45 protein-coding genes, 2 tRNA genes and 1 pseudogene (2 of these 48 only partly in view) are annotated in these 57671 nt (G+C 55.6%); 16 read left to right on the forward strand and 32 right to left on the reverse strand.

Features of this window, described 5'->3' with window-relative positions:
- Positions 1-1580, reverse strand: partial view of an NADPH-dependent assimilatory sulfite reductase flavoprotein subunit gene (gene cysJ, locus EL29_RS13790; RefSeq protein WP_028715725.1) — the 5' portion only. It extends 223 nt beyond the left edge of the window; 1580 of the gene's 1803 nt are visible here — the first part of the coding sequence; its start codon is at positions 1578-1580; the stop codon falls past the left edge of the window.
- 273 nt (positions 1581-1853) lie between these two features.
- On the opposite strand from cysJ, the gene EL29_RS13795 reads away from it, so the two are divergent.
- The 3 genes from EL29_RS13795 (at position 1854) to EL29_RS13805 (ending at position 3944) form a co-directional block, all read left to right on the forward strand.
- Positions 1854-2681, forward strand: a complete 828-nt coding sequence (locus EL29_RS13795) for an arylamine N-acetyltransferase family protein (RefSeq protein ID WP_028715726.1) — start codon at positions 1854-1856, stop codon at positions 2679-2681.
- A gap of 129 nt (positions 2682-2810) precedes the next feature.
- The gene (queD, locus tag EL29_RS13800) at positions 2811-3170 is read left to right on the forward strand and encodes a 6-carboxytetrahydropterin synthase QueD (protein ID WP_013026939.1); all 360 of its coding nucleotides are present in this window, start codon (positions 2811-2813) and stop codon (positions 3168-3170) included.
- Between the two features lie 174 nt (positions 3171-3344).
- Entirely contained in the window at positions 3345-3944 is a 600-nt protein-coding gene (locus EL29_RS13805; RefSeq protein WP_013026940.1) for an inorganic diphosphatase, read from the forward strand.
- Positions 3945-3976: 32 nt separating this feature from the next.
- Here EL29_RS13805 and queE read toward each other — a convergent pair whose 3' ends face one another.
- Positions 3977-4648: a 7-carboxy-7-deazaguanine synthase QueE gene (gene queE, locus EL29_RS13810; RefSeq protein WP_014594445.1), complete on the reverse strand. Its 672-nt coding sequence runs from the start codon at positions 4646-4648 to the stop codon at positions 3977-3979.
- Between the two features lie 267 nt (positions 4649-4915).
- On the opposite strand from queE, the pseudogene EL29_RS13815 reads away from it, so the two are divergent.
- Positions 4916-5416: pseudogene (locus tag EL29_RS13815) on the forward strand (nucleoside recognition domain-containing protein); the annotation flags it as partial.
- Complete coding sequence (locus tag EL29_RS13820; protein WP_080695299.1) at positions 5394-5978, forward strand: M20/M25/M40 family metallo-hydrolase; 585 nt, start codon at positions 5394-5396, stop codon at positions 5976-5978. The pseudogene EL29_RS13815 and the gene EL29_RS13820, both read left to right, overlap by 23 nt.
- A 57-nt stretch (positions 5979-6035) precedes the next feature.
- Here EL29_RS13820 and EL29_RS13825 read toward each other — a convergent pair whose 3' ends face one another.
- From EL29_RS13825 to rlmD, 6 genes are all read right to left on the reverse strand, one after another.
- The gene (locus tag EL29_RS13825) at positions 6036-7151 is read right to left on the reverse strand and encodes an endonuclease/exonuclease/phosphatase family protein (protein ID WP_028715727.1); all 1116 of its coding nucleotides are present in this window, start codon (positions 7149-7151) and stop codon (positions 6036-6038) included.
- A 239-nt stretch (positions 7152-7390) separates the two neighbouring features.
- Positions 7391-8686 (reverse strand): phosphopyruvate hydratase, encoded by a 1296-nt coding sequence (gene eno, locus EL29_RS13830; RefSeq protein ID WP_013026946.1) that lies wholly within the window; start codon positions 8684-8686, stop codon positions 7391-7393.
- Positions 8687-8762: 76 nt separating this feature from the next.
- Positions 8763-10400, reverse strand: coding sequence for a glutamine hydrolyzing CTP synthase (pyrG, locus tag EL29_RS13835; RefSeq protein ID WP_013026947.1), 1638 nt, complete (start codon positions 10398-10400; stop codon positions 8763-8765).
- A 229-nt stretch (positions 10401-10629) separates the two neighbouring features.
- Complete coding sequence (gene mazG / locus EL29_RS13840; protein ID WP_028715728.1) at positions 10630-11418, reverse strand: nucleoside triphosphate pyrophosphohydrolase; 789 nt, start codon at positions 11416-11418, stop codon at positions 10630-10632.
- Between the two features lie 92 nt (positions 11419-11510).
- The gene (gene relA / locus EL29_RS13845; protein WP_013026949.1) at positions 11511-13742 is read right to left on the reverse strand and encodes a GTP diphosphokinase; all 2232 of its coding nucleotides are present in this window, start codon (positions 13740-13742) and stop codon (positions 11511-11513) included.
- A gap of 32 nt (positions 13743-13774) precedes the next feature.
- On the reverse strand, positions 13775-15094 hold the full coding sequence (gene rlmD, locus EL29_RS13850) for a 23S rRNA (uracil(1939)-C(5))-methyltransferase RlmD (protein ID WP_028715729.1): 1320 nt from the start codon (positions 15092-15094) through the stop codon (positions 13775-13777).
- 86 nt (positions 15095-15180) lie between these two features.
- On the opposite strand from rlmD, the gene barA reads away from it, so the two are divergent.
- Positions 15181-17910 (forward strand): two-component sensor histidine kinase BarA, encoded by a 2730-nt coding sequence (gene barA, locus EL29_RS13855; protein ID WP_026020900.1) that lies wholly within the window; start codon positions 15181-15183, stop codon positions 17908-17910.
- A 56-nt stretch (positions 17911-17966) separates the two neighbouring features.
- On the opposite strand, the gene EL29_RS13860 is transcribed toward barA, so the two are convergent.
- The 6 genes from EL29_RS13860 to EL29_RS13885 all read right to left on the reverse strand — a co-directional run bounded on the left by EL29_RS13860 (position 17967) and on the right by EL29_RS13885 (position 24942).
- Positions 17967-19106, reverse strand: coding sequence for a glycerate kinase (locus EL29_RS13860; RefSeq protein WP_028715730.1), 1140 nt, complete (start codon positions 19104-19106; stop codon positions 17967-17969).
- A gap of 74 nt (positions 19107-19180) precedes the next feature.
- Positions 19181-20065 carry a 2-hydroxy-3-oxopropionate reductase gene (gene garR, locus EL29_RS13865; RefSeq protein WP_028715731.1) on the reverse strand — a complete coding sequence of 295 codons (885 nt, stop codon included), beginning with the start codon at positions 20063-20065 and terminating at the stop codon, positions 19181-19183.
- Positions 20066-20083: 18 nt separating this feature from the next.
- Positions 20084-20854 (reverse strand): 2-dehydro-3-deoxyglucarate aldolase, encoded by a 771-nt coding sequence (gene garL / locus EL29_RS13870; protein WP_019104734.1) that lies wholly within the window; start codon positions 20852-20854, stop codon positions 20084-20086.
- 46 nt (positions 20855-20900) lie between these two features.
- Positions 20901-22232 (reverse strand): glucarate dehydratase, encoded by a 1332-nt coding sequence (gene gudD, locus EL29_RS13875; RefSeq protein ID WP_024471447.1) that lies wholly within the window; start codon positions 22230-22232, stop codon positions 20901-20903.
- Positions 22233-22242: 10 nt separating this feature from the next.
- On the reverse strand, positions 22243-23589 hold the full coding sequence (locus EL29_RS13880; RefSeq protein ID WP_013026956.1) for an enolase C-terminal domain-like protein: 1347 nt from the start codon (positions 23587-23589) through the stop codon (positions 22243-22245).
- A gap of 9 nt (positions 23590-23598) precedes the next feature.
- Positions 23599-24942: an MFS transporter gene (locus EL29_RS13885; RefSeq protein ID WP_028715732.1), complete on the reverse strand. Its 1344-nt coding sequence runs from the start codon at positions 24940-24942 to the stop codon at positions 23599-23601.
- A gap of 511 nt (positions 24943-25453) precedes the next feature.
- Between EL29_RS13885 and garD the strand changes: the two genes are divergently transcribed.
- Positions 25454-27013 (forward strand): galactarate dehydratase, encoded by a 1560-nt coding sequence (gene garD / locus EL29_RS13890; protein WP_028715733.1) that lies wholly within the window; start codon positions 25454-25456, stop codon positions 27011-27013.
- A gap of 119 nt (positions 27014-27132) precedes the next feature.
- Here the strand turns inward: garD and EL29_RS13895 are convergent, their stop codons facing one another.
- The 4 genes from EL29_RS13895 to syd form a co-directional block, all read right to left on the reverse strand.
- Complete coding sequence (locus EL29_RS13895) at positions 27133-27579, reverse strand: flavodoxin (RefSeq protein ID WP_015699618.1); 447 nt, start codon at positions 27577-27579, stop codon at positions 27133-27135.
- Positions 27580-27591: 12 nt separating this feature from the next.
- On the reverse strand, positions 27592-28371 hold the full coding sequence (gene truC / locus EL29_RS13900) for a tRNA pseudouridine(65) synthase TruC (RefSeq protein WP_014594461.1): 780 nt from the start codon (positions 28369-28371) through the stop codon (positions 27592-27594).
- Positions 28371-28700, reverse strand: coding sequence for a YqcC family protein (locus EL29_RS13905; protein WP_013026961.1), 330 nt, complete (start codon positions 28698-28700; stop codon positions 28371-28373). Before EL29_RS13905 ends, truC begins: the two co-directional genes overlap by 1 nt.
- Positions 28701-29279: 579 nt before the next feature.
- Entirely contained in the window at positions 29280-29828 is a 549-nt protein-coding gene (syd, locus tag EL29_RS13910) for a SecY-interacting protein (protein WP_024471445.1), read from the reverse strand.
- Positions 29829-29889: 61 nt separating this feature from the next.
- Here syd and queF point away from each other — a divergent pair, with 61 nt between their 5' ends.
- The 3 genes from queF to xni all read left to right on the forward strand — a co-directional run bounded on the left by queF (position 29890) and on the right by xni (position 33061).
- The gene (queF, locus tag EL29_RS13915) at positions 29890-30735 is read left to right on the forward strand and encodes an NADPH-dependent 7-cyano-7-deazaguanine reductase QueF (protein ID WP_024471444.1); all 846 of its coding nucleotides are present in this window, start codon (positions 29890-29892) and stop codon (positions 30733-30735) included.
- Between the two features lie 169 nt (positions 30736-30904).
- Entirely contained in the window at positions 30905-32269 is a 1365-nt protein-coding gene (gene ppnN / locus EL29_RS13920; RefSeq protein WP_014605152.1) for a nucleotide 5'-monophosphate nucleosidase PpnN, read from the forward strand.
- Between the two features lie 33 nt (positions 32270-32302).
- Positions 32303-33061: a flap endonuclease Xni gene (gene xni / locus EL29_RS13925; protein WP_028715734.1), complete on the forward strand. Its 759-nt coding sequence runs from the start codon at positions 32303-32305 to the stop codon at positions 33059-33061.
- A gap of 42 nt (positions 33062-33103) precedes the next feature.
- Here the strand turns inward: xni and rlmM are convergent, their stop codons facing one another.
- The 4 genes from rlmM to EL29_RS13945 all read right to left on the reverse strand — a co-directional run bounded on the left by rlmM (position 33104) and on the right by EL29_RS13945 (position 36118).
- A complete protein-coding gene (gene rlmM / locus EL29_RS13930) occupies positions 33104-34204 on the reverse strand; it encodes a 23S rRNA (cytidine(2498)-2'-O)-methyltransferase RlmM (RefSeq protein ID WP_028715735.1) in 1101 nt (366 codons plus the stop codon).
- Positions 34197-34592: a DUF423 domain-containing protein gene (locus EL29_RS13935; RefSeq protein WP_028715736.1), complete on the reverse strand. Its 396-nt coding sequence runs from the start codon at positions 34590-34592 to the stop codon at positions 34197-34199. Before EL29_RS13935 ends, rlmM begins: the two co-directional genes overlap by 8 nt.
- 50 nt (positions 34593-34642) lie before the next feature.
- Positions 34643-35560, reverse strand: coding sequence for a transcriptional regulator GcvA (gene gcvA / locus EL29_RS13940; protein WP_014594466.1), 918 nt, complete (start codon positions 35558-35560; stop codon positions 34643-34645).
- Between the two features lie 336 nt (positions 35561-35896).
- On the reverse strand, positions 35897-36118 hold the full coding sequence (locus tag EL29_RS13945; RefSeq protein ID WP_013026969.1) for a YgdI/YgdR family lipoprotein: 222 nt from the start codon (positions 36116-36118) through the stop codon (positions 35897-35899).
- Between the two features lie 211 nt (positions 36119-36329).
- Between EL29_RS13945 and csdA the strand changes: the two genes are divergently transcribed.
- Both csdA and csdE read left to right on the forward strand, forming a co-directional pair.
- Entirely contained in the window at positions 36330-37538 is a 1209-nt protein-coding gene (csdA, locus tag EL29_RS13950) for a cysteine desulfurase CsdA (protein WP_028715737.1), read from the forward strand.
- Between the two features lie 2 nt (positions 37539-37540).
- A complete protein-coding gene (gene csdE / locus EL29_RS13955; RefSeq protein ID WP_028715738.1) occupies positions 37541-37990 on the forward strand; it encodes a cysteine desulfurase sulfur acceptor subunit CsdE in 450 nt (149 codons plus the stop codon).
- On the opposite strand, the gene tcdA is transcribed toward csdE, so the two are convergent.
- Complete coding sequence (tcdA, locus tag EL29_RS13960; RefSeq protein ID WP_014594469.1) at positions 37987-38787, reverse strand: tRNA cyclic N6-threonylcarbamoyladenosine(37) synthase TcdA; 801 nt, start codon at positions 38785-38787, stop codon at positions 37987-37989. The two genes, csdE and tcdA, sit on opposite strands and share 4 nt — an antisense overlap.
- Before the next feature lie 49 nt (positions 38788-38836).
- Positions 38837-39985: a murein transglycosylase A gene (gene mltA / locus EL29_RS13965; RefSeq protein WP_014605149.1), complete on the reverse strand. Its 1149-nt coding sequence runs from the start codon at positions 39983-39985 to the stop codon at positions 38837-38839.
- 204 nt (positions 39986-40189) lie between these two features.
- On the opposite strand from mltA, the gene EL29_RS13970 reads away from it, so the two are divergent.
- From EL29_RS13970 to dsdA, 3 genes are all read left to right on the forward strand, one after another.
- Positions 40190-40266 (forward strand) — tRNA-Met (locus EL29_RS13970).
- Positions 40267-40327: 61 nt separating this feature from the next.
- A tRNA-Met gene (locus tag EL29_RS13975) sits at positions 40328-40404 on the forward strand.
- A gap of 195 nt (positions 40405-40599) precedes the next feature.
- The gene (dsdA, locus tag EL29_RS13980; protein WP_028715739.1) at positions 40600-41928 is read left to right on the forward strand and encodes a D-serine ammonia-lyase; all 1329 of its coding nucleotides are present in this window, start codon (positions 40600-40602) and stop codon (positions 41926-41928) included.
- A 130-nt stretch (positions 41929-42058) separates the two neighbouring features.
- Here dsdA and amiC read toward each other — a convergent pair whose 3' ends face one another.
- Complete coding sequence (gene amiC, locus EL29_RS13985; RefSeq protein ID WP_013026975.1) at positions 42059-43303, reverse strand: N-acetylmuramoyl-L-alanine amidase AmiC; 1245 nt, start codon at positions 43301-43303, stop codon at positions 42059-42061.
- A 233-nt stretch (positions 43304-43536) separates the two neighbouring features.
- On the opposite strand from amiC, the gene argA reads away from it, so the two are divergent.
- On the forward strand, positions 43537-44865 hold the full coding sequence (gene argA, locus EL29_RS13990) for an amino-acid N-acetyltransferase (RefSeq protein WP_013026976.1): 1329 nt from the start codon (positions 43537-43539) through the stop codon (positions 44863-44865).
- A 34-nt stretch (positions 44866-44899) separates the two neighbouring features.
- Here argA and recD read toward each other — a convergent pair whose 3' ends face one another.
- From recD to EL29_RS14025, 7 genes are all read right to left on the reverse strand, one after another.
- Positions 44900-46747, reverse strand: coding sequence for an exodeoxyribonuclease V subunit alpha (recD, locus tag EL29_RS13995; RefSeq protein ID WP_028715740.1), 1848 nt, complete (start codon positions 46745-46747; stop codon positions 44900-44902).
- On the reverse strand, positions 46744-50283 hold the full coding sequence (recB, locus tag EL29_RS14000) for an exodeoxyribonuclease V subunit beta (protein WP_028715741.1): 3540 nt from the start codon (positions 50281-50283) through the stop codon (positions 46744-46746). The genes recD and recB overlap by 4 nt, the downstream gene beginning before the upstream one ends.
- On the reverse strand, positions 50280-53171 hold the full coding sequence (gene ptrA, locus EL29_RS14005) for a pitrilysin (protein WP_028715742.1): 2892 nt from the start codon (positions 53169-53171) through the stop codon (positions 50280-50282). The genes recB and ptrA overlap by 4 nt, the downstream gene beginning before the upstream one ends.
- 101 nt (positions 53172-53272) lie before the next feature.
- Positions 53273-56650 carry an exodeoxyribonuclease V subunit gamma gene (recC, locus tag EL29_RS14010; RefSeq protein WP_028715743.1) on the reverse strand — a complete coding sequence of 1126 codons (3378 nt, stop codon included), beginning with the start codon at positions 56648-56650 and terminating at the stop codon, positions 53273-53275.
- A gap of 112 nt (positions 56651-56762) precedes the next feature.
- Complete coding sequence (locus tag EL29_RS14015) at positions 56763-57089, reverse strand: prepilin-type N-terminal cleavage/methylation domain-containing protein (protein WP_230957768.1); 327 nt, start codon at positions 57087-57089, stop codon at positions 56763-56765.
- On the reverse strand, positions 57049-57453 hold the full coding sequence (locus tag EL29_RS14020) for a DUF2509 family protein (RefSeq protein WP_028715744.1): 405 nt from the start codon (positions 57451-57453) through the stop codon (positions 57049-57051). The genes EL29_RS14015 and EL29_RS14020 overlap by 41 nt, the downstream gene beginning before the upstream one ends.
- Positions 57450-57671, reverse strand: the final stretch of a protein-coding gene (locus tag EL29_RS14025) for a prepilin peptidase-dependent protein (RefSeq protein ID WP_028715745.1). It continues 306 nt past the right edge of the window; the window shows 222 of its 528 coding nt (coding positions 307-528); its start codon lies off the right edge, out of view; its stop codon occupies positions 57450-57452. Before EL29_RS14025 ends, EL29_RS14020 begins: the two co-directional genes overlap by 4 nt.

The following is a 57671-nucleotide window of genomic DNA, read 5'->3' on the forward strand; positions in this document are numbered from 1 at the left end:
ATTTTCTCGGCCTGATCGCGCGACCAGGCCAGATCGATATTCGTTAACAGGCCATCTTTCACGTATTTCTGCCATTCCACCTGATACAGGAAATCGTCAGTAAAGTGTGGATTGCCAAAGAATAGCCAGTTTTTACCGCTGGCGCCGTCGTTCTCGCGCTGCTGCATAAAGGCGCGGAACGGCGCAATACCGGTGCCAGGCCCAATCATAATGACCGGTGCATCCGGGTTGGCGGGCAGGCGAAAATTATCGTTGTGTTCGATAAACACGCGCACCTCACCGTCTTCTTCAATGCGATCCGCCAGCCAGGTGGAAGCGCCGCCGCCGCGCGGGCGCCCTTCAATATCAAAGCGCACGGCCCCCACGGTGATATGTACTTCGGTATCGGTTTCGGCCTGAGACGAAGCGATAGAGTAAAGACGCGGCGTTAACGGACGCAGCAAGCCGGATAACTGTTCTGCGCTCAGTTGGGCTGGTGCCAGACGAACCATATCAACAATCGGATAGCGTTGCGCATACTGCTGCAGTTTGGCTTTATCATCCACCAGTGACAGCAGTTCGTCGTTACGCGCTAAGCTCGCATATTGCGCCACGATTTGCGCCGTATTGACCGTTAACTCAAAATGTTTCTGCAACGCCTCTGCCAGCGGTAACGTCTGGCCCTGCACCTCAACCGGCTCATCGCCTTTTAGCCACACCAGTTCAAGCAGCTCGTTAACCAGCGCGGCGTCATTCTCATACCAGACGCCCAGCGCATCACCAGGCTGGTAGCGTAACCCTGAATCGCCCAGGTCGATCTCGATATGACGCACATCTTTGTCCGAATCGCGCCCGGTAATTTTCTGGTTCACCGCCAGGCTGGCACTAAGCGGCTGCTCTTTAGTGTAAGGGCTGGTGAAGACTTCGTTCACGCTGCCGGCGACGGTTGCCGCACTCTGGGCCGGTGACGCTGCCGGTACGCGTTCTTTCAGTGCAGCAGTAATTGCCGCGCGCCAGGCGCTGGCCTGCTCGGCATATTCAACATCCGCATCAACCCGATCCAGCAGTCGTTCTGCACCCAGCTCGGCCAGGCGGCTGTCAAAATCTTTGCCCGCTTTGCTGAAGAATTCATAGGAGGTATCGCCCAGACCAAACACGGCAAAGGCCGCGCCGTCCATTTTGGGCGCTTTCTTAGACATCAGGAATTTATGCAGCGCAACGGCCTCTTCCGGTGGTTCGCCTTCGCCCTGCGTCGAGGTCACGACAATCAGAATTTTTTCCTGGCCAATCTGCTTAAATTTAAAGTCGCCCGCGTTGACCAGATTCACGGTCAGTTTTGCCGCCTGCAGGTCATCGCGTAACTGCTCGGCTACCCGGCGGGCATTGCCGGTTTGTGAGGCAGAGAGCAGCGTAATCGCCGGGGTTTCAGCCTGCGCAGGCGCGCTGGCAACCGCCTGGCCTGGCGTTTGATTGACCATGCCCCAGAAATAGCCAGAGAGCCAGGCCATCTGAGTGGTGGAAAAATCTGTCGTTGCTGCCTGTAAACGAGCAAGTTGCTCCGGAGAGAGCGGAAGCATTGAGCCTGGTGCCTGAGTCGTCATCGCGATAAAAATTCCAGTAGCAGAAGTCCGGACCGAATAGTAGCGGAAGAGAAGAAAGGGTACAGGCTGCTATATTAACGATTAAATACGCCTTCGACATATCAAATAACCAAAATGACTAAATGGTTTTTCAGATAAAATTAATCGTTAAAAGTGGTAAGAATATTGAGGGTTAACACACTCAGGTAATCACGGCGCGCACTGGACTTTACGACGGGTGATCGCGGCAAATTGCTGGGTTAACAACAGGAAAACGACCAGGAGCGACGACAGGTGCCAGGCATTATCACCGCGTTACCGCAAGCAATGGCGGAGCAGATTCTGCAAAAACTGGGGTTTAGCGCGCCTCCCGCTCCTGATGAGATCGGACTGAGTGAGATATATCGCGCCTGGTGCCAGTCGGTACCCTTTGATAATCTTCGCCGCCGTCTGATGACTGACCACGACAGCGCCCTCCCCTTGCCCGGCAGCACGGCAACCGACTTTTTCACTCACTGGTTAACCTATGGCACAGGCGGCACCTGCTGGGCGGGCCATGGCGCGCTGCATGCCCTGCTGATACACGTGGGATTTAACGTGCAGTTTGGCCTTTCCATCATGCTGTCCTCACGTCCGGCGCCCGCAGGTTCCCCCGGTCATGGCATGCTGTTTGTTAACATGGATGCAGGCACGCGGGTGGTTGACAGCACGCTGCTCCATGGCCATCCGCTCCCGCTGGAAGCCAGGCTGAATCCCCATCCCGTCTGGGGCACGCGCGTTTATGAGCGAGACGGCAGTTGGTACATACACTGGAAACCGCTGGGTCGGGCAGGGATCGACTGCAAAATTCTGACTACCGACCTCCCCGTTGACGCGTTTCAGTCACGTCATCAACAGAGCCGACATAGCAGCCGCTTTGACGGTGCCTTGCTGATTCGCCGCGCCAGCGCCGGGAGCATCACCGGAATCGTGAAGGGAGAACGGGTTATCAGGGACCCTGAGGGAAAGGAAACCTTTACGCCGCTGTCACGTTCAGAGCAGCAACGGCTGCTGATTGAGGATTACGGCATAGCGGAAGCTATCGTGGCGCGGCTTCCGGCTGACGATCCGGGCCATGGCTGAGCGCATTTTGGGAAAGGCGCGCGAATCCTTTTACTATTCTGGCTTAATCGTCGTTTAAAGGCGCTTAGCAGATGCGAAAAACTGGCCTTTCAGGTAGAATTCAGCCGTTTTTAATGCCTGAGAGCGATTATGTCTACCACGTTATTTAAAGAGTTCCAGTTCGAAGCCGCACACTATTTACCCAATGTGCCGGCAGGACACAAATGCGGCCGTCTGCACGGTCACTCATTCCTTGTTCGTCTGGAAATTACCGGTGAAGTGGATGCGCATACCGGCTGGGTCATGGATTTTGCTGAGCTGAAAGCGGCGTTTAAACCCCTCTATGACAGGCTCGATCACTACTATCTTAATGAGATCCCCGGACTGGAGAATCCCACCAGCGAAGTCCTGGCAAAATGGATTTGGGATCACATGAAGCCTCGCCTGCCGCTGCTGAGCGCGGTGATGATCAAAGAAACCTGTACTGCAGGCTGCACCTATCGCGGTTAATCTGCTCTGTACGGCAGCGCAGCCGGTCACCCGCTTACTGACCTGTTGATCGGCCTGCTGCCGCCTCTCCTGCGCGACATCAGCTGAACTCTCCTCCTCTGTCTGACGTCATCCTTCTGTCATCTTTCCCCACCAGGCTGTTCTCTCCTTCATTAAAGATCAAGAGAATCAACAATGAACCTGGTAAAACCGCTTTTTGCTTGTCTCTTCTTTATCACCGCCTCTGCCGCCGTTCAGGCGGAAAACATCCTAAGCTTTCCACAACCCGACTCACTGCCCGACGAATTCTATGCCGTGACGGAAATTCCCGCAGGCGGAATCATCAAATATGAAACCGATGCGAAAACCGGTTTTATCGTTGCCGATCGTTTTCAGTCGATGCCGGTCGCTTATCCGGCAAACTACGGTTCGCTGACGCAATCGCTGGGCGGCGATAACGATCCGCTGGATGTGATCTTCTACACCCGCGCCCCACTTGCGCCCGGGACATTAATTAAACTGCGCCCGATTGGCGTACTGAAAATGATCGACGGTGGCGAAGTGGATGACAAAATCGTGGCGGTTCCGGCCAGCAAAGTCGATCCGACCTATGATGCGATTCAGACGGTCGCCGATCTGCCAAAGCTGGAACAGCAGCGGCTGGAAGCGTTCTTTCGCGTCTATAAAGCGCTGCCGGAAGGGCGTAAAAACGTGGAGCTGAAGGGATTCGAAGACGCCAGCGCGGCCAAAGCGGAGATCAAACAGGCTTTTGAGGCCTGGAAAGCGAAGCAATAACGGTCAGGCGGCGAGAGGCCGCCTGAGTCTTATCAGGCGATGTTCAGATATTTATGTGTCTGCATCGACAGGCGCCAGTTGCGCGCAATACAGGTCTCAATACAAAGTTTTGTCGCCTCATCTTTGCGGCTAATTGGCTGCAGCGCAATGATTCGAGCTTTGCTGTCCTGAATGCCAGCCAGCAGGTCGTCTAACGCCTCCACATCACGTTGCCGGGCAACCGGATGTTTGATTTCATCCGCACGGCTCAGGGCCTGAGCCAGCACGTCGTATCCGCCGCGCATATTTACCTTGGGTGAAACGGTAACCCAGGTTTGTTCGGAACAGTGGATTTCATGGGTTCCGCTGGTCTCAATCTGGCATTGAAATCCTGCCGCCTCCAGCGATGCGGTCAGCGGGCGTAAATCGTAAATGGCCGGTTCGCCGCCAGTGATCACCACATGGCGGGCCGTCCAGCCCTGTTGCGCGATGCTGCTGAGCAGCGTCGCCGTATCGGCGTTGCCCCAGGCATCGCTTTCCACCGTTTTGACCAGAATATCGCCTAATGATGTTTCCCGATCCGCCTGTTTTTCCCAGGTGTGTTTGGTGTCACACCAACTGCATCCTACCGGACATCCCTGTAAGCGGATGAAAATAGCCGGCACGCCGGTGTAATAACCTTCGCCTTGCAGCGTCTGGAACATTTCGTTAATCGGGTACTGCATAATGGTCTCTGTGGTTTTAGCAAAACGCGATTATCGCAGAACTCCGGGTTGAGATCATGTCAGGTGATGCGGCGTGGCTGACTCTGTCTAAGGCAAGCCGGATTTTTGCGTTTATCCAGAGGCGAATTTCACTGATTATTGTGAGCTGATTAGCACTATTTGGCCCGTTGCTGGCTCTTTGTCCTGCAAATTGATCGTCATCATTCCTCCGCTTACATCCCACTTTTAGCATCGCCTTTTGTCGCCAAAGATGTAAGGAAATAAACGATGACTGACTCTTCTCAATCCGAACCGCTTAAGGTCGGACCGGGCGCTTACCTGGCCTTGCTGTTTGCCATGGTGTTTTTCTCCGGTCTGCCTGGCGGAAAAGAGTGGTATGGCGTGTTTGACTTCACCACATTAAACGGGGCATTCGGAAAAGTGGTATCCGGTGTCAGTCTTCAAACCGACACCCTGGATGTCGCGCAAAGCGCCTTTCGGGGAAAAGGCGGTTATGGGGCAATGGATGGGTTCCTGTTCGCATTTGGCTTGATCCCTGCTGTTATGTTTGCATTAGGCATGATCAACGTGCTTGAGCACTACGGCGCACTTCGTGCAGCCCGTAAGCTACTTACCCCGCTACTGCGGCCTCTGATGGGGATCCCAGGCTCAACCGGGCTGGCCATGATTGGGAGTCTGCAAAGCACGGATGTTGGCGCATCATTAACCCGCGTACTGGCTGATGAAGGGCAGATCACGGAAAGGCATGGCGCGGTATCGGCTGAATTTTAGCGGCGTTGCTGCGCATTCGGGCAACGATCCCGATAAAGGCCGTTCAGCCATCAACGTACTGGCGTACAGCGTCATTGCCGTTGCGAACCTGGCCGATCCCGCACAGGGCACAACGGTAAACACCGGCGTGATCTCAGGCGGGGACGCGGCAAATATTGTGCCAGACCACGCAGAGATGATCGTAGACGTGCGCTTTCAGCTTAACGCTGAGTTTGAGCGGGTCAACATGGCGATGAAAGCCCTTGCGCATTCTGAGGCGGAGCCCGGCGTAACGACGCAGGTTACCCAGCAGGCTTACACGCCTGCCATGACGCCAGATGCTAAAACAGAAGCGCTAATGCAGATCGTCGAGCAAGCCGGGCAAACAGAAGACATTGAGATTAGCTGGCAGGCTGTAGGCGGGGGCTCAGATGCCAACCATACCGCCGCAGTGGGCACGCCCTCACTGGATGGGTTTGGCCCCATCGGCGCAAATTTTCATAGCCCGTCTGAATATATGGAACTGAACAGCATTGAACCGCGCATTCGTTTACTGAAACGCATCATTCAGTCGCTGTAATGCTGTGGCTGCACAGGCTGCGGTCAGCGCCGCGACCTGTGCCGTCTATACCTCGGACTAGATCTTCAGGTCCACCCAGACTGCCGCATGATCCGAGGCGGCATTCACCTCTTTTTTCAGTTCGGGATAGGTTTCCCATTTTACCGGGCTCACGCCTGGCCACATCCCTTTGCGCCATACGCCGCCCTTTTCCACTTTTTTCCACAGCGCGGGGGACAGTAAAATGTAGTCAATTTTATTACTGGCGCTGCAGCCGCCCCAGGTTCCTGGATAGCCGCCGTTATCAAATTTTTCATGGGTGAAGATATCTTTCAGATCGGTTTCTTTCAGCAGAGGTGCCAGCGCCTCGCTGTCCGGCGTATCGTTAAAGTCTCCGGTGATAGCAATCAGCGTTTGTCCCTCTTTAATTCGCTGCTGATAAATTGCCTTCACCCGTTCGGCCTGCAGTTTACGGCGGGCGTCGGAAAGCGTTTTGGCACCGTAGCCTTTGCTTTTAAAATGGTTAACCAGCACGTGCAGGGTTTGTCCATCGGGTAGCGGAATCGCAAATTCGGGACAGTCGCGCGAGAAAATCAGGTCGCCCTGCTTATCCTTATCATCAACGTGGCTGCGAATGGTGTCGATTGCGAAGCCTGCTCCTGTCATCAGGCCAACATCAATGCCCCGCTCATCGTTGCCGTCAATCACCATGACGTGGCCAAAAGGCGTTCCCTGGCGCGCAGGCAGCATGGCGTTATTAAATTCCAGTAAAGCGGGCCGGCTTTCTGCCTCAACAACGGTCAAAATATCTGCCTTGAGGTCAATCATGACCTGCGCTGTTAATCCCATAGCTATTTCATCTACCGGCGCACGCCGCAGTTCCAGCGAACCGACCCAGTCGGCGCGTCCTGCGGCAATAATCTTTATTCCGCTGTTGTCTGTGGGGCGGGTCAACAGCTTGCCCCGGTTACGCCGCAGGATAACAAAGGGGCCGGTATCTGACTTTTGCAGCCCCAGCGCCTCCATCAATTCCACCATTTGCTTCTTAGTCGCATCGCTGTATTCCACCTGCCCCAGCAGTGCATTCAGTTGGGCGAATTTTTCCAGCGTCGGTTTGCCCTCACGCCATTCGTTTTGGTTCATTGCTCTGGCGCGATCGAACAGGTTTTCCACGTTATAAGAAGCCAGTCTCATGCGTTTCCCCCTTCTGCCTGTCAGAAATATGAACCTGAAGCGCGTGCTTCAGGCCAGCGGTAAGGTGCGAGGTCAGCCCGGCGCACCTTGCTCGTTATTCAGTGTCGGTGGGTTTTATTAAGAACGGATGTAAACAGCATAGACGTCGCGCAAAAAGATGGCGGAAGCTGCATAAGGTCCGGGCATAAAAAAACCCGCCACGTGGGCGGGTTATGATCAGAAGTCAGACGGCAGTAAACTTACTGACCTTTAACTTCTTTCAGACCGTTGAAGGGGGCTTTTGAACCCAGCGCTTCTTCGATACGGATCAGCTGGTTGTACTTAGCAACACGGTCAGAACGGCTCATTGAACCGGTTTTGATCTGGCCCGCAGCTGTACCGACCGCCAGGTCAGCGATGGTCGCATCTTCAGTTTCGCCTGAGCGGTGAGAGATCACAGCGGTATAGCCTGCATCTTTCGCCATTTTAATTGCAGCCAGGGTTTCGGTCAGTGAACCGATCTGGTTGAATTTGATCAGGATAGAGTTAGCGATGCCTTTCTCGATACCTTCTTTCAGGATTTTGGTGTTGGTTACGAACAGGTCGTCGCCCACCAGCTGGATTTTGTCGCCCAGCACTTTGGTCTGGTAGGCGAAGCCATCCCAGTCAGACTCGTCCAGGCCATCTTCGATAGAAACGATCGGATACTGTTTAGTCAGATCTTCCAGGAAGTGGGTGAACTCTTCTGAGGTAAACGCTTTACCGCCTTCACCGGCCAGAACGTATTTGCCATCTTTGTAGAATTCAGAAGCCGCACAGTCCATGGCCAGGGTGATGTCTTTACCCAGCTCGTAACCGGCTGCTTTTACCGCTTCAGCGATAACGGCCAGCGCTTCGGCGTTAGAACCCAGGTTTGGCGCATAGCCACCTTCGTCACCCACCGCCGTGCTCATGCCTTTGCTTTTCAGCACTTTTGCCAGGTTGTGGAACACTTCAGAACCCATACGGATCGCTTCTTTAACGTTTGAAGCGCCAACCGGCTGAATCATGAATTCCTGAATGTCGACGTTGTTGTCTGCATGTTCGCCGCCGTTGATGATGTTCATCATTGGCAGTGGCATAGAGTATTTGCCCGGGGTGCCGTTCAGCTCAGCGATGTGCTCATACAGCGCCTGACCTTTAGAGGCCGCTGCGGCTTTCGCTGCTGCCAGGGAAACAGCCAGAATGGCGTTAGCACCGAAGTTAGATTTGTTCTCAGTACCGTCCAGGTCGATCATGATTTTATCGATGTTCGCCTGATCTTTCGCGTCTTTGCCTTTTACCGCTTCAGCAATCGGGCCGTTAACCGCAGCAACGGCTTTGGTTACGCCTTTGCCCAGGAAACGGGATTTGTCACCGTCACGCAGTTCCAGTGCTTCACGAGAACCGGTAGATGCACCTGACGGTGCCGCAGCCAGACCAACGAAACCACCTTCCAGGTGAACTTCTGCTTCAACAGTTGGGTTGCCACGTGAGTCGATAATTTCGCGACCGATGACTTTTACGATTTTGGCCATTACGATTTTCCTCAGTACAAGTTAGTCAATCCTAAGACAAAGAACGCGCGAAAAGTTCGCGCGTTGTTCGTTAAACTTATTTCGCTAAACGCTTCTGATGCTCATGTGCTGCTTTCACAAAACCCGCAAACAACGGATGACCATCGCGAGGCGTCGATGTGAACTCAGGGTGGAACTGGCAAGCAATAAACCATGGATGATTGGGGATCTCAATGATCTCAACCAACTGATCGTCACCTGAACGACCTGCCACGCGTAAACCCGCTGCCTCAATTTGCTTCAGCAGCATGTTGTTCACTTCATAGCGGTGACGATGGCGCTCAACAATGGTGTCAGAACCGTACAGCTGGCGAACCTTACTTTCCGGATTCAGCTGGCACTGCTGGCTGCCCAGGCGCATGGTGCCACCCAGATCGCTCTGTTCAGTACGCACTTCCACGTTGCCTTCTTCGTCACGCCATTCGGTGATCAGTGCCACCACCGGATACTTACAGTCTGGCACAAATTCAGTGGAGTTAGCGCCTTCCATTCCGGCGACGTTACGGGCGAACTCCATCAGTGCGACCTGCATGCCGAGGCAGATGCCGAGATAAGGCACGTTGTTTTCACGCGCGTATTTCGCCGTCATCAGCTTGCCTTCTACACCACGGTAGCCAAAGCCACCAGGGATCAGAATGGCATCCAAATCTTTCAGCAATTCGACACCACGGGTTTCAACGTCCTGTGAGTCGATCAGCTTGATGTTTACGGTCACACGATTTTTCAGACCGCCGTGCTTCAGCGCTTCAATAACGGATTTATAGGCATCCGGCAGCTCGACATATTTGCCCACCATGCCAATGGTGACTTCGCCGCCCGGATTGGCTTCTTCATAAATCACCTGCTCCCACTCGGCCAGATTGGCTTCCGGGGCGTTCAGGTTGAAACGCTTACAGATGTAGTCGTCCAGGCCCTGTGATTTCAACATGCCAGGAATTTTATAAATTGAATCGACGTCTTTCAGCGAGATAACGGCTTTTTCCGGCACGTTACAGAACAGGGCAATTTTGCCACGCTCATTGGCTGGCACCGCACGATCGGACCGGCAAATGAGCACGTCAGGCTGAATACCGATGGAGAGCAGCTCTTTGACCGAGTGCTGCGTCGGCTTGGTTTTCACCTCGCCTGCGGCGGCCATGTAAGGCACCAGCGTCAGGTGCATATACATCGTATGCTCGCGGCCCACATCCACCGCCATCTGACGAATCGCTTCCAGGAACGGCAGGGATTCGATATCACCAACCGTACCGCCGATTTCGACCAGCACCACATCGTGACCTTCACCGCCTTCAAGAATGCGCTCTTTGATCGCATTCGTGATATGAGGGATGACCTGAATAGTGGCGCCAAGGTAGTCACCGCGACGCTCTTTGCGCAGGACTTCTGAGTAGATACGGCCCGTGGTGAAGTTGTTGCGGCGCGACATTTTAGTGCGGATGAAGCGCTCGTAGTGACCCAAATCCAGATCGGTTTCGGCACCATCATCGGTGACAAACACTTCACCATGCTGAGTAGGGCTCATGGTACCCGGATCGACGTTGATGTACGGATCCAGTTTCATGATGGTCACATTCAGACCACGCGCTTCGAGAATGGCTGCGAGGGAGGCTGCGGCAATGCCTTTACCCAGAGAGGATACGACCCCGCCGGTCACAAAAATATAATTCGTTGTCATGCTGAACCTGAGAGTTTAGGTTTAAAGACGGTGGAATAACCAGGACGGGAAAACAGTATACTGGAAACCGCTATCAGCCACAATTGATGAATCACATCCCTCTCCCAAAGCATTGCTGCGGGTAACATAGCGGATAGCGGTAAACAAAATTTTGACCTGCGTCACAAATCTGACGTCAGGCTGAATCGAGTAAGCTCGAGCGCACACTTTATGCGCGGTGCAGGAATAATCAGCTTTTTTCCGTTGCCTTTACCTGCTGCCAGGCGGCCTCCATCTGTTCCAGCGTCGCCCCCGGCATTGTCAGGCCCTGCGCGCTGATAATAGCTTCTACCGCGCGGAAACGTCGCTCAAACTTGTCGTTGGCTTTCTGCAGCGCCGTTTCGGCCTTGCTGCCCAAATGACGAGAGAGGTTAACGGTCGCAAACAGGAGATCGCCAATCTCTTCTTCCAGCTTTTGAGGATCGATAACGCTTTGCTGCGCTTCATGCATGACTTCGTCAATCTCTTCATGCACCTTATCGACCACCGGCCCCAGTGTGCTCCAGTCGAAGCCCACGTTGTGGCATCGTTTCTGAATTTTATGGGCGCGCATCAGGGCTGGCAGGGCTTTGGGAATATCGTCCAGCGCGGAGTGCTGCGCTTTTTCTGCCCGTTCGGCGCTTTTAATCGCTTCCCAGTTTTTTAACACGTCTGCGCTGTTCTCTGCCGTGCCGTCCGCAAAAATGTGTGGATGGCGGCGTTCCAGCTTGTCACTTATTGCATGGCAGATATCATCAAAATTAAAACGCCCCTGCTCCTGGGCCATCTGGGCATAAAACACCACCTGAAACAGCAAATCGCCCAGCTCCCCCCGCAGATCGTCGAAGTCCTCGCGCTGGATGGCGTCCAGCACTTCATAGGTTTCTTCCAGCGTGTAAGGCGCGATAGTGGCAAAGGTCTGCTCGCGATCCCACGGGCAACCCTGCTGCGGATCGCGCAGGGTTTTCATAATGCCCAGCAGGCGATCAATTGACGTCATAGGGAAATCCTTCAGGTGTTCAGTTGGCATAACAGCGGTGATAAAAGCAGCCAGGCGCACGTCGGTCAAGACATGCGCCTGATAACGGACGATTAGTGCAGGCGGCGGGCATCAATAATGTCAGGCACCTGATTCAGGCGAGACAGCACGCGTCCCAGGACCTGGTGGTTATAAATCTCGATGTCCATATCAATGGTGGCGAGCTGTTTTTTGGTATCGCTGCGGCTTGAAACGCCCAGGACGTTAACCTTCTCATTCGCGAGGATGGTGGTGATATCGCGTAACAGCCCGCTACGATCGTTGGCCGTCACCCTTACGACCAGCGAGTAGCCGCTGGAGTAGCTTTCGCCCCATACGGCATCCACAATGCGCTCGGGCGCGGTGGAAATCAGCTCAGACAGCTGGTCGCAATCGGCGCGGTGAATCGAAATGCCCCGTCCGTGCGTGATAAAACCCACGATGTCGTCACCCGGAATCGGCTGACAGCAGCGTGCAATATGGTGCATCAGGTTGCCCACGCCTTCCACGACCACACGGCCGCTCTCTTTGCGTGACGTTGGCGCATGCGATTTTTGTGTGAGCTGGCGCAGGGCTTCACGATCCTGCTCTTCCGCCGTCGGCTTATTGAGCTTCGCCTGCAGGAAATTCACCATCTGATGAAGGCGAATGTCCCCCCCGCCGATGGCAGCCAGCAACTCGTCCAGCGAGGTAACGTTATAGCGCGGCAGCAGCAGTTTCTCGGCTTCACGCAGGCTGATATCCATCTGATTCAGCTCGTTATCCAGAATCTGACGACCGGCAAGAATGTTTTTATCGCGATCCTGCTTGCGGAACCAGTTATGAATCTTGGCGCGGCCTCGGCTGGTGGTGATGAACCCCAGGTTAGGGTTCAGCCAGTCACGACTCGGATTCGGCTGTTTTTGGGTGATGACTTCCACCTGATCGCCCATCTGCAGCTGATAGGTGAAGGGCACAATGCGGCCACCAATCTTGGCACCGATGCAGCGGTGACCGATATCGCTGTGAATGTGGTAAGCGAAATCCAGCGGGGTAGAACCTGCCGGCAAATCGACCACGTCCCCTTTTGGCGTAAAGACATAGACGCGGTCGTCAAATACCTGGCTGCGCACCTCTTCCAGCAGCTCGCCGGAATCCGCCATCTCTTCCTGCCATGAGATCAGCTTACGTAGCCAGGCAATGCGCTCTTCGTGACCTGCCGCGCCGCGCGCATGGCTGGACGACGGCCCTTCTTTGTATTTCCAGTGCGCGGCGACGCCCAGCTCAGCGTCCTCATGCATCTGGCGGGTACGGATCTGGATCTCGACGGTTTTGCCCTCGGGCCCCAGAACCACGGTATGAATAGACTGATAGCCGTTAGGTTTGGGGTTGGCGACATAGTCGTCGAACTCGTTGGGCAGGTGGCGATACAGCGTGTGCACCGTGCCCAGCGCGCCGTAGCAGTCCTGCAGTCGCTCGGCGACAATACGCACCGCGCGAACATCAAATAGCTCATCAAACGCCAGCGACTTCTTCTGCATCTTGCGCCAGATGCTGTAGATATGTTTAGGACGGCCGTACACTTCGGCCCGCACGCCCTCTTTTGCCATCTCTTTGCGCAGATTATCGACAAAGTTATCGATGTACTGCTCACGGTCGATGCGGCGCTCGTGCAGCAGCTTAGCAATGCGCTTGTACTCGTCGGGATGCAGGTAGCGGAAGCAGTAATCTTCCAGCTCCCACTTAAGCTGACCGATGCCCAGGCGGTTCGCCAGCGGGGCATAAATATTGGTGCTCTCTTTCGCCGCCAGTACGCGTTCATCTTCCGGCGCGTCTTTAACTTCGCGCAGGTTCATGATGCGCTCAGCCAACTTCAGCACCACGCAGCGAAAATCTTCCACCATGGCGAGCAACATACGGCGGACATTATCCACCTGCTCAGAAGCCATTGAATCGTTATGAATGGCTTTCAGCTGACGAATGGCGTCCATATCGCGGACCCCGTGCACCAGCGAAACGATGCCCGGACCGACGGTTTTTTCCAGCTCTTCTTCGCTGACCACTTCGTCATTCGCGAGCGGGAAAATCAATGCGGCGCACAGGCTTTCGATATCCATGCTGAGCATCGAGAGAATTTCCACCATCTCGATGCCGCGCCACAGCAGCAGCGACTGGTGAGGATGCCCCTGAGTCTGCGCTTCACAATAGCGCCAGGTTTCAGCAAGGCGATCACAGGAATGCGGGTTAGCAACGCCAAGACTGGCGATCCACTGGTCAAGGGCAAACTCCCCTTCCGTATTTAAATGCGCACTTCTGACCGCAACCATATCCTCTCCTGCACAGCGCCCCTGCCGGACACTTATATTTTTTTTCTGAACAGCACCATGGATTCGAGATGACGGGTATGAGGAAACATATCCAGCATCGCGACCCTTTCCAATTGGTAACCCGCTGACAGCAATGTTTCACTGTCACGTGCGAGTGTCACAGGATTACACGAAACATAGACCACGCATTCTGGCGATAATTTGACGACATGTGCCATGACACCTGCCGCCCCAGCGCGAGCCGGATCGAGTAATACCTTGTTAAATCCCTGCATAGCCCAGGGCTGGCGCGAAACATCTTCTTCCAGATTATGCTGGAAGAATTTGACGTTTTTTAGCGCATTCACGTCAGCATTATACTCTGCCTGCTGCACTAATGCTGCAACGCCCTCCACACCCACGGCACTTTGTACCGATTTTCCTACAGGAAGCGTAAAGTTTCCCATGCCGCAAAACAGATCCAGCACCCGATCTTCAGGTTGCAAATCCAGCCACGCAATGGCCTTCGCCACCATCTGCTGATTCACCGTATCGTTGACCTGAATAAAATCCTTTGGACTGAAGATTAGCTCAAGCTGGTGAGAATGATAAAACGGCTGCCGATCGCCAGATTCGCGCAGCGTCTCGCTTCCATCATCCAGAAACAGCATCAGTTGGTGCTGATGCGAAAAACGTTCCAGTTTTGCAATATCATCGGTACTTAATGCATCGAGATGGCGCAATAACAGCACCGGGCCGTTGTCAGCCAGCACCAGCTCAACATGACCTAAGCGTTTGACAGCATTAAGCATAGTGAGACAATTGCGCAGCGGAATAATCAGCGCTTCAAGCTGGGGCACCATGATGGGGCACTGCTGGATATCGACGAGATCGTTGGTGGCCGCCTGGCGAAACCCCATCAGCAACTGCTGTGTTTTGTTCTGCCACTGCAGGCCAAGCCTGACGCGGCGACGGTAGCCCCAGGCCGGTCCGGCAATGATCTCATCAACCGCCACCGGCTGGTTCGCTGCCTGGGTCAACATCCGTGCCAGCGCACGTGATTTACTTTGCTGTTGTAACGCCTCGTCGGCATGCTGCTGCTGACAACCGCCACAGCGGCTAAAATGGGGACAGCGCGGCGCAACCCGTGAAGGACTGTGGTTAAGCAGGCGCACCGCTTTCGCTCTGGCATACTGGCGTTTATCCTCCAGCAGGGTGACCTCGGCCTGCTCTCCGGGCAGCGCGCCCGAGACAAACAGGGTTTTGCCCTTGTAGCGGGCAACGCCCTGACCAAACGGGTCGAGGTCTTCAATGGTGACGGTGATCCGTTGTTGGGTCGTCACACGCTGTTTTGCGGAGTAAAATTGCGCCATAGTGTGGTTCTTTCTCTTTAAGATTCGATGTGCACAAGGTTCAGCAGATGCACAGGGACGTTCATGCCGGACAGCAGGCGACTATTATGACCAAATACAGCCTGCGGGCGCGAATGATGATTTTAATTTTGGCTCCAACGTTGATGGTTGGGTTACTGCTCAGCTCATTTTTTGTCGTGCATCGTTATAATGAGCTGCAGCGCCAGGTCATCGATGCCGGGGCCAATATCATCGAACCGCTGGCGGTTTCTACCGAATACAGCATGACATGGCACAATCGTGACGCGCTGCGTGAACTGGTCAGTTTACTGCATCGCCGCCATTCCGGGATCGTGCGCGCCATCTCCGTTTTCGACGATAATAATCAGCTTTATGTCACCTCTAATAATCACCAAAACCTGAGTCTGGAAAGCAAGCAGGCTATTCGCGCGCTGCCTGAGGATGTGTCCGTTGAAGGCAGTGGCAACCTGCTGATCTTACGCAAGCCGATTATCTCTGAACGTTACGCCGTGGATGAGCTGCCGGGTCAGGATGCCAAACCCGCAGGTAACCCGTTGGGCTATGTGGCGATAGAGCTGGATCTGCAATCCGTGCGCTTACAGCAATATCGGGAAGTTTTTATTGCTACCCTGATGCTGCTGTTCTGCCTGTGTATTGCCATGCTGTTTGCCTATCGCCTGATGCGGGACGTCACCGGCCCTATTCGTAATATGGTTAGCACCGTTGACCGAATTCGTCGTGGACAACTGGACAGCCGGGTTGAAGGCCATATGCTGGGTGAATTGAGTATCCTGAAAAACGGTATCAACGCGATGGCGATGTCGCTCACCGCCTATCACGAAGAGATGCAGCACAATATCGATCAGGCCACATGGGACCTGCGGGAAACGCTGGAGCAGTTGGAGATTCAGAACGTCGAGCTGGATCTGGCCAAAAAGCGCGCGCAGGAAGCCGCCCGTATCAAATCCGAATTTCTGGCAAATATGTCGCATGAGTTGCGTACGCCGCTTAATGGCGTGCTGGGCTTTACCCGTCAGATGTTGAAAACGCCGCTGCGCACCACGCAGCGCGACTACATGCTGACCATTGAGCGCTCGGCCAACAATCTCCTGTCCATCATTAATGACGTGCTTGATTTTTCCAGACTGGAAGCCGGCAAGCTGATGCTGGAGTCCATTCCCTTTCCGTTGCGCGCCACCCTGGATGAAACCCTGGTTTTGCTGGCCCCATCCGCCCATGAGAAGGGGCTGGAGTTGACCGTGGTCTGCGATAACAGCGTGCCGGACAACGTGATTGGCGATGCGCTCCGCCTGCAGCAGATCCTGATCAACCTGATGGGCAACGCGATTAAATTTACCGAAAAAGGGACCATCAATTTACGGGTAGAACAGCACACGATTACGGCGACGCATGTTGAACTGGAGATTCAGGTTCGCGACACAGGCATTGGCATTTCTGAAGAGCAGCAGGCCCAGCTGTTTCAGGCCTTTCGCCAGGCGGATGCCAGCATTTCCCGCCGCCACGGAGGATCGGGGCTGGGCCTGGTCATTACCCAAAAACTGGTAAGGGAAATGAACGGGGAGATCACCTTCGTCAGCCGTCAGAACCACGGCTCCACCTTTTGGGTGCGCGTTAAACTGGACCTCAATCCCAATGCACCGAGTATGCCTCGAGTGCTGGATGCACTGTCGAACACGCGCATGGCCTATGTGGAGGCGAACCCCGACGTCGCCAGCGCGGTGGTAGAGATTTTAGGTGCCACGCCGTTGCAGGTTGAGCACAGTTTAACCCTGGAGGGTCTGAGCCAGTCGCGCTATCCCATTGTGTTAATGGCCATGCCGGTCAACGCCAGCCAGCCGCAGGTGCTTGAGGACAGGCTGATCCATACGCTTTTGGAGCGCGCCGACCAGGTCATTATGGCGCTGCCGAGTCCGATGATGTTACTGGCCGATGAGCTGAAAGTGCGTGGCATTGATGGCTGCATCGCAAAACCCGTCTCGCAGACGCGCCTGTTGCCGATGCTGCTGGAGCTGCATGCCCGTCACAGCAGCGAACTATCGGCCTCACCGCGTCTGCCGCTGACCGTGATGGCCGTGGACGACAATCCCGCTAACCTCAAGCTGATTGGGGCGCTGCTGGAAGAGCAGGTTCAACACATCGTACTGTGCAATAATGCGGAGCAGGCCATCCGTGTGGCCCACAGGCAAGTGCTGGACGTGATCTTAATGGATATACAAATGCCCGATATTGATGGCATTCGGGCCAGCGAGATCATCCGCACGCTGCCCAACCACGCAACCACCCCGATAGTCGCCGTCACCGCCCACGCTATTGACGGTGAACGCGAACATCTTATCCGGGCCGGCATGAACGACTACCTGGCGAAGCCTATTGATGAAAACAAGCTCGCTCAGGTCCTGGCCCGCTATATGCCCAGCCCGAGCACCACGGCGCCCGAGATCCCCCCAATATTACCCACGCTGGACTGGAAGCTGGCATTACGCCAGGCAGCGAATAAGCCGGATCTGGCGCGGGATTTACTCCGAATGCTGTTGGCATTCCTGCCGGAAGTGCACGGTAAAATGGCGCAGTTTATCGCCGACAACGACGCGACCTCCCTGCGTGAGATCATTCATAAACTTCACGGCAGCGCCAGCTACAGCGGCGTCCCGCGGATGAAACAACTGTGCCGTAAGCTTGAGAAAGAGCTTCATCAGGCAAGCGATATCGAAGCGCTGGAGCCGGAACTGCTGGAGCTTCAGGATGAAATGGAGAACGTCGCCAGACAGGCACGGCGCATCCTCTCCATGCCTTAGCCGGGCATACTGCGAAAGAACAAACGGCCCTGTCAGGTGAAGGGCCGTAAATACGCTTAGTGGAACCCGGCGATTTTCATTGTGGCAGCCACATTGCGCGCGGTGAGACGGACATTGTTTTCTGCCCCTTTTAGCGCCTCATCCAGCGAGCAAATACGGTAAAGCACGCTAAATACGGCATCCAGGCCATGCTGATGCACCACACCGACATCGTCAGTCAGGCTACCGGCAATGCCTATCACGGGAATATTAAAACGCTTAGCGACCTTTGCCACACCAATCGGCACCTTGCCCTTGATGCTCTGGCTGTCGATTCGTCCCTCGCCGGTAATGACCAGATCGGCATCTTTTACCTGCTCCTCCAGGCCCAGCGCTTCCGTCACAATCTCAATCCCACGGCGTAATTCCGCCTGACAAAACGCGTGCAGCGCAGCCCCCATGCCACCGGCAGCGCCGCCACCGCTGATCTGCAGCACATCAATACCCAAATCGCGCTGAATAAGCGCAGCGTAATGTGTCAGGGCTCGATCCAGTTGCTCAACCCGTTCTGGCGTCGCGCCTTTCTGGGGGCCAAACACCGCAGAGGCACCGTGATCGCCCGTCAGCGTATTGGTTACATCGCAGGCCACTTCAACGCGGCACTGCCGAATGCGCGGGTCCAGTCCGGTAACGTCAATGCTTGCCAGGTCAGGCAATGCGCCACCTCCCCGACCAATTTGCTCGCCCTGTTTATCCAGCAAGCGAGCGCCCAGCGCCTGCATCATGCCAGCACCACCGTCATTGGTGGCGCTGCCACCGATACCGATAATGATGTGTCGGACGCCTTTATCCAGCGCGTTTTTAATTAGCTCCCCAGTCCCAAACGAGGTGGTGATCAGGGGATCCCGCTGCGCTGCCGGTACCAGCTCCAGGCCGCTGGCCGCCGCCATCTCGATATAGGCGGTATCTTCATTACCCGACAGGCCGTAAAACGCCTCGACAGGTTCACCCAGCGGACCGGTGACCTTTAACCTGACCCACTTTCCCTGGGTCGCAGCCACCATGGCTTCCACCGTGCCTTCACCACCATCAGCAACCGGTATTTTCACATAATGGGCATCGGGAAAAACCTCACGGAACCCCGCTTCGATTGCCGATGCCACTTCCAGGGCCGAAAGACTTTCTTTATATGAATCCGGTGCGATTACGATTTTCATAGGCAATCCAGGCGGTATTAATTAACGATCAGAGCGTGAAATCGGCCCGGCCTCCACAGAAGCCGGGCAAGGCATTAGCGAGAGATCTCAACCTTTGCTAATTTCTCATAATAGCAGGCCAGCGCGCTGTGGTCGGCACTCCCCTGTCCGTCATTACGCAACGCCTGCATCATTTCCATCACGGCCGCCGTCAGCGGCAGGTGCGCACCAAGGCTGTGCGAGGTATCCAGCGCGTTAGCCAGATCCTTGATATGTAAATCAATGCGGAAACCCGGCTTAAAGTTGCGGTCCATCACCATGGGCGCTTTGGCATCCAGCACGGTGCTGCCCGCCAGACCGCCACGAATCGCCTGATACACCAGTTCCGGACTGACGCCCGCTTTGGTCGCCAGCGACAAGGCTTCAGACATGGCGGCAATATTTAGCGCTACAATGACCTGATTTGCCAGCTTCGTCACGTTACCTGCGCCGATATCGCCGGTATGAACCACCGATCCCGCCATGGCTTTCATGATGTCGTAGCACTGGTCAAACACGGCTTTATCGCCGCCCACCATCACGGATAACGTCCCCTCAATCGCTTTGGGCTCGCCGCCGCTCACCGGCGCATCCAGCATGTGAATCTGCTTTGCTGCCAGCGCATCGTGGACTTCACGGCTCGCCAGCGGCGCAATGGAGCTCATATCGATCACAATCAGGCCCGGTTTCGCGCCATCGATAATGCCGTTTTCGCCCAGGCAAACCTCTTTCACCTGTGGGGAATTTGGCACCATGGTGATCACCACATCGCACTGTTGCGCCAGTTCTTTGGCATTCGCCGCTGTGGTCGCCCCCAGCTGCACCAGCTCGGCTTCGCTTTCTGCATTATGATCGCGTACCACCAGTGAATAACCGGCTTTCAGCAGGTTTTTACTCATTGGTTTGCCCATGATGCCCAGGCCAATAAAGCCAATTTTCATGTCGTTTCTCCTGGATGATTACTTTTTAAATTTGTCGCACAACGCCTGCGTGGCACTGCGGAAAACACCGAGATCGCTGCCAACGGCAACAAAGGTTGCGCCCCATTCGAGATAGCGACGGGCATCGGCTTCCACCGGTGCCAGAATGCCGCTGGGCTTGTTGGCCGCTTTTGCCCGCTCAAAGATGTGTTTGATGACCGTTAACACCTCCGGATGGGCCGGCTGCCCGAGATAGCCGAGTGCGGCAGAGAGATCGCCCGGCCCGACAAAAATGCCGTCCACGCCGTCAACGGCGGCGATGGCGTCAATGTTGTCGACAGCCTGCTGGGTTTCTATTTGGACCAGCACCGAAATGTTGTCGTTGATGGTGGCGTTATAATTCGGCACCGTGCCGTACATGTTGCTGCGATGGGAAACCGACACGCCGCGAATTCCGGCAGGCGGATAGCGCGTGGAGGCAACTGCACGTCTGGCTTCGTCTTCGTTCTCGACGAAGGGAACAAGGATGTTATTAAAACCAATATCCAGCAGGCGCTTAATGATGACCGGTTCATTACAGGGTGGACGCACCACCGGCGCGCTGCGGCTGCCCTTCAGCGCCATTAGCTGGGGAACAAACGTGGTGATATCGTTCGGTGCGTGCTCGCCATCCAGAACTAACCAGTCAAATCCGGCCAGCCCTAACACCTCGGTCGAAACAGGACTTGCCAGGGCGCACCAACTGCCGATCAGGGTTTCACCTGCCAGCAGGCGGCGACGGAATTCATTTGGCCAGGCTGTATTACTCATGATTTGACTCCTGTGGAACGGGCTTCCTGAAGGAAGCCCAAAAAAGTTAACGCACCAGGCACGGACGCTTGTTATCAAACGTCCACTGTGGGATCAGGAACTGCATGGCCTGAGCATCATCACGTGCGCCAAGGCCATGCTTTTGATACAGCGCGTTAGCCTGCATGACCTGGTCCATATCCAGTTCAATGCCCAGGCCCGGTGCCTGCGGCACTGCGACCATGCCGCCTTCAATCTGGAAAGGCGTTTTCGTCAGTCGTTGATTGCCTTCCTGCCAGATCCAGTGGGTATCAATAGCGGTGATCTTGCCCGGTGCGGCAGCGGCAACATGGGTGAACATCGCCAGTGAAATATCGAAATGGTTGTTGGAGTGCGAACCCCACGTCAGGCCAAACGCGTGGCACATTTGCGCCACGCGCACGGAACCCTGCATCGTCCAGAAGTGCGGATCGGCCAGTGGGATATCCACCGACTGTAATGACAACGTGTGGCCCATTTGACGCCAGTCAGTGGCGATCATATTCGTCGCCGTCGGCAGACCGGTAGCGCGCCGGAACTCGGCCATCACTTCACGCCCCGAATAGCCCTGCTCTGCGCCACAGGGATCTTCTGCATAGGCGAGGACGTTTTTAAGCTGCTTACCTAGCGTAATGGCTTCGTCAAGCGACCAGGCACCGTTGGGATCGATAGTGACGCGCGCCTGGGGGAAGCGCTTCGCGAGTGCAGTAATCGCTTCTGCCTCATCACTGCCGCTCAGCACGCCGCCTTTAAGTTTAAAATCGTTGAACCCGTATTTTTCATAGGCCGCTTCGGCCAGCCGCACCACGGCATCCGGCGTGAGCGCTTCCTGATGGCGCAGGCGATACCAGTCGCAGGTATCGTTGTCCTGATGCTGGTAGGCCAGCGAGGTCTTGTTGCGATCGCCAACGTAGAACAGATAACCCAGCATTTCGACTTTGTCGCGCTGCTGTCCGTCGCCCAATAGCGAGGCGACATTGACGCCCAGATGCTGCCCCAGCAGATCCAGCAGTGAGGCTTCGATGCCGGTGACCACGTGAATGGTGGTGCGAAGATCAAAGGTCTGATTACCTCGCCCAGCGGCATCGCGATCGGCAAAGGTGGCGCGAACCTGGCTCAGGATGTTTTTATATTCGCCAATCGTTTTGCCCACCACCAGCGCGGCAGCCTCTTCCAGGGTTTGACGAATCTTTTCGCCACCGGGAATTTCACCTACGCCAGTATGGCCTGCGTTGTCTTCAATGATCACGATATTGCGGGTGAAAAAAGGCGAATGTGCGCCGCTCAGGTTCAGTAACATGCTGTCATAGCCGGCAACCGGGATGACCTGCATGGCGGTAATTTTTGGTGTGGTATTCATCTGTTATCCCTTAAGCAGAGGCCCGGCCAAAGGCCGGCCGTTTACGGTCAAATGTCCAGCCTGGTAGCAAGTACTGCATGGCTGTGGCGTCATTACGTCCGCCCGCCGGCAGTGATTTGTAGTGTTCGTTTGCCAGGCGGAGTCGTTCCCAATCCAGTTCAATACCCAGGCCAGGCGCATCTGGCACCGTGATTTTGCCCTGACGGATCTGCAGCGGCTCTTTTGTCAGGCGTTGATCGCCCTCCTGCCAGATCCAGTGCGTATCTATGGCGGTGGGATTACCGGGCGCGGCGGCACCGACGTGGGTGAACATCGCGAGAGAAATATCAAAGTGGTTATTCGAGTGGCAGCCCCACGTTAAGCCCCATTCATCGCACAGTTGCGCGACACGAACGGCGCCGCTCATCGTCCAGAAGTGCGGATCGGCCAGTGGGATATCGACAGCATTGAGCATCAGCGCATGGTTCATTTCACGCCAGTTGGTGGCGATCATGTTGGTGGCGACCGGTAATCCGGTCGCACGACGAAACTCGGCCATCACCTCGCGCCCTGAATAACCCTGCTCGGCGCCACAGGGATCTTCTGCATAGGTCAGGACATCCTGCATGCCCTTACAGAATCCGATCGCCTCGTCCAGCCACCACGCGCCGTTAGGATCGACGGTGATGCGCGCCTCGGGGAAGCGCTTTTTCAGCGCCTGCGCGGTGGCGATCTCCTGTTCGCCCGGCAGCACTCCGCCCTTGAGTTTGAAATCTTTGAAACCGTATTTATCCTGCGCCGCCTCGGCCAGCCGGACAACCGACTCGCTATTCAGCGCTTCCTGATGGCGCAGGTGATACCAGTCATGCTGCGCCTTCTCACCCGTCAGATAAGGCAAATCGGTTTTACGGCGATCGCCTAAGTAGAACAGGTAGCCTAAAACCGTCACCTCATCGCGCTGCTTACCCGGTCCAAGCAGTTCGGCGACCGGCACGCCCAGGCATTGTCCCAGAAGGTCCAGCAGTGCGGCTTCCAGTGCCGCGACCGCGTTGACGCGCAGCTCAAAGGTCCAGGCCCCTTTGCCAAAAGTCTCGAAATCGGCGGACTGATTCCCCTGATGAATCTTCTGCACCAGCCGGTTCATACGGGCGACCTGCTGACCGATCACCTGCGGCGCGGCCTCGACTAAGGTCTGATAGAGGGTTTCGCCCCCCGGTGCTTCACCCAGCCCGGTGTGTCCTGCACTGTCGGTCAGGATCACGATATTGCGCGTGAAGCGGGCATTGTGTGCCCCGCCAATGTTGAGCAGCATACTGTCGTAGCCAGCCACAGGGACCACCTGCATAGTCGTAATAACGGGCGTCGATTGCGTATTCATGCAGGCTCCTTAGCGTGTTTTCAGATCAATGCGCTTGATGTTATCCACCAGCACCAGGTAGCTGAGTACGGCAACGAACGCGTGGATACCGACATAAACCAGCGCGCCGTTATAAGAACCGGTAGAGGCAATGATGTAGCCGATCGCGATGGGGGTAATAATGCCGGATGCATTACCGAACATATTGAACAGACCGCCGCTCAGGCCGCTAATCTCTTTCGGTGCGGTGTCCGCCATGACTGCCCATCCCAGCGCGCCAATCCCTTTACCAAAGAAGGCGGTTGCCATGAACAGCACCACGACCCAGTCCGTCTCGACATAGTTACAGACCACCATGGACGTCGAGAGCAACATGCCGAGCACAATCGGTGTTTTACGGGCGATATTGAGTGAGCCGGTTTTGCGCATCAGCCAGTCAGAGATCACCCCGCCGAGCACGCCACCGATAAAGCCGCACAGCGCAGGCACCGAGGCGACAAAGCCCGCTTTAAGGATCGACATGCCCCTTGCCTGCACCAGATAAACCGGAAACCAGGTGATAAAGAAGTAGGTCAGAGCGTTGATGCAGTACTGGCCAATGTAGACACCGATCATCATGCGCGACTGCAGCAGTTGCTTGATCTGGAACCACTTATCACTGAAGCTGACTTTTTGCTTCTCGCTTTTCTGATCCATATTGATCAGCGCGCCGCCCTCCGCCATGTAGTCCAGCTCCGCTTTGTTCACGCCGGGATGATCGCAGGGATCGTAAATCACTTTGAGCCAGATAAAGCTCAAAATAATGCCCAGCCCTCCCATAAACCAGAACACGTGCGCCCAGCCCACCGCGGAGGTCAACCAGCCCATGATGGGCGCGAAAATTACCGTCGCGAAGTATTGTGCGGAGTTGAAAATCGCCACGGCAGTGCCGCGCTCCTGAGCCGGAAACCAGGCTGCCACAATACGGCTGTTACCCGGGAATGAAGGGGCTTCCGCCAGCCCGACCATAAAGCGCAGCATAAACAGCGCCATGACGATGGTGTAGCCGCTGAACACGTCCACGAACCCCTGCAGCAGGGTAAACAACGACCAAAGAAAGATACTCCAGAAATAGACGCGCTTAGAACCAAAGCGATCCAACAGCCAGCCACCGGGGATTTGCCCAATGACATAGGCCCATGAAAAAGCAGAGAAGATAAACCCCATCCCCACGGGATCGAGGCCAATTTCTTTTGCCATGGCCGAACCCGCGATAGACAACGTGGCGCGGTCACCGTAGTTGAATGAGGTCACAATAAATAGCATGACCACTATCCAGTAACGCGCGTTCGTCCGTTTTTGTACCGCCTCCGTTGTCTGGTGATAACTACTCATGATGCACTCCTGAAATATAGCGAAAGCTACATTCGCTCTGACTGCATACACATCGCGTTGGGTATCAGAGAGATGTAGGTTAAACACGGCGATTTTTTTTAATGGCAAACCGATAATGCGTCGTGACGAATAACCTGATCGGGAAAACGGAAATCAGTATAGGAAGCGGGTTTGGGTGAGGCATTGGAACATCACCCTGGAATAAGGTGAATGAACGATGATTTTTTGGGCTAATGCATAAACTGCTGCGGGACGTTTCACGTTATTTGTAAAAAGTCACAATAAGCACGCCCAAACAGGCGTTGATAAGCGGCTTTGTGAGAATCTTCACTTGATTTAGTAAAAAGATAATAAAACCGCGTCATCTCTCAGCCGAATATAGGTCAATTGCACAATGTGCAGGCGGTAACACCTTCTTATACTGACGGTGGCAAATACCGAACCTGTGACACCTGACGTCTCATAATGAATGCGCCGTACCAGCAAGGCGCTACGCACTGGAAGGTGAGCGATGAACCCCATTTCAAAAGAGCAGCCGCTTTACATTAAAGTTCACGAAAACGATAACGTTGCGATTGTGGTAAACAGCCAGGGGCTGACTGCGGGCACCACGTTTAAAGATGGATTAACACTAACCGAACATGTACCGCAGGGGCATAAGGTGGCGTTGGTTGCCATTCCTCAGGGTCAGCCTGTGTTGCGCTATGGTGAAATTATTGGCCTTGCCGTTCGTGATATTGCCCAAGGCAGTTGGATCGATGAGTCACTCATTGCGCTTCCGGACGCACCGGATTTGCAGAGTTTGCCCCTGGCGAATAACGTGCCGCCTGACTTACCGCCGCTTGAAGGTTATACCTTCGAGGGCTATCGCAACGCTGACGGCAGCGTGGGCACCCGTAACCTGTTGGGCATTACCACCAGCGTTCACTGCGTGGCGGGCGTGGTGGATTATGTGGTGCAAATGATAGAGCGTGATTTGCTGCCCCGTTATCCCAATGTGGACGGCGTGGTTGCGCTAAATCATCTCTACGGCTGCGGCGTGGCAATCAACGCGCCTGCGGCGGTTATTCCTATCCGTTCCGTCCACAACCTGGCCCTTAACGCGAATTTTGGCGGGGAGATCATGGTAGTCAGTCTGGGTTGTGAAAAATTACAACCTGAGCGCTTGTTGACCGGTACGCCCGACGTGCAGCCCATCTCGCTGGATGAGGAGGATATTGTGCGTTTGCAGGATGAGAAGCTGGTGGGCTTTGGCGCCATGGTGGATGAGATCCTCCAGGTCGCAGAGCGCCATCTGAAACGGCTTAACCAGCGCCAGCGTGAAACCTGCCCTGCCTCGGAACTGGTCGTGGGCATGCAGTGCGGCGGCAGTGATGCTTTTTCTGGCGTGACGGCGAATCCCGCGGTGGGCTTTGCTTCCGACCTGCTGGTGCGCAGCGGCGCGACCGTTATGTTCTCTGAGGTCACCGAGGTGCGCGATGCCATTCACTTACTGACACCGCGCGTGATCAATCAGGAAGTGGGTCAGCGGCTGATTGAAGAGATGGCATGGTATGACCGCTACCTTGATCAAGGCAAAACCGATCGCAGCGCCAATCCCTCACCGGGCAACAAGAAAGGTGGGCTGGCAAACGTGGTGGAAAAAGCCCTGGGTTCCATTGCCAAATCAGGCCGAAGCCCGATTGTGGAGGTTCTGTCGCCCGGACAGCGTCCGACACGACGTGGACTGATTTTTGCCGCGACGCCCGCCAGCGATTTTGTGTGCGGCACGCAGCAGCTCGCCTCAGGTATCACCCTGCAGGTCTTTACCACCGGCAGAGGAACCCCGTATGGCCTGGCGGCAATCCCGGTGATAAAAATGGCTACCCGTAACGCGCTGGCCGAGCGCTGGCATGACCTGATGGACATCAATGCTGGCACGATTGCAACAGGCGAGGAAACCATTGAGCAGGTTGGCTGGCGGTTGTTTGAATTGATACTGGACATTGCCAGTGGCAGAAAGCAAACCTGGTCAGATCGCTGGGGAATTCGTAATCAGCTGGCCGTATTTAATCCCGCGCCGATAACCTGAGAAACGGGGGCGCGCAGGGCAATGACGGAACGCGCTGTACGCAGAATCCTGTTATCGTAACACCGCTGCCGCCGGTGTAATCCGGACGGCAGCGGAACAGCATAGCAGCCTTGATCTTATCAGAGCTGCTTGCCCCACTGCTCAACCCACGGCGTGGTGACGGATTCAGGTTCTGGATGTTCCGTGGCATCAACCAGCAGAACCTCACCTACCCGTTTAGCCTGGTGCTCCTGTAACAGGGCATCAAAGCGCTTACCCGCACCGCAGAAATTCTCGTAGCTGCTGTCGCCCAAGGCAATAACGCCGTAGCGCAGCCCTGGCTGGTGGCCCAGTTTGTCCTGCACGTCATGGAACAGGCCAGAAATAGTATCCGGGAAATCGCCCTGACCGGTGGTTGATGTAATCACTAAGGCGACATCATTCGCATAGTTTTGCCATTCGGCTAACGTAGGATCTTCAAAAATCTTCACGTCATGGCCTTGCTGCTGCAATGCCGGTTCTGCTTCTTCTGCAACCAGTAATGCATTGCCATAAACGGTGCCTACAAAAATACCAATTTTCGCCATTTCTTTTCCCCTTTATTCCGTCCCGCTATCCTGACCTGAGCCAGCCATAAACTCAACCCGTGGCACATCCGGCATACAGGCCTGCCAGCCAAACTGATCCATCACCCGTTGCCAGACAAGATCAAGTCCGGCGCGAATAACCAAGGGTTCTCCCGTCACCGGGTGGCTGAGCGACAAGCTACTGGCATGCAACATTAAACGATTTGCGCCAAAGTGTGCAGCCGCCCCCCGATTCTGACGCAAATCGCCATGGGCCGAATCGCCGATAATGGGATGGCGAAGATGAGACATATGCCGACGCAGCTGATGCTTGCGTCCGGTTTTGGGTTTGAGCTCAATCAGGCTGTAACGCGCAGTGGGATAACGACTCACTGCGACCGGCATTTCTACGGTTGCCAGTGAGGCGTAATCGGTCACCGCAGGCTGAGGCGCGCGGGGGTCGCTGACAAATTTGTCGGCAATTTTATCCAGTTCTTCGACAAGCGGATAATCCAGCCGATCGCGGCCTTCCAGCCAGCCGCGCACCACGGCATGATAGGTCTTCTCCATCTGATGATGCTCAAACTGCTGGGAAAGCAGGCGGCCCACCTCACTGGACAGGCCCATTAGCAGAACGCCCGATGTGGGGCGATCAAGCCGGTGCGCCGTGAAAACATGCTGGCCTATCTGGTCGCGTACCGTCTGCATGACAAACTGCGTTTCATGGCGATCAAGCCAGCTACGGTGGACCAGCCAACCGGCGGGTTTGTTCACCGCCACCAGCCACGCATCCTGATAAATGATCTCTAACATCAGGCAGACTCATCCTCCAGAAGGGCATCCAGCTGCTTTAACGTCAACACCAGCAGGGCACGACCGGGCTGCCCGGGCGTTAACGCCACTTCAAAATAGGGGGCGATCGCGACGTTCTTCGGCAACGGCTGCCCGGCACCAATGATGGCCTGAACGCGCGGTATCAGCACCCACTGTAACCATTCCAGCGGCTGAAGCGTATCAAGGAAGAAAGGTTGCTGGCTGGTGAACGCGTGATCGTCTGGCGCAACAGACTGCCAGAGATCGTGCTCGCGCATTATCGCTTCGACCTGTTCGAGTCGTTGCAAAATTAAGTGTTCCAGCGTCATGCTTCACCTCTGACCGGATAAAAATGGGCGGCAAGCATAACCCGCAGGCATAAAAAAAGGGAGCACTGTATTAAACAGTGCTCCCGGTTCGTTTGCAGCTTTCCCGCTACGTTAGTGCTCCCTGCTCATCCGTGACAACTTTTCCCGTGCGAATTCCATTCGCGCATCATCCTGACAAATCCTTAGCATCCAGGCCCGCCACCTCTTCTGAGGGGCTCTCATTCTCCGTCCTGGAGGTGTCCTTTAACTCAATCCAGAGTGTCCTGCTTCATCCTGAAGCCTTCCTTGTGACGTAAACTCCGTTACGTTCCGGCCTCCTGGCTACCGTCATCCTGACGGCTCCTGTTGTCCAGGACATCCTGTCCGCGAGTGATATTCTCGTCAGAAATTACTCAGAGCACAAGGTGGTAAAACGCCTTATAACGATATCTTATGAAAAGCGCTCATCAGCGCAGCTAATAAGTTAATGATTTACAATATTTTTACATCTTTCCGAAATGATCACTGCGTGAAGGATAGAGCGATCTCTCACAGAGCTTGTAAGAGATCTCTCACACCGCTGATAGCGGATATCTGCAACTAGTCACTAAGCGGTTGTAAATCATTAAGAAATGATGGGATATCAGGTGCCAGCGTCTGGCGATGTTTGCGCCCTGGGGTTTCCAGAATGACATGTCCGCTCAGGTTACACAGCGAGATAATGTTTTCTTCGGAATCCGTTGTCGCGATAAACAGCGTCGGCGCCTGCTTCAGCCGGCGCTGCATCACTAAATGACCAATCAGATTTTCCTGCAGTCGGACAAAATCCTCTTCGCTCCAGACCTGCAGAAGCGTTAGCCTGTTTTGGTCGTGAGTGGCGCGCATGTCTCCTGCGAACTGGTGGGTATAAAATGCGGTAATCTGCGGCTGGAGCTGGATATCCAGCGCGCGCTCAACGGCATCCAGAGACGGCGGCAGGCTAAAGGGCTGCGGCTGCCACAGCGCCCGCTCGCCACGATTTTCAATCAGGCAGGGTGAAGGAACGCCATAAAGATCGCTACTGGCCGGTGCATGGCCATTATTCTGCTGCCAGTGCAGACAGTATCGGGTGGTAAAATCAGTTAACGCTTCAGCCGTTTGCTGCATCATTCAAATTCTCACTTCTGATAGGTTACACTTACTCACTTTGATGACCTCAGTGGTAACCGTTATGTCTTCTTATCAGCCGGATCCGGCGCTCAGCAACCTGACGCTTGGCAAGCCCACAGCTTATCACGATCGCTACGACAACAGCTTATTACAGGCCGTTCCGCGCAGCATGAACCGCGAACCACTCGGCCTTTATCCTGATAACCTGCCTTTTACGGGAGGCGATATCTGGACGCTGTATGAACTCTCCTGGCTCAACAGCAAAGGCGTTCCACAGGTGGCGGTTGGCGAAGTGGTGCTGGACGCCCACAGTCGTAATCTTATCGAGTCCAAGAGTTTCAAACTCTATCTTAACAGCTTTAACCAGACGCGGTTCGCAGACTGGGGCGAGGTGCGCCAGACGCTGGAGCAGGATCTGCGTGTCTGTGCCGAAGGCGAGGTGCGCGTCGCGCTGTTTCGGTTAAATGAAATTGAAGGTCAACCTGTGGGACACTTTGCAGGCTACTGCATAGATGAGCAGGATATCGAAATTGAAGATTATGCCTTCAATGCCGATTATCTGATTAACGCAGCCGGTCAGGAACAGGTGGAAGAAACGCTGGTCAGTCACCTGCTGAAGTCCAACTGTCTGATCACGAATCAGCCTGACTGGGGCTCGGTGATGATTCGCTATAAGGGCCCACGGCTCGATCGCGAAGCGCTGCTGCGCTACATCATTTCATTTCGTCAGCATAATGAGTTTCATGAACAGTGCGTTGAGCGTATCTTCAATGACCTGATGCGTTTTTGTCAGCCCGAACAGCTCACCGTTTACGCGCGCTATACGCGTCGGGGCGGACTGGATATTAATCCATGGCGCAGTAATGTGCCCTTTACGCCGGGTCATTCTCGTCTGGTTCGTCAGTAGTTTGCGAGGTATTTCTCAGGCTGCCGGTCAACTATAGCGTTCCACTTGAGTCAGCCCTGCCGACAAGGCTACTCTGGGCAAGGCGGCATACAGTGGATTGCCAACCAGGGATTTTCGTCACTGCATTTGCAGTGTCAGCCATCACCCCAGCGGGTGCAAAGGAGTTCATTTGATTACACATGTCAGCCCTCTTGGCTCTATGGATCTGCTCTCCCAACTGGAAGTAGATATGCTGAAGCGCACAGCCAGCAGCGATTTATATCAACTTTTCCGTAACTGCTCGCTCGCCGTGCTCAATTCTGGCAGCCAGACTGACAGCAGCCACGAGCTCCTGTCCCGCTTTGAGAACTTCGATATTAACGTGCTGCGCCGCGAGCGCGGTATCAAGCTTGAACTGATCAATCCCCCCGAAGAGGCCTTTGTTGACGGCCATATTATTCGTTCACTGCAGGCTAACCTGTTTGCCGTGCTGCGCGATATCCTGTTTGTTAACGGCCAGTTAGCCAGTTCCGGCCGGTTACCCTGCGCAGAAGACAACGATTCGGTCATGATTACCAACACCGTGTTTTCTATTCTGCGTAATGCCCGGGCATTACACGTGGGCGAATATCCCAATACCGTTGTCTGTTGGGGCGGCCACTCGATTAACGCGGTGGAATACCAGTACTGTCGTAACGTCGGTACGCAGTTGGGCCTGCGTGAACTGAATATTTGTACCGGCTGTGGCCCGGGCGTGATGGAAGCGCCCATGAAGGGGGCGGCGGTAGGCCATGCACAGCAACGCTACCGCGACAGCCGCTTTATCGGTTTAACCGAGCCGTCGATTATCGCGGCTGAACCGCCTAACCCGCTGGTGAACGAACTGATCATCATGCCGGACATCGAAAAACGTCTGGAAGCCTTTGTACGCATTGCACATGGCATCATTATTTTCCCTGGCGGCGTGGGGACGGCAGAGGAGTTTCTTTACCTGCTGGGCATTCTGATGAATCCGCAAAATGAGCATCAGGTTCTGCCGCTCATTCTGACCGGGCCGAAAGAAAGCGCCGACTATTTCCGTGTGCTGGATGACTTTATTGTCAGCACGCTCGGGGAGCAGGCACGTAAGCATTATCAGATCATTATTGATGATGCCGCCGAGGTGGCCCGCCTGATGAGAAAAGCGATGCCGCAGGTGAAAGAACACCGCCGCGAAACGGGTGATGCCTACAGCTTTAACTGGTCTATCCGCATCGCGCAGGATTTGCAGGTGCCCTTTATGCCAACGCATGAAAATATGGCCAATCTCAATCTCTACACTAACCAGCCGCCGGAAAAACTGGCAGCCGACCTGCGCCGGGCGTTCTCGGGCATTGTGGCAGGTAACGTTAAAGAGATGGGCATCCGTGAGATCCGGGAAAAAGGCCCTTATAAACTGCACGGTGATGCCGACATCATGCACCGCATGGATGAACTGCTACAGGGCTTTGTGGCGCAGCAGCGTATGAAACTGCCAGGTACTGCCTATATCCCGTGCTACGAAATCATTAAGTAAATCAGGAGGCAGCCGCCGGGCTGCCCGTACCTTATGTCACATCACTTACTTATTGTTGATGCACTCAATCTCATTCGCCGCCTTCACGCCGTTCAAGGCTCTCCCTGTGTGGACGGCTGCGTGGCGGCATTGCGCCAGCTTCTCGGCCACACGCGTCCTTCTCACGTTGTGGCCGTGTTTGACGGTGAAGCGCGCCATCAGGGATGGCGGCATCAGCTGCTGCCCGACTATAAAAGCGGTCGCCCGCCCATGCCGGAAGATTTGCAGGCTGAAATGCCCGCTTTGCAGGCGGCGTTTCGGGCCGTGGGCGTGAGCTGCTGGATTGCCGAACAGGATGAAGCCGACGATCTGGCGGCCACGCTGGCGGTAAAAATGGCGCGGGCGGGCCATCAGGCCACTATCGTTTCCACCGACAAAGGCTACTGTCAGCTACTGGCGCCGGACATTCGCATCCGCGATTATTTTCAGAAGCGCTGGCTGGATTTGCCGTTTATTGAAACGGAGTTTGGCGTTGCGCCCACTATGCTGCCCGACTACTGGGGATTATGCGGCATCAGCAGCAGTAAAATCCCGGGTATCGCGGGCATCGGCCCCAAAAGCGCCCGGGAACTGCTGCAGCAGTTTGGCTCACTGGAATCGCTTTACCAACAGTTGGATCAGGTCCCCACCAAATGGCGCAATAAACTGCAGACAGGGCAAGAGATGGCGTTCATCAGCCGCGACGTCGCCCGGCTGAAACAGGATTTGGTGCTGGAAGGAAATCTGAATTTACTGCGTTACAGCGGTGACTAGCATGGTCAACCGATCGGGCACCATCGCGCCCGATCGGTTCGATTAGCGCTCGTCGCGACGGCCACCGACCGCGGCCCAGATACGACGAATATGCACCGTTACTTCTTCACGATCGTGGTAGAGCTGGCGTGCACGAATTTGCGCATTAATGCCATTTTCCGTGAGGCGCTGCTCGATCATGGCCAGATTCTGCGTGACTTCTTCATACCGCTTCTTCATGGGCAGCTTCAGGTTGAAAATGGCCTCACGACACCAGCCATTCACCAGCCAGTCCGCCATCAGATTGGCCACGCGAGCCGGTTTTTCCACCATGTCGCAGACCAGCCAGCTGATATTGGTGCGCGGTGGGCGGAAGCGGAAACCGTCTTCGCGTTCGTGAAAGACCTGTCCGGTATCCATCAGACTCGGTGCCATGGGGCCGTTATCCACGGCGTAGACCATCATGCTGCGCTGTACCAGCTGATACGTCCAGCCGCCAGGGCAGGCGCCCAGATCCACCGCATACATGCCGCTGGCTAACCGCTCATCCCACTCGTCGACGGGCACAAAAACGTGGAAAGCCTCTTCCAGCTTAAGCGTTGAACGGCTTGGCGCATCAGAGGGAAACTTAAGACGCGGAATGCCCATATAAAAGGGGGAATTGTTTTCTGGCAGCGAATAGCCCACGTAACAGGTACCGGGAGCAATAAAGAACACGTGCACGACCGGGCGTTTTGGGCTCTCGTAATTAAGCAGAATTTTGCTCTCACGCAGGCTGGCACGCAGGGGAACGGTAAACTTGCGGCAGAATTTGGTGAGCTCTTTTGCTTCATTGGTGTCAGGCACCTCAACACGCAGCTCGCCGCCTTTCTCGACCACACCGCTCAACATGCCAACGATCGGCGAAATACGATCGTCCTGGGGCAAGTCACGCAGCAGCTCGCCGACAACCAGCATCTGGCGGGCGAAAATCAGGGTTTCAAATGGCAGTTCCCGAATCAGCCTTTCCGCATCGGGCTGCTGATAGCATTCAAACAGCACATAACCGGCCTCTTCTTTTACCCGTGGAAAGCCGTAGACGTTACGCTCTGCGGCTTTCGCACTAATCTCTGCCGCACACTCTTTTTCAAAGCCGGAGCGGCAATACAGTAAAACTTTATTCATGGCGTTCTGCCTTGGTTTTAAGACGCAGTGCGCCAATCAACATCAATAGCCAGCCGACGAGGAAGAATACGCCTCCGACTGGTGTGATAAATACAAAAAACGTTAAATGCGACAGCGCCAGTGAATAGAGGCTGCCGCTAAATAATACGGTTCCCAGCGCCATAGACGCACTGCTCCAGTAAAACCAGATGTTACAGCGATACAGCATTGCCGCACCCAGCCCCAGTACAGCCAGCGTATGGTAAGCCTGATATTCCAGCCCGGTGTGAATCCAGGCCATTTCAGTGGCTCCCAGCGTTTTGTTCAACACGTGAGCACCAAAAGCACCAAATGCCACCAGGAAAAAGCCGCTGATGGCCGCAAAAATAAACATGGCACGTCTGGACATCAATCTATCCTCAAGGTGCGTTTGCAGGTCCCTGCAAAAAAATCAAAAAGTTACTGATCATAACGAAAGCGGAATTTTTCTTGTTCGGTTGCCGCTTTAGCGAGGATCCACTGTCGAAAGGCGGCTATTTTACCCAGTTCTGCCTGGCTGTCATGACAAACCAGATAAAAAGCATTTTTGCTCACTAAAACGTCATTAAACGGACAAATCAACCGCCCCGCTTCGATTTCACTCTGCGCCATAACGTTATTGGCCAATGCCACGCCCTGACCATGAATCGCTGCCTGCAACACCATGGCGCTGTGACTGAAGATGGGCCCCTGTTGAACGTTGATATGCTGAACGCCGAGCTGGCGAATATAGGATTGCCAGTCACGACGCGACGCATCATGCAGCAGAGTAAAGCGAGCAAGATCCATAGGGGTTTTAAGCGGATTTTCCCCGGTCATCAACGCCGGAGAACAGACCGGCAGCAGGTATTCTGCGTAGAGTTTTTCCACCCGTAAGCCAGGCCAGTTGCCCCGACCATAGAAAATCGCCACGTCCACATCGTCAGCCAGTTTCTCCTCATCGCGGTCAACGGCCTGGATACGGACATCGATTCCCGGATAAGCCAGATTAAAGCTGGAGAGGCGCGGCACGAGCCATTGAATGGCAAAACTCGGCAGTAAACTGACCGTGAGCGCGCCTTTGGCACTGCGTGCCTGCAGCTTGCGCGTGGCTTCATTCAGGGCAGAGAAGATTTCTTTAATGTCCAGATAGTAGCTTTGCCCCTCTTCCGTGAGCAAAAGCGAACGATTCCTCCGCCTGAACAGCTTTAATCCCAGAAAATCTTCCAGTGATTTGATCTGATGGCTGACGGCAGCCTGGGTGACGAACAGCTCTTCAGCCGCTTTGGTAAAGCTTAAATGGCGTGCTGCGGCATCGAAAACCCGCAGTGCATTAAGGGGAGGAAGACGTTTTGACATGGTTATCCATAGCCAGCCTGGCAAAAAATACGCGAACTAATACAAAGGCTTTACGTATTAGAATTTATAATCCGAGACATTATAAATTGTCCGTTGATGAAGCTCCAGCAAATACCTATAGTTGCGCTACTTCCTGAGCCGGAACGAAAAGTTTTTAGATTTGTGAGTGAGTTCGCAGATTTTCTGAAAGCTTTTGGCTTGTGGTCGTGATGTTGTGTTTGCAATTTTGATCTGACCTTTACAGATCAAGCTTTTTTAATTCCTGTAGATTTACCCTGTCTGTCCATTGTGATATTGAGTAGCACCGCAAATTGCGGTGCTTTTTTTATGAGCTGATTACTTCATTTCAACCATTTCTTTCACATCTGAACGGTTAATCTGCTGCTCATTGCCATTCGCATCTTTATAGCTGATCATACCGGTGTCAGTATCGACCTTTGGTTTGCCTTCAGCGACGATAGTGCGTCCATCATTGGTATGCATCACGTAGTTGCTTGAACAGGCAGCCAGGGTAAAGGCCATTGTACAAATGGCCAGCATTGCGGCGAGTTTTTTCATCTTCTATCTCCTTGCAGATTGATTGCACCAAACCCCCCGCGTTACGCTGACCAAAGAAACGGTCAAGTGCGATCGACTGTAAGTAGGTCGTCTCGCCATGCGGGTTAAGTTTATACCTTGCAATACTCAGCATAACCCGCTTTTCCAGCTTTGCCAGACAGACAGCCATCTTTCAGCCTGGACCTGAAAATTAACAACCTGTGAGCCACGTATGAGCGCCTTCAACCCTTCTTCATTTCGTCAGCAGTTTCCTGCGCTAAACGATGCCGGTGTCTATCTTGACAGTGCCGCCACCATGCTGAAACCGCAGACGGTGATAGACGCGACGCAGCAATTCTACAGCCTGAGCGCTGGCACCGTTCACCGGAGCCAGTTTGCTGCTGCCCGCCAGTTAACGGAGCAGTACGAACAGGCGCGTGGCATGGTGGCACACTGGCTGAATGCCGCCAGCGATCGCCAGGTCGTATGGACGCGCGGCACCACTGATGCGATAAACCTGGTGGCGCATGGCTGGTTAGCGCCGCGTTTACAGCCTGGCGATGAGATAATTGTCAGTGAGGCAGAACATCATGCGAATCTAGTGCCCTGGCTGATGGTTGCGCAGGCCAGCGGCGCGCGGGTGGTGAAATGGCCGATTGGTGCCGATCGCCTGCCGGATATCTCACTGCTGCCTGCGCTGATTAACAACCGGACCCGGCTGCTGGCGGTCGGGCAGATGTCTAACGTGACCGGCGGCTGTCCCGATCTAGCGCAGGCCATTGCCCTGGCCCACGCAGCAGGCGCAAAAGTCATGGTGGATGGCGCTCAGGGCGTGGTGCATTGCCCACCGGATGTGCAGGCGCTGGATATTGATTTTTATGCTTTTTCCGGCCACAAGCTCTACGGGCCAATGGGCATTGGCGTGCTGTACGGAAAAGCGGAACAGCTGGAAGAGATGGTTCCCTTACAGGGCGGCGGAAAGATGCTAACACAGGTCGATTTTACCGGCTTTACGCCGCAGCCCGTTCCCTGGCGTTTCGAGGCGGGCACACCCAACGTTGCTGGCGTTACCGGGTTAAGCGCCGCGCTCGGCTGGCTGCAGCAGTTGGATATGCGCAAAGCCGAGATGTGGAGCCAGCAGCTTGCCAGCCTGGCCGAGGAGCAACTGGCTGAACTGCCCGGCTTTCGTAGCTTCCGCTGTGGCAGTGCCAGCCTGCTGGCCTTCGACATTCAGGGCATTCATCACAGCGACATCGTGACACTTCTGGCCGAGCACGGTATCGCCCTGCGGGCGGGTCAACATTGCGCTCAGCCATTGATGGCGGCATTGGGCGTTGACGGCACGCTGCGCGTTTCGTTTGCACCTTATAATAATCTTCAGGATGTCGATGCCCTGCTGCGCGCCATGCGCAGCGCCATCGATCTGTTATCGGAGTTTTAATGATGAACGCACCGCTGTTAGCGCCTCACCCGTTCGGCGCTGAAATCACCACGGCTGATTTACAGGCTACCTTCTCCCGCTTTCATCAGTGGGAAGATCGCTACCGGCAGCTGATTTTACTGGGACGGCAGTTACCCGGGTTGCCTGACGCGTTAAAAACAGCGGATATCGAACTGAGCGGCTGCGAAAACCGCGTCTGGTTCGGCAGTCAACTGAGGGAGAAGGGTACTCTGCACTTCTATGGAGACAGCGAAGGTCGTATCGTGCGCGGTCTGCTGGCCGTGTTGCTGACCGCCGTTGAAGGCAAGACGCCAGCTCAGTTGCTGGCGTCCGATCCGCTCGATCTGTTTGAGGCGCTGGGCCTGCGCGCTCAGCTTAGCGCATCACGCAGCAGTGGCCTGAAAGCGCTGGCTGACGCCGTGCGGCAGAGCGCCCAACGGTATCAGGGTTAAGCCTGGCGCGCCGCGCGCGCCAGAAACTTCTTCAGGGCATGGGATACCGCAACAAAGCCGAAGGTGGCCGTCACCATCGTTGCCGCGCCAAACCCGGATTCGCAGTCCATTCTTTTCGGCCCTTCTGCCGTACTGCGTGAGGCGCAAACCGTGCCATCCGCCTGCGGATAAACCAGCGCTTCAGTAGAAAATACGCAGTCGATGCCCAGCTTGCCTTTGCTGTTCTTCACGACACCAAACTGTTTAAGGCGCTCGCGCAGTTTGGCCGCAAGCGGATCCTGGATCGTTTTGGCTAAATCGGTGACCTGAATTTGTGTCGGATCGATCTGGCCGCCTGCGCCACCGGTAGTGACCAGCGGGATCTTGTTGCGCCGACACCAGGCAATCAGCGCGGCTTTGGGCCGCACGCTATCAATGGCATCAATCACGTAATCGATATCGCCCGTCAGCAGGGTCGCCGTGTTTTCCGGCGTAATAAAATCATCAATGCACACCACTTCACAATCAGGATTAATGGCGCGCAGGCGATCCGCCATGACTTCCGTCTTGGCTTTACCCACGTTGCCATGGATCGCATGTATCTGACGATTGGTATTGGTGATGCAGACATCGTCCATATCGATCAGGGTAATCCTGCCGATACCGGTGCGTACCAATGCCTCTGCAGCCCAGGAACCTACGCCACCAATCCCAATGACGCAGAAATGCGCATCCGCAAACCGCTGCAGAGCCTGCTGGCCATAAAGACGTGCCGTGCCACCAAAGCGCTGGTGCCAGGCATCGTTTAACACTTTCATAGTCAAACCTGTTACAGAGTGCGGGCCAGAACGCCCGCCACATCAAAAATTAGTTAGCACCCAACAACAGGGTGCCGTTGTTGCCGCCCTGCGCATTGCTGAACAGCGGCTGACCGGCGCCAGGGGCAGATTTAAGCACCCATACGCGTCCATAATGGTTATAAAAACCGGCAAGATGAGCGGCATCCGGGCCCACGCCCTGATAAATGTCGAAGTGCTGGCCTTTGATGGCACCGCCAACATCCAGCGCCACCATCATTCGCATCTCATATTTACCGTTAAATTTCCCTTTTTCATTTAACTGCGGCACTTCTGCCAGCAACACCGTTCCGGCAGGAATCAGTGAGCGGTCTGATGCCACAGAAGCTTTCGCCACCAGCGGTACAGCGCTGGCACCGCGCACCGGCACATAGTCTTCTGGTTTGAAAAACACAAATGAAGGGTTGGTTTCTAACAGCGCACGCACTTCCTGCGGAGAATGCTCGTCAGCCCACTGGCGAATCGCCTGCATGGACATGTCTTCTCGCTTCACTTCGCCACGATCGATCAGCTCTTTACCGATGCTATGATAGCCCCAGCCGTTTTTTCCGCCATAACCAAAAAAGCGCATTGGACGCCCGTCGCCAAAATCAACGTAGCCGCTCCCCTGTACGTCCATAATAAAGTTATCGATGAGTGAATTACTCCAGGCAATCACATAGCGATCGTCCAACCCACCACTATATATAGAAGCACGGCTTGGCAGCTTTTGTCCGCGCTTACGTGGCGGCATCCGGTAAATGGGATACTGGAACTCACCCTGACGGGTGTAACGTGCCTCAACGACTGGCGTGTAGTACCCGGTGAACTGCACGTTACCGTAATTGTCTGTGCCTTCCATCTGAAACGCGTCCAGACCAAACTGGCGCAGCTGGCGCGTGTCGCCGCCGGCTATCAGCCAGTTTTCTACCGCACTGTAAGTACTGTTGTTGCGGAGAAACAGGCCAGAGGAGGCAGACTGAATCTGCCGGACCTGTTCACCAAAGTCCCGGCCGTTAACCGGGCGGCCTTTAGCATTAGGTTGATTGACCAGCGCAAGGGGCTGATCCAGTTTGCCGTCTTTATATTGCTGACCCCGATCGGTTGGCTTACCGCTACAGCCAGCCAGCAGCGCTAAAAATGCGCCAGTAAGTGCGTACTTCGCCCAACGTCCTTTCATCTTCATCTCTTTTTATAACTGTTCGCCACGCGACGATAGCAAAGCCGTCATCAGAATGAAATCCATCCTGTTTCGTCATAACGGATATCGGCGCAATAAATCACCAAATGGAGGAATCCTTCATCAATTAACAGCAAATTTAGCCTTTTAGGGCAAAAAGGGGTTGCAACAATCATCGTGCGGAGTATAGTGCGCATCCACGGACGCGGGGTGGAGCAGCCTGGTAGCTCGTCGGGCTCATAACCCGAAGGTCGTCGGTTCAAATCCGGCCCCCGCAACCAATTCTTCTGTGATTTTGCTCATACAGAAGAGACAATGTGAAAGTCGCTATGCGCAATCGGACGCGGGGTGGAGCAGCCTGGTAGCTCGTCGGGCTCATAACCCGAAGGTCGTCGGTTCAAATCCGGCCCCCGCAACCACTTTAAACACCTGAAAGGGTGTTTTTTTGTTTCTGAAATTCGCTCAACCGCCAGTGTAGTCACCTCTCCTTCTCTTCCTCTTTTTAAGCTGTTCTCGCGTTTGCCACTCAGACAGAACCCTGTTCAGGCCGCAGCTATTGCTCTTGCCGCTATATTTCTGTTTTGATGATTCATTCGGACATCACAAGGTCTGCTATGAATAACCACAATATTGCTGCACTGACCACTCAGTTTCCGCAGGTCGCGGATTTAATTGCGCTCAATGAAACCACCTGGTTTAATCCCGCCACGACCACCGTCGCAGAAGCCTTACCCCATGTTGGCCTGACGGCCCAGGATGTTGAAGAGGCGCATGCACGCCTGAAGCGGTTTGCACCTTTTCTGGCACAGGCCTTTCCTGAAACGGCCGCCACGGGAGGAATTATTGAGTCGGAGCTCGTAGCCATACCGGCGATGCAGGCGCGGCTACAAAGGGAATACGGACAACACATTGCGGGTACGCTGCTGTTGAAGAAAGACAGCCACCTGCCAATTTCTGGCTCAATCAAAGCGCGTGGTGGGATTTATGAAGTGCTGACCCATGCCGAGAAACTGGCACTGGATGCAGGTTTACTGACCCGGGAAGAGGATTACAGCAGGCTACTCTCGCCTTCGTTCAGGCAATTTTTTAACCGGTACAGTATTGCCGTGGGCTCAACCGGTAATCTTGGCCTGTCGATTGGCATCATCAGCGCCCGTCTTGGCTTTAAAGTTACCGTGCATATGTCGGCGGACGCCCGCGAATGGAAGAAAGCCAAACTACGCAGTCACGGCGTCACGGTAATTGAGTATCAACAGGATTATGGCGTAGCGGTAGAGCAAGGACGTAAAGCGGCAGAGTCCGACCCGGACTGTTTCTTTATCGACGATGAAAACTCCCGCACCCTGTTTTTAGGTTATGCCGTTGCCGGGCAGCGCCTGAAGGCTCAGTTTGAACAGCAGGGCCGCGTGGTTGACCGCCATCATCCGTTATTTGTGTATTTACCCTGCGGCGTGGGCGGTGGCCCCGGCGGCGTCGCCTTTGGTCTGAAGCTGGCTTTTGGTGAACACGTTCACTGCCTGTTCGCCGAACCCACCCACTCTCCCTGCATGTTGCTGGGCATCTGCACGGGTTTGCACGAGGGTATTTCGGTACAGGACATCGGCATCGACAATATCACGGCAGCCGATGGACTGGCGGTCGGACGCGCTTCCGGCTTCGTTGGCCGATCCATGCAGCGCCTGCTGGACGGGCTCTATACGCTTGACGATCAAAGCCTGTACGACATGCTGAGTTGGCTGGCGCAGGAAGAAGACCTGCGGCTGGAGCCCTCGGCCCTTGCCGGTATGGCTGGCCCCCAGCGCGTCTGCAGTGCCACAGCTTACCTGCAAATGCACGGTTTTACCGCGGCGCAGTTAGGTCAGGCGACACATCTGGTCTGGGCAACGGGCGGCGGAATGGTGCCGGAAGACGAAATGGCCCGCTATCTGGCAAAGGGGCGCTGAGCACCCGGCGGCCTCTGAACAGCAGGCCAACCTGCGCGGCCTGATCCTGAAGCCGCGTGGGATCGCTTTCCGGTCCTGGTGTCTCAGCAGGCCAGGAAAATGCGCCAGCGGCCGTTTTCCTGAGGGTTACTCAGCGATGAGCCAGTGCGACACCGCTTTTAAAATAGGCTTTGATTCCTTCCAGGATCGCCTCTGCCACCTGATGCTGATAGCGCGTGGTGCGCAACTTACGCTCTTCTTCAACATTACTGATAAAGGCCGTCTCCACCAGAATAGAGGGAATATCTGGTGCCTTAAGCACGGCAAAACCGGCCTGATCCACGGTGCGTTTGTGCAGGTGATTGATGCGCCCCATGCGGTGCAGCACTTCTTTACCAAACTTCAGGCTGTCATGGATCGTCTGGCGCTGCACCATATCAAACATGGTGTGATCCAGATAGCGATCTCCACTCATGCTGACGCCACCAATCTGATCGGCTTCGTTCTGGGTTTGCGCCAGGAAACGCGCCGCCGCAGAGGTCGCGCCGCTGGTCGACAGCGCAAACACGGAAGAACCGCGCGCGGCCCGGCTGGTAAATGCATCGGCATGGATAGAGACAAACAGGTCGGCACGTTGCTTGCGTGCTTTAGCAACCCGCACCCGCAGAGGAATAAACACATCCTCGTTGCGGGTCATGTAAGCCTTCATGTTGTGCTCTTTTTCGATCAAGGTTTTCAGCCGACGGCCAATCTTCAGCACGATATCCTTTTCACGTGTTTTATGTTTACCGTGGGCACCAGGATCTTCACCGCCATGCCCGGGATCGATCATGATGATGATCGGGCGATCGCGTCCCGCTTTACCGGGCAGAGGCGCCTGAACGGCCTCATTTTTTTCCAGATCGCCCTGATTGTAATCTTTAAGTAATGCCAGAAGCGGATCATCTTCAACGCTATCCTGGCTGGGATAGAGATCGACCACCAGGCGGTGTTTGATCGTGGACACCGGGTCAAGGCTGAAGATTTTAGGGGACACGTTGCGTTTCAGTTCTAGTACGACGCGCACGGTATTGGCATCAAACTGCCCCACTCTGGCGCTTTTAATAAAAGGATCGTCAACACGCACGTGCTGATTCACGCCCTTAAGGACTGAGTTGAGATGCAAGCCATCGATATCAATGACCAGGCGGTCAGGGTTCGTCAGGGCAAACTGCTTGTACTTAAGCGCGACGTTAGACTCCAGCGTCATACGCGAGTAAGTGGAAGAGGGCCAGATGCGGACCGCTAAAATATGGCTGGTCGCGGCCATACTCACACCGCTGACGCTGAGCAGTAACAGCGCCCCTGTACCTTTTAATAATCGTCTACGTGAAACCAGGGGATTACCTTCCGACATGCCACTCCAGCTGTTATATAGTGTTTAAAAAAACGGCAGCCAAATAAAATGGCGGCGAAAACTTTATCCAATCCTGCAGGCAATGTCACCCCGGAAACCCCAAATAATGCAGGCTGTTAGCGGCTTTGGCACCAAAAAAAACGTAAATTATCGTCAGGATTAGCGCTTGCAAAACGATGGCTAAAGGCATAAAAATACACAAAATACGAATAAACATTCACTGAGGGTTAGCCGTGAAGGAACGTAGTACCGAACTGGTTCAGGGTTTTCGCCACACCGTTCCCTATATCAATGCGCATCGGGATAAGACATTCGTCATCATGCTCGGCGGTGAAGCCATTGAGCATGAGAATTTCTCCAGTATTGTCAATGATATCGGCTTGCTGCATAGCCTCGGTATCCGTCTGGTCGTGGTGTATGGCGCGCGCCCACAGATTGATGCCAGCCTGGCGGCACATCAGCTGGAACCGGCTTACCACAAATATACCCGTGTGACCGATGCTCAGTCGCTGGAACTCGTCAAACAGGCCGCAGGCCGGCTGCAGCTGGATATCACGGCCCGGCTCTCAATGAGCCTGAACAACACACCTTTGCAGGGCGCGCACATTAACGTGGTGAGCGGTAACTTCATTATTGCTCAACCGCTCGGCGTGGATGACGGGGTGGATTACTGCCACAGTGGACGCATTCGTCGTATTGATGAAGAGGCCATTCATCGTCAGTTGGATAACGATGCCATTGTGCTGCTTGGCCCGGTGGCGGTGTCGGTGACGGGTGAAAGCTTTAACCTGACGTCTGAAGAGGTTGCCACCCAGCTCGCCATTAAGCTCAAGGCCGAAAAGATGATTGGCTTCTGTTCTGAACAAGGCGTGATCGATCGTGAAGGCAATATTGTCTCGGAGCTCTTTCCTAACGATGCGCAGGCGCGTATCGATGAAATGGAAAGCGACGGCGATTTTCTTTCAGGCACCGTGCGTTTTTTACGGGGCGCGGTAAAAGCCTGCCGCAGTGGCGTGCGCCGCAGCCATCTCATCAGCTACCAGGAAGACGGTGCGCTGCTGCAGGAGTTGTTCTCGCGCGACGGCATCGGGACGCAGATTGTGATGGAGTCGGCCGAGCAGATCCGCCGTGCCACCATCAACGACATCGGCGGTATTCTGGAGCTGATTCGCCCGCTGGAGCAGCAAGGCATTCTGGTACGTCGCTCACGTGAGCAACTGGAAATGGAGATCGATAAATTCACCATCATCCAGCGCGATAACCTGACCATCGCCTGTGCCGCGCTTTATCCGTTTATGGATGAAAAGATTGGGGAAATGGCCTGCGTCGCAGTGCATCCGGACTATCGCAGTTCATCGCGTGGCGAGTTGCTGCTGCAGCGCGTCGCGCTTCAGGCTCGGCAAATGGGGCTGGAAAAACTGTTCGTGCTGACTACGCGCAGTATTCACTGGTTTCAGGAGCGCGGTTTTACGCCGGTGGATATTGAGTCGCTGCCAGAGAGTAAGAAAGAGATGTACAACTATCAGCGCCGCTCAAAGGTGCTGATGGCGGATTTAACCTGACAGTCACCGGGCGGCAGCCATGCCGCCCTTGCTGTTACGCCTCCCCGGCCGCCCCTAACCTTTCCACCAGCCCGCTTCGCCGCTGCGTTTGCAGCTGTACGGCGCGGTCAAATATTGCACGATCGCTGTAAAGCGTCAGTTGACTGCGCGCACGCGTAATTGCGGTATAAACCAGCTCGCGGGTCAGCACCGGCAGAAACTGGGTCGGCATGACCAGCGCGGTATGGTCAAACTCCGATCCCTGCGACTTGTGTACCGTCATAACCCAGGCGGTTTCATGAGACGGCAAACGGCTGGGCTGAATCGCTTTCACGCTGCCGTCTGGCAACGGAAAAAAGACTCTGAGCTGGCCTTCCTCATCGCGCAGAGTAATACCGATATCGCCGTTAAACAGCCCCAGTGCGCTGTCATTACGGGTGATCATTACCGGCCTTCCCGCATACCAGCGGCTGCCCAACGCAGGACGTCTGATGCGCTGCAGCTGCATCAGGCGTTGCTCAATGCGCTGATTCAGCCCGTGCACGCCAAAGGGCCCTTCACGCAGGGCACACAACAGCTGATAACGGCTGAATGCGTCAATGACCTGCTCTGGCGTAGCCTGATGCTGAACGGCATGCAGATAGTCGCTATAACCCCGCGCTACCTCGTCCAGCATGGCCTGATAAGCGTCGCCGTCATTCAGCGGCTGAAAAGAAACATCCTGGTGTCCGGCGGCAAAAATCGCGCTCATCTGGCGCGCATCGCCCTGGTTCACCGCCCGTGCCAGCTGACCTATTCCAGACTTTTCATCAAAACGATAGCTCTGTCGCAGCAGGCAAATGCTGTCGCGAACGGCTGGCGCGGCCTCAACATCGTCGCCTGTGAGCGTGCAGCCGGTCAGGGCCGTCAGCTGTGCAGCCCGTGACGGGCTAAATCCTGTTTCGCTGCAGCGGCAAATATCCCCCAGCACAGCGCCCGCCTCCACCGAAGCCAGCTGATCGCGATCGCCCAGAAAGACCACGCGCGCATGCTGTGGCAAGGCAGAGATCAGTTTTGCCATCATGCTCAGGTCGACCATTGAGGCCTCATCGACCACCAGCACATCCAGATGCAACAGGTTGCCCGCGTGATAGCGCAGACGCTGCGTGTCCGGTTGTGCACCCAGCAGGCGGTGCAGCGTCGTCGCTTCCGCAGGGAACCGGGCGCGCTCTTCCTCGCTTACGGCCAGTCCCTGTAGAGCTTTACCCAGCGACTCCGTTAAACGGGCCGCGGCTTTGCCCGTGGGCGCCGCCAGCTGTATGCGCAGCGGCACCGTATTCAATCGGATTAGCGCAGCCAGCAGCTTTGCCACCGTGGTGGTTTTACCGGTTCCCGGCCCACCTGAAATCACGGCGGTTTTTCGCGTCAGCGCCACGGCTGCGGCAATCTTTTGCCAGTCGTCAGGACGGCTGCCAAACAGGCTGGTCAGTACCTCGCTGGCCCGGTGCGCATCAAATGTTCCTTCGTCGGGCTGCAACGAAAAAAAGCGCGCAACCTGCCCTTCGCTCTGCCACAAGCGATGCAGATACAAACGCTCATGGCTCAGCACCAGCGGCGTAACGGCACTGCCATCACTGATTGCTGACCAGCCCGCCAGTGCAGCATGCACATCGTCCGGCGCGCCTGCGGCCTGCCACAGTGCCTGGGCCAGCGCCGGCTGACGCCCCGCAAAGAGTCCGGCCTCGCTCAGATTAGCCAGCGGCAGACAGACGTGACCTTCTCCGGCATCGGCACTGACGCAGGCCGCTGCCAGCAGCAGAAAAGGCTGGGCGTCGTCCGCAATCAAGCGGGCAAACTGTATATCCAGAGGACGCAGTAAACGCTTTTCGACTGCCTGGAGCAGTAAGGCGTTTATATCACTCATAACATTTCCTCTGTATTGCCAAACAGCCTGTCCATTTCATCAATAAACGCCGGGTCGGGTCGGGTGGCGAAAATGCCGTTGTCGGCCGGGCTGCCATCGACGCCACGCAGAAACAGGTAAAAGACGCCGCCGAAATGCTGTTGGTAGTCATAGCCTGCCAGACGGTGCTGGAGATAACGGTGCAGCGCCAGGGTATACAGCTGGTATTGCAGATCGTAGCGGTGGTCGATCATCGCCTGCTCCATCGCCTCGGGCGTGTATGCGGCATGACTTTCCCCCAGCCAGTTCGATTTATAATCCAGCAGATAGTATTTTCCCTGCCAGCGGAACACCAAATCAATGAACCCTTTCAACATGCCTTTCACCTGGCGGAAATCCAGTGCCGGACCGCGCTGCGACAGCGGATCGTACCGGCGTACCAGCGCATCCAGATTGGTCGCGGTCAGCAGGTTATTGATCGGGAGATAAAATTCCATTTCAATCAGCCGGTCGCGGCTGTTAATACTGGCCAGCGTTACGCCTTCCTTGTTAAGCGGCGTTGTCAGGACGCGCGCAATCCACTGCTGAATGACCGGGAGCCAACTGAGTGAATACCCGTTTTGCTGGAGCTGATCTTCCAGCCACAGCGCCTCTGGCGGTTCGGTGAAATCGATTGATTCAAACAATCCGTGGAGAAACGTCCCGGGTGCCGCACCGCGCGGAAAATGGTGCGGCGTCAACAGGGTATCCTCTTCGTCTGCCGTTTCGCCTGCGGCGTCGATATCAAATTTAGGCAAGGCGTCCAGCAGCGGTGAGCTACCGTGCTGCTGCAAACCCGAATAACTGGTGACGCGCCAGCTGTCGGCCAGCGCTCGCGTCATTTCCCGACTGCTCAGCGCATCGTTGCTGACCAGGCCTTCATGCCAGATCGCCCCGGGCTGGAGCGCGCTGCTGATAACCTCAATTCCCGCGCCCTCAAGCGCCTGCAGATGCTGACTGAGCTGCGCGGCATCGGCGATTTCGCCGCGCTGCACCAGATAACCGAGCGCGCTTTTGTGCAAGTCGCTTTCACCCGCTTTTTTACGCGCGCCCTTAATCAGCGGTGCAATGCCTACGCTGCAGTGGTGAACCGAACGGGTCAGTGCCACGTAGAGCAGGCGTAAATCCTCTGCCAGGCGCTCCTCTTCTGCCAGCGTCAGGCTGTACTCATCCCCCTGCACGTCCAGCATCGCAGCAAAGCTTTCACGATCGTGATACAGCGCACTGGCGGCCTCGCGGAATCCGGCGGCAAAGGGCAGCCAGACCAGGGGATACTGCAGTCCTTTCGATTTATGAATGGTGACGATTTGCACCAGATGACGATCGCTTTCAAGACGCAGTTGCTGACTGGCGGCCTGGCTATCGGGGCGGGCAATTTGCTGTGCCAGAAAACGCACCAGCGCATGGGTGCTGTCGAGCTGAACCGCCGCTTCCTGCAGGAGTTCACCCAGGTGCATCAGATCGGTTAAGCGCCGTTCGCCATTGTCTGATGCCAGCATATTTTCGGCCAGTTGCCGCGTGATCATCACGTCGCGCAGCATGGGTAAAACGCCGCGCTGATGCCAGATTTGCTGCCAGCTGACAAACTGCTCCACCAGTGCATCCCAGTGGCGTTCGTTCTGCGCCAGCGCGTCCAGTTCGGCGGCATCAATAGCAAAGATGGACGTCGCCAGCGCGCTGCGCAGCAATCGCTCCTGTTCAGGTGACTGAACCGCCTGCAGGAGCCATAACAGTTCGCGCGCTTCCGGCGTGGTGTAAACGCTGTCGCGGCTGGAAAGATAAACGGAGGGAATCGACAGGCTGTTTAGTGCATCGCGGATCAGGCTGGCCTCGTTACGGCTGCGCACCAGCACGGTAATGTCCGATGCCTTAACCGGCTGCAGGGCATCGCCTTTGCCAATCAGCGCCTGCCCCTGCTGTCCGGCTACCAGCCAGCGGCTGATATCCGCGGCACACTGCTGCGCCATAAATTGTTGGTAATCACTCACTCCCACACCTTCACCCGGCTGAAGCCAGAAGCGCAGCGCGGGCTGCGGTTGCTGCTGATAAATCAGCTTCAGAGCCTGATTAGGCGCAGCCGGACTGACCGGGAGAAAAGGAATGGAAGAGAACAGAAACGGCGAATCAACCTGTGAAAACAGCCGGTTAACGCTGTCCACCATGCCAGGCGAGGAGCGCCAGTTAGTATCTAATGTGTAGTGAGCACTAACTTCACTACGGGCGCGCAGATAGGTAAAGATATCCGCACCGCGGAAGGCATAAATCGCCTGCTTGGGGTCACCAATGAGTAGCAGGGCCAGCTCTGGCTGATGCAGATACAGCGTACGAAAGATACGATACTGCTGCGGATCGGTATCCTGGAATTCATCAATCAGCGCGACCGGGAAGCGCCCGCGAATCGTTTCCGCCAGTAGTGCCCCGCCCGGCTGTTGAAGCGCCTCATCCAGACGGCTCAACAGGTCATCAAAGCCCAGTAGTGCGCGCTGACGCTTTTCGCGCTGGACCGCCTCGCGGACCTCGGTCAGGGCCTGCCAGATAATGACGTCTCGCAACGTCAGCGGTTCGGCCAGAAAGCGATCTACCGCATCAAACAATGCATGCTGCGGTGCCTCGCCCTTTTTGGTCTTCTCGTGCAGCACCTGCTGTCCAAAGCGCTCCAGATCTTTGGGCAGTTGATAATCAAGCGTTTCGCTCTGTGCCCACTGGGTGACTTTAGCCACCCAGTTAGGTAAGTGCTTACTGCTATAACTGCGCTTATCAACACCAGACGCGCTAATGAGCCCTTCCACATCGGCGCTGGCAGCCTGCCACTGCTGCTTAAGGGCGTTAATTCGCTCAAGATTGGCCGCATGGCGGGAGGCCAGCGTTTCCTCTGGGCGAGGTGGGCGCCTGAGCGTCGGTGACTCCCCCTGCAGCCAGGGCCGCAGCGTGGTCAGTAAACTGTCCGGTCCGCTCCACTCCGCCGCAATGACTCTGGCCACATCCAGCGACAGGGGATAACACTGGCGACGCCAGAAATCGGCCGTGGCCTGTCGGAGCAGCGTTTGTTCGTTTTCAATCAGCTCCTGCTCGAACAGCATGCCCGATTCAAAAGCGTTCAGGTTAAGCATGCGCTGACAAAAGCCGTGGATGGTAAAAATTGCCGCCTCATCCATTTGTCGCTCGGCCGCCAGCAGTTGTGACGCGGCCTGGGGCAGGTCTGGGATCTGCTCCATCAGCTGTTGGTGCATGGGGTTATGGCTTTTACCACGCACGCAGGCCAGACGTAGCTGATGGATATTGTCACGGATACGACCGCGCAGTTCAGCCGTAGCGGCTTCGGTAAAGGTCACCACCAGAATCTCTTCGACGGACAGCGGCCTGCGCCAGGCGTTCTCGCCGCCCAGCCCTAATAGCAGACGTAAATAGAGCAGGCCAATCGTAAAGGTTTTACCGGTCCCCGCTGACGCCTCAATTAACCGTTCACCGTTCAGCGGCAGCGTTAACGGGTTAAGCGACTCGGGTCTTGACTGCATCATTGGGTTTCACTCTTTACCGGCAGCGACTGCTGCAGTTTGGCGATTTCCTGCCAGGTTCTCCAGCCAGGCAGCGGGGCAAATTCGATTTTACGCTCGCCGCTTCCGGCGATCTGCGACGTCATGGCCATGCCTTTTTTCTGCATCACGGCCTGATGAAAGAAATCGGCCAGGCCGGCAGGCGTAAGCAGCTGGATCTGCTCCATGAGCTTTTGCCGGGTATCGAAATCGTTGTTCTGGCGATCGAAATCGCGGCTGAAACGATCGGCTTCTTCGTTCAGCGTTTGTGGACGCTGTCTGAGATCGTTGAGCATCGCCTGCTGATACTGCGTAAAATCGGCCTGGCTCATCGTACGCAGACGCTGCTCAGCCTGGGGATAAAATGCCTGATAGCGCTGCATTAGATAGGCGGGCTGCTTGCTGTTACTCTGCAACAGAAAACCAATTCCCCACTGACGTCCCACCGGCATCCGGAAGGCAAAGACGGCATAGCCCAGTTGCTCTTCCGTCCGTAGCTGATTGTAAAACCATGGCTGCACGATCTGGCTGAGCATCGCGCTGTTGGCCATGCTCTGGTATTCGTCATAGCCTAAAGGAATATAGAGCGCGGCCAGCGCAGAGTCGGTACTGCTGCCGTGCTGCTCCAGATTCGCCTTTAACGGCTTTTCAACGCTGAGGTAGTTGCTGTGCCAGTAGTGAGTCCCTTTGCACTGCATCTGCTGTTTCAGATCGCGCCCCAACTGCGTGACGCTGTCGGCGCTCAGGTTGCCAACCGCCATCATCTCCGGCGTGGCATTTTTTAATAACGCATCGCGGTAAGCCACCACCTCATCCAGCGTAATGCCGCTCACCAGTTTGCGGCGTGTTTCTCGCTGAGTATAAGGCAGCTGCGACAGGAGCTGCATTGGCTGAATAGCCTGCTCAAAGGCTTTGCCTTTTTCGGCCGCGTCCAGTCGCTCCAGGTACCAGGATTTAGCCTGCTCCAGCTGCGACTCACTGGGCTGGAAGGTGCGATAACGATCCACCAGCTGTTTAAGCAAGGCGGGCAGACGTTGCGTAAAGCCACTGGCGTTAAAGACCAGACCATCGTTCTCACTGGTCGAAAAGCTGATACCGCCAATGGAGGCCTGTGAGCTCAACTCATCCAGCGCCAGGCTGGCCAGATAGTCATTCAGACCAAACAGCACCTGCTGGCGCGCATCGCTGATGGCCTGCTGGTTTCGCAACGCCACGGTAATGCTGGCTTTGGGCTCATTCGCATAGAACTGGCTTGGCATCCAGTAAATGCGCATCCCGAAATCGTTATCCAGCTTTACCGGATGGCGATAGGCCTTCTCTGCGGCAGAAACCAGCGTAAAATCATCGGGAATATAGGGATTCAGCACCGGCATCGCGAGCTGAATCTCGCGCCCGCGCTGCTGCCACTGCGTAAACGTCTGAGCGGTAATTTTATCTACCTGATAAGGCGCATTGACGAAATAGGCTAGCCTGTTGTGCGGCTCCTGCGGGCTGATATACCAGATGCGCGCCTTCTGCGGCGTCATCTCTTCCAGACGGGCCTGAATTGCCCCGGCATCGTAGCGGTCGGCAAGATAAGGGGCATCCAGCGTATGCTCTACCGGTACCCGTAGCATCGTATCGGCCAGCCACTCGATGTAGTCCATGTTGCGGGTAATGGAGGGATAACGGAAATCCAGCGCCAGAACATGTGAAACTTCGTCGAAGTAGCGACGATCGATGCCTTTTTCGCGCAGCATGGCAATGTAGCTAAAGACGGCCGCCACGACGTCGTCGCGCTGGGCGAGGCCTTTATCGGTGAGTGAGACGCTGATCGTAAAGATGCCGCTGTTGCGCTCGGTAACCGGATCGGCTCCGGCGCTGACGCCATCGGCCAGCCCCTGTTTTTGCAGCCAGTCAGCCAGCGTATTGGGGCTACGGTTGCCAATTAAATAGCCGATGAGCGTGTCCGTTTTACTACGGAAGCGATCGCTGTTATTCGGAATGCGGAACTCAATTTTGAGCTGTTTACGGGGTTGTGCAGGCACATAATGAATAAGAATACCCTGCTGCGCCTCGGTGACAACAGGCTCGTTAATCATCGGAACGCTGGCATTGTGGTTAGCCACGCGACCAAAGGTGTCTGCCGCAATGGCGGCCATCTGCGCCAGGGACTGGTTGCTGTAGATAACGGCCTTCATCAGGTTGGCAGAATAGTGGCTGTGGTAAAAGTCCAGCAGCGCCTGATGCAGGTTACTGTCGGGTTTATCTCGCAGGGTTTCAAGATTGCCCCCATAGAAGTGCGCTGCCGGATGGGCCGGATTGATCGTCTCGGCCCCCACCTGCCCCATGCGCAAAGCGTCGCGGGCGCGCGCCATTGTCAGCTCAGCATTGACCGCATGACGTTCCCGATCGGCATTGACCGGATCCAGTAACGGTGCCGCAATGGCGTCGGCCAGGCGATCGACGGCAGGCGCAAGGGCATCGTTTTCCACTTCAAGGTAAAAAGCGGTGCGGTAGGACGCCGTGCTGGCATTGTGGCTGCCACCATGCTTTTTGAGGAAGTCCGCCAGGCTGTCAGGTTCCGGATAACGCGTTGAGCCCATCAGCACCATGTGCTCAAGATAATGTGCCAGGCCAGCCTGTTGCGCAGGATCGTCCAGTGAACCAATCGGCAGGGTTAAAGCCGCCAGCGATTTAGGAGCATCCTTGTCTGACACCAGCAGCACGGTCATGCCATTATCCAGCGTAATAGCCTGATACTGACGCGGATCCTGTTCGCTTTTACCGATGGTACTGTTAACGGGCTGCCAGCCCTGGCCCGTTTCGGCCTGAACCGTAAACGCCACCAGGCTGAACAGAATGGCCAGGATCAAGCGTGCATGTGTGCGCATGTAAACCTCTTACGTTACCCAAAAGCCGCCTTGCCAGCGCATTGGCGGCTGAAAATACAACAAACGTTCGTTGGTGTTCTCATCACCTGCAAAGGTGTGACTTACCGATCGTCCTGATGGGCCTGCAGCACCGGTGAGTACCAGCACGCCGCCGCCTCGGTTATGCGCTGTAGCTGGGATTCGTCCAGTACTCTGCACAGCCGCTGCAAATAGGGATCGCTTCCCTCGCCCTCCTGCTGATAACCCCCCACCCAGGCCGCCAGCAAATTGTTGCGGGCTTTGAGCTGCGTGGCCTCATCACTGAGGAACTGATGGCTTTTCTTATCAAAACAGGTGCTGATCCAGGCGCCCCCGCTTTTAGTCAGGAGCATCAAGGGTTCGCGCATTCCTTGCAGATAACCTTGCATGTAGCGCGCTAACTGGGCCGTGGCGTCATCCGGCGCAACGGCGTGGAAGCACCAGTAGCTCTGCTGGCGGCCAAACATGCGGCTTCTGCCGTTACCGCCCAGTGAACAATAAACTAAATGTTCGAGCCACAGTAATAAACCATCATTGATATTCAGCACGCCTGGCCGCCAGCGCAGTAGCCCGTCACTCTGCACCTGAGTCAGCCAGCCGGACAGGCTGACGCCGTCCAGATCCAGATTGATTTCCCAGCTTTCCCCTTCGCTACGTTGAGAGGTGACGTCTGCCGCCACCTCCTGCATCTCTTCACGCTGAGCCTGCCAGAACAGTTCACCAAACGCGCCGTAAGGTAAGTTTCCGGCAGCGCGGTGATGGGCATAAAGACGATCGGTGTCCTCGCCTGTTACCAGTGCATTCAGCAGTTGGGCATTAATCTGGTAACGCTCCAGGCTATCCAGCGCAAAGGGTTCGCTGTCGGGGAGTTCATTTTCTTCAAGCCAGAAACTCACGCCCAGGCGTTGCTGAAACCAGGCCCGCACGGGATGACGCCAGAATCGCAGGAACTGTTCAAGGGCTAATGTCTCTACGGGCGGCGTGAGCAGGGGCTGAACGAAATCGGGCTGGGGCTGACCCGTACCCCGCGCGGCGGGAAGCCATTCGCGGGCAAAACTGTGGGCTGCCGACGCGGGCTGAAAGTTCTCGGGCGCGAACGGCATCCGGCTGTGCAAGTGTTCCAGATGCGACCTGACCCGGCGCGCGCTCTCGTCCAGATCCTGGTCTTCATCGCCTGGCAGATAAAAACTTTGCCCAATATATTCCAGTAATTCTGTGACCAGCACGGACGGATAACGTTCGGTATTGTCCTGTATCGCGCGTCCGATATAGCTGATATAGAGCTGTTGCTGCGCGGAGATCAGGGCCTCCAGAAACAGGTAACGGTCGTCATCACGGCGGCTACGGTCCCCTTTACGCGACTGCTGTTGCATCAGGTCAAATCCCAGCGGCGCCAGGGTACGCGGATAAACGCCATCGTTCATCCCCAGTAAACACACGACGCTAAACGGGATGGAACGCATTGGCATCAGGGTACAAAAGTTGATTTGTCCGGCGAGAAAACGCTGACTGATACGCTGCTGGTCCAGTCGGCCGCGCAGATCGTCGCGCAGCAACACCACCGGAATGGGCTCATCGAAGCGTGCGTCCATGCCGTATTCAATCAACGCCTTCCACTGCTCTTCCACCAGCAGCAGTGCAGCTTCAGTTTCGGGATCGGCCGTAAAGAATGCATTGAGCAGCTCGCGGCACAAAGGCAGCCACGCTTCCAGCGGGCGCGGTTCGGACAGCACCTGACGCCAGTGGTTGAGCCGCGACAGCAGCTCAGCCAGATGACCTGCCAGTTCGGCCACCAGTCCACTTGACTCATCGTAGGGCAGGATGCCCTGCCAGTCGCCATGCTGGCTTTCCATCGCATAGCCAAGCAGCATGCGTTGCAGCCCAAAGCGCCAGGTATGCTGACCGGTAACCGGCAGGGCCAGTGCCTCAACGCTGGCATCATCCAGCCCCCAGCGTACGCCCGATTCGCTCACCCAGCGCCGCAGTAAACGCAGCCCGCTTTCGTCAATCGAGAAGTGGTTCGCTAAGGCGGGCACGTCCAGCAGCGCCAGCACATCTTCGGAGACGAAACGGCTGTCGGGCAGCGCCAGTAAATGCAGAAAAGCCACAATCGCTGGATGCGCCTGACTGGCACGGCGGTCAGAGATGGCAAACGGCAGATAACGTTCGGCCGGAGCATTAGCAAACACGGCCTGAATAAAGGGCGCATAGGCGTCAATGTCGGCGACCATGACAATGATATCGCGTGCTTTTAGCCCGGGATCCGCCTCCATCCGCGCCAGTAAATGATCCTGCAACACTTCCACTTCGCGTTGGGCACTGTGACAAACCTGTATGGCGATGGATCGATCCGCTGGATCCAGACAACGCTTTTGCCCACTGTAGGCCAGTTCGTCGGCCGTCAGACCGATCACGGCCTTGTCCTGCAGATTGAGAAGATCGTGCTGCATGCTGTGCAGCAGGTTGTCTTCCTCTACATCGACAAAGGCGTCAATTTCGCTGTTAAGATCCATCTGGCTGAGCAGGTAAAGGTTATCGCGCCCCAGCTTGCCCCAGGAGGCCAGGAGCGGGTTCGTGAGCTGCTGCTCGCCTTCGTCACTGAACAGCGCAGGCGCACGCGCCACATCGCTAAACAATCCACGATACTCCTCCCGATCGTGGCGGCGACGCTGACGGCTTTGTAACTTCGCCAGAAAAGCATAATCCTGAATGTCGCCCCAGTAGTCGCGGCAGGGATTCGTGAACAGCAGATAGATATCGATATGTCGCCCCAGCGCCTGTAACGCCTGAAGATAGACCGGCGGAAGCGCTGATATGCCGCAAATAAAAACCCGTTCGGGCAGGTTGGCTGGTGGGGTCTGCGTCTGCTCCAGCGTATGGATAAAGCGCGCATAGAGGTTGGCACGGTGCCATTTAGGCTGGCCCAGTTCCTCGGTGTAATTCACTAAGTCACGCCATAGCGCCGCCTGCCAAATCTGGGCATCGCCCAGGCCGTCGATGTGCTGACCCCGCTCCCAACTGTTCAGCCAGTCGGCGCGATAAACCAGATACTGGTCAAACAGGTCAGCGACGCGGGCACTGAGCTGAAACAGTTTGCGCTTGTCACCATCATCGCTCAGGTAATGGCGCAGTGAGGCAAACTCATCCTGTAGCAGCAGCGAGGGTAAACGGTGCATCAGCTTCCAGCTCATGCTGGCTTTGCTAAAAGCGCTTTCGACCGGAATGTCCGGCAGTACGCGAACAAACATTTCCCAGATAAAACTGGCCGGTAGCGGAAATTCAATATTCGCCGCAATGCCAAAGGTGTGCGCCAGCTCCATCTGTAACCATTGCGCCATGCCCGGACTTTGTACCAGCACCATTTCTGAGGCAAAAGGATCGTCAAGCGGATCCAGTTTAATCACTCTGGCTGCCAGGCTTTTGAGCAGATCAAGCTGATTAGAGTGATAAACGTGAAACATGAAAACTCCTGTGGAAAATCAAAACGGCATAGCGACCTCAGAGGATACTCACTCTACCGCGTATCGCATTTCAAGCCTACCAAAAGGCGGGTAAGCATAATGCCCTAACCGCTTAACAGGTTAAACGCATCAGGCTGGCGTGACGTTGATGCGGCCCGCTCACCTCGGCTTTTTCCAGCGCACAGCCTCCCGGACCTTGTGTTTTCTCGAAACGGGATTGCCAGCCTGGCACCTCGTGGCCAAGCAGTCGCTGCTCTGCAACGCGCCAGGCTTCTCGTTGCTGCCACTGCTGACTGAAACCCAGCGTCAACACGCGGTGATACTGAAGCAGAGCGCTGGTGCTCACAGCCATCAGTAGCAGGGCAAACAGGGCTTCCGGCAGGCTGAACCCACGCGCGTCAGAAACATTGCTCTGACGCGGCCAGCGGGCAGTAGTCAATCCAGCCCTGCGGCAAAGGATGAATGGTGCTGCCCTGCACCCGTACCCAGCGCCACAGGGCCATCTCGCCAGTGCGGTCTTCACCTTTAAGTAATCCTTTGTCATCTGCGGTTCTTTGCAGACAGCTCTGCCAGCCATACCGGTTCTCCTGTTGGCAGAATAACGGCGGCTGCTCGGGCCACTGTAAGGTCAGCCCCCACTGCAGCGCCGACTGCGCCTGCCAGAATCCCTGAATGAAACGCTGCTCATCGGCAACCCCGCGCATCCCCTGCGTCAGCATGTCGCGGCTGGCGTGCAGCGTTATGCCGCCTGTCAGCATGATGATTAACACCATCCCCAGCGCGCTGTTGCCCTGCGCCTTCACAAATTCATGCCCTCTACCCAGCGCACCACTGTTTCCTCCTGCTGACCCGTTCGCCCCTGCAGCATTATCCTGACCCGCTGGCCTTCCCGCTGCAGTTCAAAGGCTTCCACAGAGAGAAACGCGGGGTCGGACAAGCGCTCCCAGCCACTGCCATTGCAGTTATCCACACCGCGCTGCATCTCCAGCTGCTTTTGCCGCAGCCGGTAGCCGTAATAGTC

This window comes from Pantoea ananatis LMG 2665 (assembly GCF_000710035.2).
Lineage (GTDB): Bacteria > Pseudomonadota > Gammaproteobacteria > Enterobacterales > Enterobacteriaceae > Pantoea > Pantoea ananatis.

Bases quoted from the DNA above. Each gene is read 5' to 3' on its own strand.
- EL29_RS13825 (WP_028715727.1), bottom strand. From the start codon at position 7,151: ATGAGACTGGCTTCTTATAACGTGGAAAACCTGTTCGATCGCGCCAGA.
- rlmD (WP_028715729.1), bottom strand. From the start codon at position 15,094: ATGGCGCAATTTTACTCCGCAAAACAGCGTGTGACGACCCAACAACGG.
- rlmM (WP_028715735.1), bottom strand. From the start codon at position 34,204: ATGAATAAAGTTTTACTGTATTGCCGCTCCGGCTTTGAAAAAGAGTGT.
- syd (WP_024471445.1), bottom strand. From the start codon at position 29,828: ATGATGCAGCAAACGGCTGAAGCGTTAACTGATTTTACCACCCGATAC.
- garL (WP_019104734.1), bottom strand. From the start codon at position 20,854: ATGAGTAATACAGCCTGGCCAAATGAATTCCGTCGCCGCCTGCTGGCA.
- garR (WP_028715731.1), bottom strand. From the start codon at position 20,065: ATGAAAATTGGCTTTATTGGCCTGGGCATCATGGGCAAACCAATGAGT.
- truC (WP_014594461.1), bottom strand. From the start codon at position 28,371: ATGTTAGAGATCATTTATCAGGATGCGTGGCTGGTGGCGGTGAACAAA.
- csdA (WP_028715737.1), top strand. From the start codon at position 36,330: ATGAGCGCCTTCAACCCTTCTTCATTTCGTCAGCAGTTTCCTGCGCTA.
- xni (WP_028715734.1), top strand. From the start codon at position 32,303: ATGTCACATCACTTACTTATTGTTGATGCACTCAATCTCATTCGCCGC.
- barA (WP_026020900.1), top strand. From the start codon at position 15,181: ATGACCAAATACAGCCTGCGGGCGCGAATGATGATTTTAATTTTGGCT.
- EL29_RS13905 (WP_013026961.1), bottom strand. From the start codon at position 28,700: ATGACGCTGGAACACTTAATTTTGCAACGACTCGAACAGGTCGAAGCG.
- tcdA (WP_014594469.1), bottom strand. From the start codon at position 38,787: ATGAAAGTGTTAAACGATGCCTGGCACCAGCGCTTTGGTGGCACGGCA.
- garD (WP_028715733.1), top strand. From the start codon at position 25,454: ATGAACCCCATTTCAAAAGAGCAGCCGCTTTACATTAAAGTTCACGAA.
- recD (WP_028715740.1), bottom strand. From the start codon at position 46,747: ATGAGTGATATAAACGCCTTACTGCTCCAGGCAGTCGAAAAGCGTTTA.
- queE (WP_014594445.1), bottom strand. From the start codon at position 4,648: ATGCAGTACCCGATTAACGAAATGTTCCAGACGCTGCAAGGCGAAGGT.
- EL29_RS13885 (WP_028715732.1), bottom strand. From the start codon at position 24,942: ATGAGTAGTTATCACCAGACAACGGAGGCGGTACAAAAACGGACGAAC.
- EL29_RS13880 (WP_013026956.1), bottom strand. From the start codon at position 23,589: ATGAATACGCAATCGACGCCCGTTATTACGACTATGCAGGTGGTCCCT.
- recB (WP_028715741.1), bottom strand. From the start codon at position 50,283: ATGATGCAGTCAAGACCCGAGTCGCTTAACCCGTTAACGCTGCCGCTG.
- EL29_RS13895 (WP_015699618.1), bottom strand. From the start codon at position 27,579: ATGGCGAAAATTGGTATTTTTGTAGGCACCGTTTATGGCAATGCATTA.
- EL29_RS13860 (WP_028715730.1), bottom strand. From the start codon at position 19,106: ATGAAAATCGTAATCGCACCGGATTCATATAAAGAAAGTCTTTCGGCC.
- ptrA (WP_028715742.1), bottom strand. From the start codon at position 53,171: ATGCGCACACATGCACGCTTGATCCTGGCCATTCTGTTCAGCCTGGTG.
- EL29_RS13945 (WP_013026969.1), bottom strand. From the start codon at position 36,118: ATGAAAAAACTCGCCGCAATGCTGGCCATTTGTACAATGGCCTTTACC.
- mazG (WP_028715728.1), bottom strand. From the start codon at position 11,418: ATGACGTCAATTGATCGCCTGCTGGGCATTATGAAAACCCTGCGCGAT.
- eno (WP_013026946.1), bottom strand. From the start codon at position 8,686: ATGGCCAAAATCGTAAAAGTCATCGGTCGCGAAATTATCGACTCACGT.
- recC (WP_028715743.1), bottom strand. From the start codon at position 56,650: ATGTTTCACGTTTATCACTCTAATCAGCTTGATCTGCTCAAAAGCCTG.
- queF (WP_024471444.1), top strand. From the start codon at position 29,890: ATGTCTTCTTATCAGCCGGATCCGGCGCTCAGCAACCTGACGCTTGGC.
- amiC (WP_013026975.1), bottom strand. From the start codon at position 43,303: ATGTCGGAAGGTAATCCCCTGGTTTCACGTAGACGATTATTAAAAGGT.
- EL29_RS13805 (WP_013026940.1), top strand. From the start codon at position 3,345: ATGAACCTGGTAAAACCGCTTTTTGCTTGTCTCTTCTTTATCACCGCC.
- queD (WP_013026939.1), top strand. From the start codon at position 2,811: ATGTCTACCACGTTATTTAAAGAGTTCCAGTTCGAAGCCGCACACTAT.
- csdE (WP_028715738.1), top strand. From the start codon at position 37,541: ATGAACGCACCGCTGTTAGCGCCTCACCCGTTCGGCGCTGAAATCACC.
- EL29_RS13935 (WP_028715736.1), bottom strand. From the start codon at position 34,592: ATGTCCAGACGTGCCATGTTTATTTTTGCGGCCATCAGCGGCTTTTTC.
- EL29_RS13820 (WP_080695299.1), top strand. From the start codon at position 5,394: ATGGCGCGGTATCGGCTGAATTTTAGCGGCGTTGCTGCGCATTCGGGC.
- gcvA (WP_014594466.1), bottom strand. From the start codon at position 35,560: ATGTCAAAACGTCTTCCTCCCCTTAATGCACTGCGGGTTTTCGATGCC.
- mltA (WP_014605149.1), bottom strand. From the start codon at position 39,985: ATGAAAGGACGTTGGGCGAAGTACGCACTTACTGGCGCATTTTTAGCG.
- dsdA (WP_028715739.1), top strand. From the start codon at position 40,600: ATGAATAACCACAATATTGCTGCACTGACCACTCAGTTTCCGCAGGTC.
- gudD (WP_024471447.1), bottom strand. From the start codon at position 22,232: ATGAATACCACACCAAAAATTACCGCCATGCAGGTCATCCCGGTTGCC.
- pyrG (WP_013026947.1), bottom strand. From the start codon at position 10,400: ATGACAACGAATTATATTTTTGTGACCGGCGGGGTCGTATCCTCTCTG.
- relA (WP_013026949.1), bottom strand. From the start codon at position 13,742: ATGGTTGCGGTCAGAAGTGCGCATTTAAATACGGAAGGGGAGTTTGCC.